Here is a 56,233-nt window from a genome sequence, read left to right on the forward strand (position 1 = left end):
GAGGCCCGTTTGAGGATCTCGATCTCCATCGCCTGGCGGCGGTTCTCTCTTCGCAGCCGGACCAGCTCCTCGTGCTCGCTCGAGGTCAGGCCCTCGCGGCGGCCGGCGTCGACGTCGTCCTTGGCCATCCAGCGGCGCAGGCACGACTCGCTGATCCCCAAGTCCTTGGCGATCGTCGCGACCGACGCGCCCGGCACCCGGGTCAGCTCCACCGCTCGACGACGGAACTCCGGTGGCTTGGCAGCAGGCATCCCAGACTCCTCTCCGAGACGATCATCGCCTCAGCTCAGGTGTCCGGAAAAGCGGGTCAGGCTCCGCCTCGATGTCTGAAAGCTCTTCCTCACTACCCCGCCATACCTTGTTCCACACATACAAACCGATCAAGCCGCGAACGAACGGCATGCTTGTTAGGTAGGCGCTGGCCGCTAGTCCCGCGTCGGGAGCCACATCAAACAGGCGGCGCCAGTTGAGAACGATGTTGCCTGGCTTCCTACTTACGGCGCCGCCCCCACTGTGCATGGTTATGTACTCAATGTGAACTTGCCCCTCTGGCTCCGTCACGGTTGCGAAGGCGATAAGCCACCTTCGCAACGAACCAGACGACGCCGCGTGCGGGGGCCCATGCGCTTGCGCAAAGTTCAGTAGGTCCTCAAACGTGTCCACCGATAGAGCCTAGCGATTCGCGGGGGCGGGTCCGCGAATCGCCAACGAGGGAGCATGCTGGTTCAGTACCTGGTCGTACGAGTCGGACCAACTGATCCCAGGCTTGAGCAGCTTCCACTGGGCGCTAAGACCCCCCAGCTCCAGCGTCGTCCTAGGTAGTCCTTGGCGGGGATCGGACGTCTCGAGCCGAAGCTGCAGGGCGGCCGCGCGACGAGTGAGTCTCTTCGCCGCCAGCGGCAGCTGTCTTTGCCCTGGGTCGCACCGCGGCGGCCATCGTTTCCAGCCCGCGTCGCATGCGCTTCGGCAGCCAGCGGTTTGGCACAGTGGCTTGGCATGACGTCCGGACCCCAGACCGCGGAACAGCAGCCCGACCACTACGACGCCTTCGCCGAGGCCTACGCGCGGGCGAACGAGCACGGCCTGTTCAACCGGTGGTACGCACGCCCCGCCGTGCTGGACCTGCTGGGTGACGTCGCAGGCCGACGGATCCTCGACGCCGGCTGCGGTGCCGGCCCGCTGGTCGCCGACCTGACGGAGCGGGGCGCGAGGGTGGCCGGGTTCGACGCCAGCCCGGCCATGATCGGGCTCGCCCGGCGACGCCTCGGCGAAGAGGCCGACCTGCAGGTGGCCGACCTGACCCGGTCGCTCCCGTACCTAGACGAGGCCTTCGACGACGCCGTGGCCGTCCTGGTGCTGCACTACCTCCAGGACTGGTCTCGGCCGCTGACCGAGCTCGCGAGGGTGCTGAAGCCCGGCGGTCGCCTCGTCGTGGTCATCAACCACCCCGTCATCCCGCCGGTGATGTACCCCGACGTGAACTACTTCGCGACCGTGCCCAACGCGGAGGAGTACGACTTCGACGGCGTCGGCGCGACCCTCACGATCTGGTACCGCTCGCTGAGCGCGATGTCGGAGTCGTTCACCGCCGCAGGCTTCAGGATCGCGGCGATCGCCGAACCGCCCGTGGCCCCCGACACGCCACCGGAGCTGCTGCCCGACAGCGAGTCCGACCCCACCCGCTTCATCGGCTTCATCTTCTTCTCCCTCGAGAAGGCCTCGTAAACACACCCCGCCATAGCCTCACACCCCCGGTCCTCGTGGGCTCGTCCCACGCAGCAAAAGAAGCCCACCCGCGTCTTTCCGCCGCCACGGGGCGACGACGGCCGAGCGGGCGGATGGCTACTTGACCGCGAGCACGTCGATCGGTGAGATCACGGCATCCTCGGCCAGCAGATCTGAGGCGACATCCTGGAGTGCCGCCGGGATCTGGCCGTTCACGTGGGCCTGGCGAGCGTCTTCGCTCTCGAAGGTGTCGAAGATCCCGTACGTCGTGTCGTCGAGTCGGAACGCGTACCAGGTCACGGTGCCGTCCTCCTGAGCTGCCAGCTCTCGGCCCTTCCTCAAGAACTGTCCCAGCTCATCCCCCTTGCCGGGCTTGGCCTTCAACGTCGCCAACAGTCCTCGGTCGACAGCCATGACTGGTTCCTCTCATCGGGATACCCCGTAACCGGCAGAGCGATGTCGGATGTGGCATCGCGGCTCGGCGGAACTTTGACCGTACGCGCTCCGTAGCACTCACGAGTCCCTCGTGAGCGTGCGCGTCCATGTCACGACCGAGTCGTGTCCCGGGACGCTGATCAAACGACGTGTCCTCGCTCGCTGGACCGCAGGCGTCCCAGGGCCTGGGGCGTCACCGGGACCGCATCGCGACGCGCGCCAGAGGCACCACGGCATCGACTACCAGAGCGCTGCCACCACCGAGCCGAGGCGTACCCCTTCGTCCTCCGCAGAGTGGGACCTCGCGCCCTGCGTCTCTTCGCCGCGAGCGGACACGCGCGAGCGACGGCGTGCCGCTCGTCGCCACCTACGCCGCGTCGGCCAAGATGCTCTTCTGGGCTTCGAGGTGACGGCGAAGAGAGACGACCACGCCGTCCTCGGAATCACGCTGGTCATCTAGGTCATCGACCTCGACGTTGTATGCCTCTGCGAGTCGCGGGGTGTGGGCAATAACCATGTCGAACAGGGGCACCAGGTCGCCCAGGGAGATCTTGACCTCGTGGCCCTCGTCCGAGAAGGCCTTGATCGCGTCCAGGTCTTCCAGAAGTCGCTCGACTATCTGCGCGTTCAGCGCGCCTTCGCGGCCAGCCTCAATGTAAGCGCGGAGCGACGCGTCGAAATTCGTGATGCACTCTGGAAGGGCGTCTACCGGTACCAGCCTAGAGCCCTTGCGCTTCTTCACCAGATACGTGACACCGCTGCCAACGACTGCGGCTACGGCCACCACCGAAATCACGACCTTAGGGTGGAGCTTTATGCTCCGGACTGCCTCCTCAGCCTTGTCCGGACTTGGCACCAACACGGTCAAGTGTTTGTAGACGCGGCCTGTGTCGGCCTCCCTGACCACGCTTCCGAACAGCTTGAGAGTGCCCTCGAGCAACCCCAGTTCGATGTCCGGCGGCACGAGGAGCAGGGGTTGCTCGATCATCATTGAGGAGTCCTTGGGAACGGTATCGGTAGGCGCTGCAACCCTATGACTGACCACCGGCCTTCGTTCACGGAACGGCCTGCGACTCTGCTGGCCGAGGGGCTTCCGCGGATCGCGTCATAGCGCCGCGAGCGGGGCGCCGTGCCAGTTGCGCCGACGGCGTCGTGCCTCGTAGAGCCCGGTTCCTGATGGAATAGGGCTGTGATCCTTCGCGACGAACACAGGGCGGCTCTCCAGTACGTCCAAGCAGCCAACAGTGGGGGCTATCGGCCGACGATCGACGAGGTCGACGAGTGGCGACTCCGCCCTGACCCTTTGCCCGGCAAGAGGGGCAAGCTCATTAGCCCAGCTGTAGCGGGTGAGCCGTCCATTTGGGCCAAGGGACTTATCGAGAACACGCGCATGCTTGAAAGCTTCGCCGAGGCTCTGCGCCCATCGTTGCTCTCGATGGGGAACCAACTCCTGGGCTCTGCAATGTTCGGCACCCCGGGCACCCCTGCTCGTTACGAGCCAGATGGCCCCCCGGAAGCCTTCCTCGCTTCCCTCATTCGGTTGTCATGGTTGGCGTCTGATGACCGCGGAGGCCTCAGCACGACGCCGTTGAGCCGCGCCCTGCTTAGGGCCGAGGAGGTCGCTGGTCAGGAGGCCGCCGACGTGCTCGTGCTCGCCGAAGGAGACCCGCTGGCATACGCCTCACTTTTAGGTCACGTCGCAGAGATGGGACAGGTGCTTGTCGTTGACCCGTATCTCAAGCCGGAACAGCTCCTTTCATTCCTGCAGCACACGAACGCCAACCGATTTCTGATTGGTAGCAGAGCGAACCATGGGTCAGTCGTCGCGATGCAGACTCTCCTGAGCGCGACCGGTTGGCAGGCGGTGCCCGAGTTGAAGCAGACGGCCCCTGGCGAATTGCACGATCGGTACATCATCGGAGACACCCATGTCTACACATTGGGCATGTCCCTCAATGCGGTGGGCCGCAGCAACACAACTGTCTTGATGCCACTACCGGAGGACGCGGCTGATCACATACGCAGCGTGATGGAGCAAATTTGGTCTGGCGCCGAGACGCTCGGGAACATTGCGGCTCCGAGTTTGCAGTCACCCAGTCCGGAGCATCTGGCTGCGGAGAGCACGCGGGTTGTGAAATCTGGCAACCCAAGAACTTCCACCACCCGGAAGAGGGCCAGCAAGAAGGTTGCCGCGAAGAAGCCAAGCGCCAAGGGCGCAAGACAGGCTCGAGCGCGCGATTCCTCGCCAAATGGTGACGACACCTGACTGGTTCGCGTCGCCGTGGACAAGGGGGTAAGACAGCCGCGAACGAGGACGAAAAATGCGGGTGCTGCGCAGCAGTGCGGCAAATCTCGATCAGAGCGGGGTGTGCGTCACTTCGCCGCCGTCAGAATGCGTCTTATCGCCACAGTTCGGTTGTCACCCATCGGTGCAGCGGTCCCTCCGGGCCAGCCGCTTCCGGAACCTACCGGGTGTCAGTGGCGCGATCTACGCTCCGTTTCATGAACGACCTGACCTACAGAGCGGTCGCATGGACGCCGTACATTGCGTCACCGGAAAACCTGCGCCGGACCGACGAGGCCGTCGCCTGGACCGAACGCCAATGCCGAGAGACCGGCCTTCCCGGTTACCTGCGAGTGCCCTCCCACGCGACCTCCTACAAGCACGGCGACGGCCAGCTCGCTGCCTTCGCAAGAGCCCACGAGGTGATCACCAATCGTGGACGCTTAGGTGGCAACGGCGTATACCTCGTGCCCATGGCCTACCCCCGCGAGCTGGCGTCGGCCATGCGTCGGGCGCACACGTTCAGTTTGTGCGCAACGGAGCATCCCGCGTATCCGCTTATTGGTTGGGCGATGATCCTTGGGGCAGTGGACCTGACGACTGGTGAACGAACCCCTTCGACTTTCAGCTCGGAGCAAGAAGAGACATTGAGGCACATGGCTGACTCCGGCTACAACAGCTACGGCAGCCCTCCGGGCGACCGGGCGGCGCGGCGGTCGATGGCTCGTCTGGCGGAGTCAGGGCTCAGCTACGCCACCTTCTTTGGGGCGCTGATGGCATTGGCGCCCGATCATGCAGATCCGAAGCAGCTGACCCGCCACCTGCCACCAACTTGGCAACATGAGCTAACTAACCCTTCGGCGGACGCAGGTGCCACGACGGGGCTGGACTGGTAACCGAGTCGCCAATGCCACGCTCGGAGTCGATCGCACGATGGCTCAAAGCTCGCCTGCGCATCATCACGTGGCCGGCGCCGTCAGCGGATCGCTGAAGACACACACGCAATGCGAGACGGCTGAGAGGGCTTGACGCGTGCGTCTCTCCGCCGCCAGCCGGGCCGCCCTGGTCACGGCGCTGAGCTTGATTGCACAGCCGATAGGTCAGGTGGCGGGCGCCTTGAGCGCGGCGCACATCTTCGGGAAGAGGTAGCAGAACTCGCCGCCACCCCACGAGTCGACCAAGCCGCCCGCATCTTCCAGCGCGTTCCACATCGGTTCCGAGGCGCGCACGATGTGCTCTACCGCCGGAAGGTCCACCTCGAGCGCCTCGCTCACCGCGGCGATCACCTCGAAACGGGACTCCGCAGGCACGTCATCAAGAGGGTCCATGGCCGGAGCGTAGGTCGTCCCGGACACCGGGCGGGAGTGGTCGGCGACGATGCGTCTATCCACCGCCTGACGGGCCACCCCCAGCCCAAGGGGTCGAGATGAGCTACGAATCGATAGTTCCCATCGGTGCGTGTATCAAGCGCCGCGATCCGAGCGGCTTGGTGAGTTGGATCTGAACATCTCTCGTCTGAAGCATCGCCGCGCAGTTGCCTTCGTTGTCTTCCGCGATCGCGGAGGTGATGCGAACGTAGGTGGTGGCCTGCTCGACAGCCAATTGCGTGCCGATCACTCGGCACCCCCCTGCGATTCCGACCGTGAGGTACAAAGTCCTGCCGTCGGTGGACATCCCCTCCAAGGTCCACGGCAAGCTCTCGAGCCCCGGGTGAGGAGTGGCCTCGACCGCGACAGCGTCGTACTCGCTAGTGGGCACTGTCGTGGCGCTGACCGGATCCAAGTCGCCGCTCGGCATCCCAGTGCACCCGCCGAGGATCGCGGTGGCCATGACCAAACTGCCCCCGCACAGCGCTGTCGCTCCACGCCTCACATCGCCCATCATCTGGCGGCGCCCGGATCGCCGTCAATGAGTCGAATCCTCACCAGGTCTGTGCGTCCTTCCGCCGCGAGGAGAACGCCGAGATGGCGGGCCCGCTTGTACTTGCCCGGGAGCAGCTGGCGAGGTGGCACGTACTGGGTTGCAAGTAACTACCGATATACCTGACCCTCGGGCACCCAGGTTCAATAGCTGAGGCGCGCTCTTGCACCGGACGCCACCGCTCCTTGGGTGGGCGCAGAGAAGGCGTCGCTCGGCCTGATCAGGGGCCGGAGAGGTCAGAGCAGCTGTACTTCCTGCTGCAATACGCCGTTGCGGATATCTCGCAAGGCCTCGATCGTGCGCCGAGCGACGATATTCCAAGACTTCCCCCAGTCTCCGCGAACATGGTCCAGTTGCAACGCTATGAAGGCCGGTTCCTGCTTGTGTGCACTGCTCGGATGGCCCGCGGCATTCCGGACGGCGACAACATGCTGAAGGGTCCCGATCGCTCTGACCGCAGGGTGCTGATCATCCTTCAGGGAGTCAATGAGACCTAGTCGCAGGCGGTGAAGCGTCCCCGCGTTTGGCGCCTCCGAACGCGCGGGCACCCTCATGGTGGAGAGGACGTCCGTCAAGGCAGTGCATCGGGCGTCGAACGTCTCCCGAGTGTCTACGCTGTCGATCATGCTGGCAACAACTCCCAGTCGATTGACTTGCAGCAGCTTCTCTTTGTGAATGCTCCTCCACGCTAGATCTAGATGATCGAAAGCGTCGGCGAGGGCAGCCTGGGGCACCGGACTGCTATCTATGTGGACAGTCGATCCGGTTCCGAGTGCTTCGTCAAGCGCGGCCAAGAGGTCAGGGATGTCCGTGGCCTCACGGAAGGCATGAGCGCGGAGTCACGTCACGTCCCACGACCACGTCACGCTGTCCGGGTTCATGGAAATACCACCGGCACTGAGGGGTTCCCGCTTCAGAAGCTCCAAGAGCTGGTCATCTGACAGAGAAGTAGACGCTCGCATGTTGACGCTCCTCACGAGGGGAGCGCCCTGAAGAACGAGGTTCTCAGCATGGTCCGGATCCGGCTGGGACTGTCGCTGCCTGATGTCGGCCAGGTGCATGGTCGCGAGGAAGGCACGACAGAACCCCTGAGCCCAATGGCCGGACGCGTGACCGAGCCCGCCAACGGTCACCGCGATGCGATCCCCGGGGCCGGGCTCGATCCCATGTGAAGAGTCGCTCCATGTCGGCCCATAGTGATGGGTCCATCGAGGTAGGTCCTCGAGCGCGCGCGCGGCGTCATAGCCGGCTTGGTCCATCTGGCGCCGGACGTACTGCCAGACGGGCCATCGACCGCCGTTCAGCCGATGACCCTCGGTGACGATGTCGACGAGGGTTGCGGCATCCGGTGACAGAGGATCGGAAATGCGTTGCACGAATCCATCGTGGCACTCCGAAGTCAGTGGCTGGCTAGACCACGCAAATGAGTCCTCGCGGCGATACTCAAGGAGTGGTCCGATCAATGCTGCGGCCCATGGCACCCTCTGCAAATGAGAGATCCGGTGCGTCACAGCGCCGCGCAGCGACAGTCCTTTTCCCATCAGCGGGTGGGAGGCGGCTGGACGATCGATGATGGGCCGGTGACACACGACTATGCCCTCGTGCGTGACGATCGAGGGCGCACCGACTTCGACCTGCGCTCGGCGTGGTCGCCGCGGATTCACGAGGCGTACCTCTCCTCCGGGGCCGATGGGCTGATCGCCAACTACGCCCGTGGTTTCGTCGGCTCGGACATCGACTTCGTCAGGGAGCTCCCGCTTCGACGGTTCACTCTTCTGGACCGTGGCATCACGGATCTGAGCCCCATCCATGACCTCGGAGCAACTCTTGAAGAGCTGCGCGTCCAGTCCAATTCGGGCGCCCATGTCGACCTCACGCTCCTCCCTCGACTGCGGGTGCTGTCATGTGCGTGGGACCAGGTCAAGGACACCATCGAGCGCACGGACCACATCGAGGAGCTCTTTCTCTCTGCCTACCGGGAGGCCGACCTACGGCCGATCAGTCACCTCACGTCCCTACGGACTCTCCGCATGAAGCAACGCCCGGGCGTGCGCTCGCTCGCTGGCGTCGAGGCGATGCCGTGGCTTAGGTGGCTCGGGATCTACGGCGCGCCGCTGGAGGACATCACCGCACTGGAGCGCCTGCGCTCACCGGTCCTGAATCGACTCGACCTGGAGGCCTGCCGCCGCATCCCGTCACTGGACTCCGTGGGCTTTCTGCACGGTCTGCGTCAACTCGATATCAGCGAAGGCGGCACTCTGCCCAGCCTCGCCCCGATCGCGGCCCTCACCGGGCTGGAACGACTCCACCTATACGGCTCGACCAAGATCGCCGACGGCGACCTGTCGCCACTGCTCGGCCTCAAGCGCATGAAGGACCTACGAATAATGAATCGGCGGCACTACGCACCCTCGGTCACTGCGGTGAGCAAGCACCTGGACCTCGAGCCATAGTGAGCAGCTGCGTCACTTCGCCGTCAGTTGGCCACAGGGGTGCCGCGTTCAAGCGACTCCAGCGGAACTCTTGTCGCCGGCGGCGACGGGGAAGGGACTGCCGTCGAGGAGTCGCCCTCGACGGCAGCCGCTCCCCCACGTGAGCGCCGACGCAATCGTGGCCGGCGACTTCACCGGATGGCAGGCCTGCACGCGGTGGTTGCTCGACGGCGCTCGTCAGGGCCTGACGCCATACCCGCCGTCACAAGAGTGACGCGGTGAAGCCGCCGTCCAGGACGAGGGTCGAGCCGTTGCACCAGGACGCGGCGTCACTGGCGAGGAAGGTGACGGCCTTGGCGACCTCCTCCACCGTGCCGTAGCGGGTCTGCTTGGTGGCGATGAGGTCGTCGAAGCCTCCCTGCTCGAGACCCAGGGCCTCCTCGAAGGCCCCTTGGTGCGTGGTGACGAGCTCGGTGTCGATGAACCCGGGCAGCACCGCGTTCGCGCGGATCCCGTGGGGACGCAATTCGGCGGCGAGGGTCGCGGTGAGGTTGCCGACCGCGGCCTTGGCGGCTGCGTAGCTGGCGATGAGCGCGCTTCCTCGAAGGGAGGTGATCGAGGAGATGTTGACGATGCTGCCACCGCCTCCCTGCAGGAGGGCGGGCAGGGCGTGGCGCACGGTCAGGAAGACACCGTCCAGGTTGACGTCGAGGACCTTGCGCCACTCCTCGAAGGAGGTGCCGACGATCGGGACCGTCGTGGCAATCCCCGCGTTGGGGACCACGATGTCAAGACCGCCGTAGTGCTCCACCGTGGCCGCGATCAACTCCTTGACCTCCTCCTCGTTCGTGACGTCGGCGGTGTGGGCGATGGCGTCGGGCAGCTCCTCGGCCACCTTCCGGGCCGCGGCGGCGTCGATGTCGGAGACGACGACCTTGGCGCCCGACTGTGCGAGCTGTCTTGCGATGGCCGCGCCGATGCCCGCGCGGGCGCCAGTGACGACGGCCACCTTGCTCTCGAGGCTTATCTGCATGACGGTTCTCTCTTTCCGTGGTGAGGGCTTGAGTCGAAGGAGGTGATGGGTTGGGGCGGCGACCAGGGAGCTTGGCGACCGCGCCGCGCGATCGGTGGGGGCAGGCCGCCATCGCGGCAACGACCGCAGAAGCGGTGGTCGGTGGTGTCGGCCGGCGCCCGAAGGTCGACGTGCGCCGTGCGGCTCAGCCGATGTCGGCCAGGGCTCGCCGGGCGGCGTGCAGCCCGGCCATGCCATGGGCGCCAGGTCCCGGTGGGGTGGCGGCCGAGCAGAGGTACACGCCGGGGATGCCGGTCCGGTAGGGGTCGCGGCCGGGTCGGGGGCCGAGGATGAGCTGTCGTGGAGAGTTGGCGCCGGTGAGGATGTCCCCGGCGACGAAGTTCGCGTTGGCACGGCTGAACCCGCGCGGGTCGGTGACGTGGGTGGCGACCACCCGTTCGCGGAAGCCCGGGGCGAAGCGTTCGATCTGCCGGGTGATGACCTCGGTGGCGTCCCCGTCATAGCCGGCCGGGACGTGGGCGTAGGCGTAGAGCGGGTTCAGGCCCCTGGCGGACCGGCTCGGGTCGGCCGCGTACTGCTGACCCACGAGGACGTAGGGGCGCTCCGGCATCCGACCAGCGGCGACGAGGCGCTCGGCCTCGATGATCTCGCGGGCCGGCCCGACAACGTGGACAGTGCCCGCACGCGCGACCCGGGCGTCGCGCCACGGGACGTCACCCTCGACCGCGAAGTCGACCTTGAACGCGCCCGGTCCGTGGGCGAAGCGCTCGTAGGCCCGTCGCGTGGCTCGCGGGAGCCGGTCCCCGTAGAGCCGCGCAACGGCCGCCGGGGCGAGGTCGAGGAGGACCGCGTCAGCGCGAGGGAGCTGGGAGAGGCTCGTGACGTGGGTGCCGGTCTCGATCTTCCCGCCGAGGTCGAGCAGCGCTGCCGCCAGGGCGCGGGTGATGGCGTGCGTGCCACCGACGGCGACGGGCCATCCCCGACGGTGCCCCGCGGTGAGGATGCCCAGGCCGATGGCCGACGAGAACGCCTCGCCCAGTGGGCGCATGGCGTGCGCCATGACACCGAGCAGCAGGGCCCTCGCCGGCTCCGAGCGGAACAGCCGGGCGAGGGCGATCGCGGGCAGAGGGGTCGGCGCGCCGAACCGCGCCATGAGAAGGGGGCGCCGGGGCAGGTGCACGACCGGGCCGAGGATGTCGGGTGCGAGGTCGTCGAACCGCCCGGAGGGACCGGCGAGCAGGGCGCGCCACAACCTGCCGTCGCGGGCGTCCAACCCGGACGCCGTCTCCTCGACCGAGCGGTGCAGCAGCGCAGCCGGCCCCTGCGGCAACGGGTGCGCGCAGTCGATCTCGGGGACGGCCCAGCGCAGGCCGTACTGCTCGAGCCCGTCCAGGGCCGGGGAGCCGACGGCCATGGGATGGAAGCCGGCGCAGTGGTCGACGCGCAGCCCCAGCCCCATCGGGTCGCCCGTCGTGGTGCCACCGCCGATCTCGTCGCAGGCCTCCAGGACGGTGACGTCGACGCCGTGGCGCGCCAGGGCCAGGCCGGCAGCGAGCCCGTTGGGCCCGCTGCCGACCACGACGGCTGTGGTCACGGCGCCACCCGGTCACTGTCGGGCAGGGGGGCCGCGGTGGGCGTCACCGCGGCGGGCGTCGCCGGGGCGGCCTCGTCGAGGGCGCGACGCCAGGACACGGTGAGCGGGATGGGCCCGTTGGGCAGCCAGGGCTGCTCCCGGACCGCGTCGCGGACGTCCCACGACCCCCTCTCGATGACGCCCAGGGCGGCGTCGATGACTTGGTACTGCTGCGTCTTCTTGTGGATGGGCTGGGACTCGACCCAGACCACGATGAGCTCCCCGGGGGCGAAGCCGCACCGGCGCTGCACGGCGCGCACGAGAGACGCGTCGTGGAGGTGACCGTCACCGAAATTGAACCCGATGAGCGAGTTGCACGTGAACTCCCCTTCCCTCACGGTCGCCCGGTCCAGGCCGTCGACGTGCCGCACCAGCAGGGAGAAGAGTCCTCGACCCTGGCTGTGCATGGAGCGCCAGGCGATCGTCTGCTGCATCGTGATCTCCGCGACCGCGGCCGGGTAGCCCATCGCCTCGAGCTGCTGCACCTGGTTCTTCGTCGGACGGATTACCTGGTTGAGCTTGTCCTCGCAACCAGGCTGGAAGGCCCAGAGGGCACTGGCCCAGTTCCCGGCGTACTGGCGCATGGCCGGGGTGAACGCCACCAGGTCGGGGCGCAGGTTGCCCAGGACCGGGAAGAAGAAGAGCGCGACGAGTGCGGAGAGGACCAGCCACACCGACCCGGCATCGGCCAGGGCGAACCCGTCACCGGCGGGGAACCCGAGGAAGAGCACGACCGCACCGTAGGCGAACAGCAGGTTCCACTCCAGGGGCACCGCCAGCGGGAACGTGGAGGTGATGAACAGGTGGAAGACCACCATGAGGGCGACCCCAAGGAGCGTGACCGTCGGGTTGGTCGAGAAGAGCAGCACCAGCGGCGTCACGATCTCCACCGTGGTGCCACCCACGTGGGCGAGCGTCTTGGCCACCGGGGAGGGCCGGATGTCACGCGGGAAGTCGCGGTAGTTCAGACGGCGCAGGAAGCGGGTGGGGACGCAGGGGCTGTTGGAAACCATCGGCGGCACGACGTTGGCGAAGTGGACCCCGAACTTGGACACGCCGGCCCCGATCCATACCGAGACGATGAGGAGCTTGAGCAGCAGGATCATGTCGACGAAGCCGTTGCCCGGCAGGACGGGCAGGAGCGCGAAGGCCACGAGCGCCGGACCGTACTGCTCGGCCCGCGCGGCGATGAAGATCGTCTTGTCGCGCAGGCCGACGAGGACGACGAGGACGATCGGGACGAGGGCAGCGACCGGCGCCACCAGGCCGGTGTCGTTGCCGGGCAGCACCTCGGACAACCCGGGGTGGGGGCGGCCGGGCAGGACCACGCCGACGGCGAGGGAGAGCAGCAGGGCGAGGTAGAGCGCCACGTCGAGAGGGGTACGCGAGTCACCTCGGGTGCCGGGCACCTTGCCGGGCCACGGGGGCATCCGGATGGTGCCGGGCCGCGCCCAGAAGAGGATGCCGCCGGTCATGGGCTTGAACTTGCCGGCGATGGGCCCCCAGGAGCCGGCGACGCCGATGGACTCCAGCAGCATCGTCCAGATCACCAGCTTCTGGTAGACGATCGGCTCGGCCCACCACGAGGTGACCTCCCACGGCATCCCGACGCCGGAGGTGAGCGTGATGAGCGATAGGCCCACCCCGATGTAGAGCACCAACAGCTTGACGACGTAGGTCGTCGGGATCATCTTGGGGCTGCCGAAGCCGTAGTCGACCCAGTGCAGGGCCAGGGCCTTGGTCCGCTCGAACAGGGGCTTGTCGAGGAAGGTCTCCGGGTCGACCGGCGGGAACTTGCCTGTCGTGAATCCCATGTGCGCTCCTGGGTCCGTGGGCCCTGCGGGCCCGATGGCGCCGGCGGCACTGCCGGCATGCGAGGACCGTACGAATCCGGGACTTCGGCTCCCACGGTGCAGCGGAACGAAGTTCGACCGGTCGTTCGTGCTGGGAGAACGAGGGCGCCCGTCAGTGCAGCACCGCGGCGCCCATCCAGTAGCAGGCGGTCAGGGCGAGCTCGACCTCGAGCGGCCGCTCGTCGAGGTCGCGGCCAAGCACACGCTCGGTGGTCTCGATCCGGTACTTGATGCTGTTCTTGTGCAGCAGCATCGCCTCCGCGGTCGCGGTGTAGCTGCGGTTGTGCTGCAGGAACGACAGCAGCGTCTCGCGGCGTCGGGCGTTCTGCTCGTCGTCGGTGGCCAGGGTGCCCAGGGTGGTGCCGACCCAGTCGCGCAACACCTCGGGCTGCTGCGCCAGCAGCGCCGTGGACGCCAAGCCCGGCGCGTCGTGCGAGAGCACCGTCATGGCGCTGCGCGGGTTGAGCTGGCCGACGGTCCGCACCCGCAGCGCCTCGGCATGCGATCGACGAAACCCCTCCAGCCCCTCGTGCGCCGACCCCAGCGCCAGCACCGGCACCGGAGGGCCGTCGACGTCACCGGGCACCCACCGGGCCAGGTCCGGACGCCACCGGTAGTCCTCACCGACCGGGATCCACCCCCAGGCCGTCGCCCGGTCCTGGCCGATGACCAAGGGAGCCTGCCCGGTCCCCAGCACGCCGGCCAGCTGCTTGATCGTCCGCACGAAACGGCTCAGCTGGTCCTCCCGGGCCCCTTCCCCGTCGACCCAGGCGACGGCGGCCACGTGATGGCCGCCGAGCCGGTACCCGATCGCGAGCTCCGCGGAGGACACGTCCTCCACCGGATTCAGGAGCAGCTCGCGCACCCGGGCCTGGCGGCTGTTGGCCCGGTTGGCCAGCCACGAGTCGCGCTCCTCCTCGTAGACGGTCACCACCCGCTGGGTGATCCAGTCGATGTAGTCGAAGCAATCCGAGACGATGACGTCGTACGCCGCCGCGCGCACGGCATCCGGTGCCTCGAGCACCGCGGAGGCAGCGAACGCCCGACGCATCAGGTACTGGTGGCCCAGGCGGTAGGCCCGCACGAGCGCGTTGACCGGCACGCCGCGCTGGGCGAGCCGGCGCGCGTACTCAAAGGCCGCGCTCGGCGGCTCGAGGCGCTCTCCGCGGATGCCGTGCTGCAGGGCGTGGAGGATGTTGTCGACGTTGCCCTCGACGCTGGCCCGCAGCAGCTCCACCAAGGCGGGGTCCCCGTCGAGCTCGGTGATCCGCTGGGCGAGGAGATCACGCATGCGGTCGACAACGTCAGCGAGGTCGTCGTTGAGCGCGGACCCGACGGCCTCCACATGCTCCTCGACGGCTCGACGAAACGCGGGGGTCGAGGTGGTGCCGTGCGCTTCGTCTGTCATCCGCCTTGATCCGCTCCGCCGTCGTTGGCCGTCCCACGACGCATGCTAGGCACTGCGCCATAGGAGGCGCTGGTACCTCTGCACGAACCGGGCCCGACGAATCGTGCCGGGAGCACGAACCGCCCTGCGACGGACTGTCCTAGGTTCGGCCCGTGAGATCAGTGGAGCCCTCAGCGGCGGTGGAGGACCTTGCGACGATCGCGGCGCTGCCGGTCAGGCGCGCGGCGCAGGATCCCGACGGAGTGTGCGTGTCGGACGCCGCCCGCACCCTCAGCAACGCCGCGTTCGCCGCGGACGTCGACCGGCTCGCGCGGACCCTGCTGCACGCGGGCGTGGGCAGCGGCGACGTCGTGGCCGTCATGCTCCCCAACTGCTGCGAGATCGTCACCACGATGTTCGCGGCGTGGCGCATCGGTGCCACCCTCACGCCCGTCAACCCGGCCCTGACCGACCCGGAGGTCGCCTACCAGCTGGAGGACTGTTCGGCCCGCGCCCTCGTCGGCGACACGCGCAGCCGCGACCTCGCCCGAGAAGGCGGTCTCGCGTGGGTCGACGCCGAGCGCATCCACGCCACGGGGTACGTCGACGCGACCGACGAGCTCGAGCCGGCGGACGAGGTCACCCTCATGAGCGACTTCGCGTTCGTCATCTACACCTCGGGCACCACAGGACGGCCCAAGGGATGCCTCCTGGACCACCACAACGTCGACGCCATGGTCCGCTCGATCTCCGAGCACATGCACCTCACCGCGCAGGACCGGAGCCTCCTGGTGCTGCCGCTGTTTCACTGCAACGGCCTGGTCGTCGGGACCCTCTCGGTGCTGCTCGCCGGAGGGTCGGTGAGCATCGGGCCCCGGTTCGACCCGGAGACCTTCTGGGACGCCGTCGAGCAGACGCGGCCCACCTTCTTCTCCGCCGTCCCCACCATGTACGCCCTGCTCGAGGGCCGCACCACCCGGCCGGTGGACACCTCGTCGCTGCGCTTCGTCGTCTGCGGGGCCGCCCCGATGCCGGCCGAGCTCATCGAGCGCTTCGAGCGACGCTTCGGCGTCCCGGTCGTCGAGGGGTACGGGCTCTCCGAAGGGACCGTCGCGTCCACCGTCAACCCCGTCGACGGCCCGCGGAAGGCCGGGACCGTCGGGCCCGCCCTGCCGGGGCAGGTCGTGGAGATCGAGGGGCCCGACGGCCGACGACTGCCGCCAGGACAGCGCGGAGAGGTCGTCATCCAGGGACCCAACGTCATGCGCGGCTACCTCGGCCGGCCCGAGGAGACCGCGCTCGTCGTCAAGGACGGCTGGCTCCACACCGGCGACGTCGGCTACCTCGACGAGGACGGCTACCTCGTCCTGGTCGACCGACTCAAGGACATGATCATCCGCGGCGGCGAGAACATCTACCCGCAGGAGATCGAGCACGTCCTGTACGCACACCCCGACGTCCTCGAAGCAGCCGTCGTCGGACAACCGGATGCGGTGCTCGGCGAGGTGCCCGTCGCCTACGTCGCCCCCCGCCCGGGCAGCACCCTCGACCCGACGGAACTGCGCGAGCACTGCCGCGGCTCCCTCGCGCGGTACAAGATCCCGCACAGCATCCACGTCCGCCCCTCACTCCCCAAGAACGCCGTCGGCAAGCTGATCAAGGCGCCACTGCGCACACCGAGGAACTGACGCCGTCCTTGGCATGGACACCCCATGGGTGCGGCGCCGTCCGCGTCATTCCGCCGCCAGGGGGCGACGACGGCCGAGCGGGCGGATCGCTACTTGACCGCGAGCACGTCGATCGGTGAGATCACGGCATCCTCGGCCAGCAGGTCCGAGGCGACATCCTGGAGTGCCGCCGGGATCTGGCCGTTCACGTGGGCCTGACGGGCGTCTTCGCTCTCGAAGGTGTCGAAGATCCCGTACGTCGTGTCGTCGAGTCGAAACGCGTACCAGGTGACGGTGCCGTCCTCCTGAGCTGCCAGCTCTCGGCCCTTCCTCAAGAACTCTCCCAGCTCATCCCCCTTGCCCGGCTTGGCCTTCAACGTCGCCAACAGTCCTCGGTCGACAGCCATGACTGGTCCTCTCGTCGGGATACCCCGTAACCGGCAGAGCGATGTCGGATGTGGCATCGCGGCTCGGCGGAACTTTGACCGTACGCCCTCGGTGACACTCACGAGACCCTCCCGAGCGTGCGCGTCCATGTCACGACCGAGTCGTCCCCCGGGACGCTGATCAAAAGACGTGCCCTCGCTCGCTGGACCGCAGGCGTCCCAAGGGCCTGAGGCGTCACCGGGACCACATCGCGGCGCGCGCCAGAGGCACCACGGCCTCGACTACCACAGCGCTGCCACCACCGAGCCGAGGCGCACCCCTGCGTCCTCCGCAGAATGAGACCTCGCACCCTGCGTCTCTTCACCGCATGTCCTGCACGCAGTGTGAGCGGTTAACGCGAGTGCTGAGTTCGGAACTCGTCCTCGAGGATCGCCATGACCACGTCGTCATGCCAGGTCCCCTCGAGACGACAGCTGTCCCGCTCACGACCCTCGATGACGAATCCGGCGCGCTGGTAGGACGCCATCGCAGCGGTGTTGAAGGCGAGGACGCGCAGGTCGACACGATGCAGGCCGATCCCGTTGAACGCATGGTCCAGCACGAGGCGGGTCGCTTCGAGACCGAGCCCTCGGCCCATGAACGCAGGGTGGAACATGCCCACCGCGTAGCGAGCCCTCCTGTCGACCTCGTCGACGTGGTGCAGGAAGGCGACGCCGGCCAGGTCATCCTCGACCTCGACGGCCCAGAACGTCGAGCTGTCCTGCGCCCGGATCCCGGCAAGCCAGTCCATCGCCTCGGCGGTCGACATCGGCCCGTCCGGGCGCTCGTCGCCGTAGTTCCGTTGGATGGCGCGATGCCAGCCGTGCCTCCTGCGGCGCGCAGCGTCGGCCTCTTCGACCGGGCGGAGCCGCACACGCTCGCCCACGAGGATCGGAGAAGCCATGGACCGATCCTGCCGGACCTCCCGGCTCGATCCCCTGGTGGCAGCGAGTCACGTCGCCACCAGCCGCACGCCCTCGTGGTCGCGTTAGCCGATCGGCTAGCCGGGTCAGACTCCTCACGCTGATGGCTCGGCGGGAACCTCCGACGGCGTGATCACTCGCCGACCCTCGACGCGGCGTAGCGAGTTCGTCCGGTGGAGCGCCGCCTAGGTCGGCGGCTTCCACGGCAGGTGCTCGTGCGAGAGCCACACCTCGTCGGGACGCAACGTCGTGATGAGCTTCTGACCCTCGGTCGCGGGTTCGTCGAGCTCACCGAACCACACTGCGGTGTCGCCGGCGATGACGACGCGTCGTTCGCCGCTGTCGACGACGACGATCTGCGACCCATCGGTGTGCCCCGGTGCGGGAAGGAGCCTGATGCCGGCCACGATCTCGGTCTCGCCGTCGACCGCGGTGTAGTCGACGCCCGGTGCCTCCACCCACTCGCGCAGCGTGTAGTCCTCGAGTGAGAGCGCATCGTCGAGCTCTCGCCTCTGGACGTAGATCGGGCAGGACGCGAACAGGTGGTTCCCGCCGCAGTGGTCGGCGTGCAGATGGGTGTTGACCACGATGTCGATGCTGGACAGGTCGACCTCTTCGGTCCACGCGCGCAGCCGGGGGTCCATGTCCATCAGGGCCGGGTGCTGATCTCTGATGCCGGTGTCGACGAGGATGCGAGTGTCCTCGTGGTCGATCACGTGCACGTACACGGGCATCCGCCCGCCGCTGCCGGCCTCGACCGCGAAGTCGGCCGTCAGCACTGGCGTCACGGTGGTCCGCTCAGTCATCCGCCCTCCCAGCTCGTCTCGTCCCGTGTCGGTGCGCGCAGAAGTAGCGCGAACCTCGATGACTCGTACGACGACTATGACCTCTGCCGAGGAGCGGACTCATCGGTCCGCGACACCCTCCCTGATCAGGGACCCGTCCCGGGTCGTGGCGTCGGCAGAACTCAGCCCCGCACACCACCCACCTGGCCCTCGGACTCGACGTGACCGTCAGGAGGTCACCGCCGTACCCGGGGTGGACGACGAGCGCATCCGTGACCACTGCCACCTCGACGGCGGCACAGCGCCGCACCCGGGCAGGCAGCACGAGTCAGTGACACGCGTCCGCACGACGGCACGGGGGACGCCTCTGTCATCACGTCGACCTGCTGCAACCGCCGCCGGGGATCCGAGCGCTGCACCTCCGCTGCGGCTGCCACGCGAAAGGCCCCCGACCGGCGTCTCCGCTGGTCAGGGGCCCTTCGATGGTGCTCCCCCGGTTGGACTCGAACGAACGATTGGTCTAGTTGGACCGAAGTGGACACACACGGTCAGGCGCGCCCTCTGACCTGCAGATATGCCTCGCCCAGAGGCTGCTCCAACTGTCCGTTCGAGGGTCGAAAGGGGACAGAAATGGCCCTACGATCCGATGCATGAACGATGCAAGGCGGGCGCGTCACCGGTTCGGGCAAGTGTCCCGAATGCGCTCGGGGCGATGGCAGGCGCGCTACAGCGTGCCTACCAACCACCCTTCGGGTCGGGGCGGACAGCTCATCGCCGCGCCCCACACGTTCGAGCCAACCACGTACGGACGAGAGGCAGCACGGGACTGGTTACGCGACGAAGAACGCCGCTTGATCGCCGAGGGAGCGCAATGGACCACCTTGGCTGAACGAGCGGAGCTGGAGAGGCGGAAAACCGAACGTGAGGCGATCGTCACCTTCGCCGAGTACTCAGCCACCTGGCTGCGAACGCGCAGAACCCGGAACGGCCCCCTGCAGGAGTCCACGCGCCGGTCGTACGGTCTCTGGCTCAGGAAGTACCTCTTGCCCTCCCTGGGTCCACTCTCTCTCGACGAGATCACACCGACGGTCGTCCTTCGCTGGTACGAGCAGAGCCTCCCCCACGACAAACCCAAGACCACTCGGGAGTGCTACGCGTTGGGCTCAGCCATCATGCGAAGCGCAACCGCAGCCGACGGTGTCCTTCCAGGGGCCATCAACCCCTTCAAGATCGACGGAGCCGGCTCCATTGGCAGCCGGTCAGAGTCCCGGACCGAGGTGATCGACGACGACGACCTGCGCCTCATCCTTGCCACCATCCGCCCCGAGTGGCGAGCCATGGTCGCACTCGCTCTCGGCTGTGGCCTCCGCTTCGGAGAGATCATCGCGCTGCGCCGCTCGGACATCGAGCTGAAGGCCAAGGTCCCGGTCATCCGAGTAACGCGAGCCATCGGTACCGGGCCCAATGGACGTCGCTACGAGAAGGGCCCCAAGAGCCAAGCGGGCAGGCGAGACCAGCGGATTCCCGTACCCGTGCTCGAGGTGTTGACGCATCACATGGACACCTGGGCCGTCGGGCGAAACGGACTGCTCTTCCCCGCAGATGACGGTGGATGGCTCTCCGAGACCACTTTTCGCAAGGGCAGAGGCGGGTGGGCCGCCGTGCGCCACGCGGTCGGTAGGCCGATCAACTTCCATGACCTGCGCGCAACAGGAGCGACCCGCATGGCTCAGCGAGGAGCTCATGTCGCAGAGGTCAAACTGTTCCTTGGGGACAGTTCGACCCAAGCAGCCGAGCGCTACGTCCGAGCCACCCAAAGTCGCATGGACGAACTCACCACCGCCGCGTTCTCCGACATCCACTTCGGCAGCACCATGACTACGTGAACGGCCGCCGCTGGTCGATCCACCGACTCATGGAGGGGCGTGCACTGCCACAGGTTCGAGTCAAAAGACCTCGAGTCCCCGCGACGACAGCTGACTCCGCGACGGCCCGATCGACGTCCCATCACCGTGACTGCGCGAACGGGGCCCCACCATCGCGGTGGGGCCCCGTTCGCACGGGCTGGGTCAGCCGAGCAGCTCCTGCATGGTGGCGATCTCCTGCTGCTGGGCCTTGATGATGGCGTCGGCGAGGGTGCGTACCTCGGCGTCCTTGGTGCTGCTGAGGACGTCCTGGGCCATGGTGATGGCGCCTTCGTGGTGAGCGATCATCATCGTCAGCCACTGACGGTCGAAGTCGGCGCCGGTGGCGTCCTTGAGCGAGGCCATCTCGGTCTCGCCCATCATGCCGGGCATGCCGTGGTCCATGCCGGCGCTGGCGGGGGCGCCCCAGGACGTGAGCCAGCCCTGCATGGTCTGGATCTCGGGGTCCTGGGCGGCCTTGATGTCGGTGGCGAGGGCGCGCACCTGCTCGGATGATTCGGCCTTGGCGTCGAGGGCGAGGTCGGCCATCTCGACAGCCTGCTGGTGGTGCGGGATCATCATCTGCGCGAACATCACGTCGCCGGGCGCGCCCCGGGCCGCCGAACCGCCGGCCGTGGCGGACGCGCTGGAGCTGGACATCCCGGACATGCCCGGCATGTCGGAGTGGTCGGTGTCGGAGCCGCAGGCGGCGAGCAAGGTCGCGGCGGTGAGGCCGACGGCGCCGAGCGCGAGACGACGGGTGGCACGGGTGGTGGAGGGCACGGGTGTCCTTCGGTGGTGGAGAACAAGAACATCCCCACCGTCTCGCGGGCGTGCGGTCGTTCCCCGAAGGCTCCATGAAGGTTCGATGAAGAAGCTCGACAGCCAGGTCAGGTGACATAGCCGAGCGTGGTCATCATGCCGGTCTCGGCGTGGTAGGCGTTGTGGCAGTGGGCGGCCCACTGGCCGGGGTTGTCGGCGTCGAGGTCCAGAAGCAGTCGCTGCATCGGTCGCAGCAGGACCGTGTCCTTGCGGACCCCGCTGCCGCGCACGGAAAAGGTGTGCCCGTGCAGGTGGAAGGGGTGGACCATCATCGACATGTTGCTGACGGCCAGCGAGACCCGCTCGCCCGAGCGCACCTCGAGGGGGTCGGCGTCGGGGAAGCTGCGGCCGTTGATGGTCCAGCGGTAGGGGTTCATCGACCCGGAGAGCACCAGATCGTGCGTGCGGTCACTCTCGCGGGCGACGATCGTGGTCCCCGCCAGCGGACGGAGGCTCGCAAGCGACAGGACCGTGCCGGACGTGGTGGTCGCCGCTGCGGAGGCCGAGGGCGTTCCGCTCGCGGTCCGCACGAGGGCCAAGGCCTGCCCTTCCTTACCCTCGGGGATCGCCGTGAGCGGGAAGGCGCCGTCGCCGAGGGTGACGAGCAAGTCGTAGCGCTCCCCCATCGCGATGAGGAGCGCGTCGCCCTCGACCGGCTCCACGGGCCAGCCGTCGCTGTGGGTGACCGTCAGGCGGTGCCCGGCGAGGGAGACCCGGAAGACGGTGTCCGAGGCGGCGTTGACGACGCGCAGGCGGATGCGGTCGCCGGGTCGGGCCCGCAGCACGTCGGGGTCGGCCGGGACGCGTCCGTTGACGAGGTAGTGGGGGTAGACAACGTCACCGCCGCCGGACATCCCGCCCATCCCGCCAAAGCCCATGCCCCCCATGCCGCTCATCGAGCCACCCATCATGCCGCCCGTGCCGTGCCCCTCGGAGGCGTCGGCGGTGCCCGACCCGGCGGTCAGCCCGGCCAGCACGTCGTCCGGGGTGCGCCCGGTGCCGTCGACCCAGTCGTCGAGGACGAGGACCCACTCGTCGTCGTAGCGGCCGGGCTCGTGCAGGTCCTCGACGACGAGCACGCCGTAGAGGCCGCGGTCGAGCTGGACCCCGACGTGGGGGTGGAAGAAGTAGGTTCCGGGGTCTGGTGCGGTGAACTCGTACCGGAAGGCCCCACCGGGGCGGATCGCGTCCTGCGTCATCATCGGCACGCCGTCCATGTCGTTGCGCAGCCGGATGCCGTGCCAGTGCACCGAGGTGTCGGCGATCAGGTCGTTGCGCACGTCGACGCGCAGGACCTGGCCTGCGCCGACCCGCAGTGTCGGCCCGGGCACCGTGTCCCCGAAGGCCCAGGTGTCGACGACCACCCCGCCGAGGTCGACGCTGCTCGGGGCGGCACGCAGCGAGGTGGTGACCAGCCCCCGGGCGTGACGGGCGGCCTCGGTCGAGGCCACGGCGGCCGAGTGCGGCCCAACAGACCGGGCGCCACCACCGCAGGCGCTCAGCGCGCCCAGGCCCAGCAGGCCCAGCCCACCGGTGAGGAGCGTGCGGCGGGTGGTGCTCATCGACGCGCCACCGCATCGTGCGAGGCGGTCTCGTCGACCGCGGCCCGCGCGCCGGGGCGCACCAGCGCCACGACGGCGAGGACCACCAGGACCCACACCGCGGCGACCACGCCACCCATCACCAGCCACATCACCCAGCCGGTGCCCACGAACCCGTTCATCATCGGGACCATCTCCTTCGTCTCGTCACCGAGGGTCCGCGCCGAGCCCGACGGTCGTGTCGAGGTGGCGTGAAGGTTCGATGAAGATGCCCGCGGGGGTACCGGCGCCCGGGCGCACGGACGGTGGCCGCGTGACACGATCAGCACCATGCAGAGCGTTTCGACCTCTCCGACCACGCCGGGGGTGCGCGCGCTGGTGGTCGAGGACGAGGTCCACATGGCGCGCCTAATCGGCAGCTACCTGGAGCGAGCAGGGATAGAGGCGCACGTCGTCCACGACGGCCCGGCCGGTCTCGAGGCGGCCCGCGAGGTCGACCCCGACGTCGTCGTGCTCGATCTCGGCCTGCCCGGCCTGGACGGCATCGAGGTCTGCCGGCAGTTGCGGACCTTCTCCGACGCCTACGTCGTGATGGTCACCGCGCGCGACGACGAGGTGGACACCCTCATCGGCCTGTCCGTCGGGGCCGACGACTACCTGACCAAGCCGTTCTCCCCCCGCGAGCTCGTCGCCCGCATCCAGGTGATGTTCCGGCGTCCCCGACGCCCCACCCACCCCGAGCCAACCGACCACGCCGTGACCGTCGGCCGGCTCGCCGTCGACCCCGTCGGCCGCGAGGTGTGGCTTGACCATGAACCGGTGCACCTGACGCGCACCGAGTTCGACGTCCTGGCCGCCCTCGCCGGCAAACCGCGGATGGCCTTCTCCCGGCGCCAGCTCATCGACGCCGTCTGGGGACCGGAGTGGGTCGGCGACGAGCACCTCGTCGACGTCCACGTGGGGCACCTGCGACGCAAGCTCGGCGACGACGCCACCGACCCGGTCTTCGTGCGGACCGTGCGCGGGGTCGGCTACCGGATGGGCCCCGGCGCATGAGCCGCACGCGCCCTCGAGCGACGCGCGGCTTCGGCGCGCGGCTGCTCCTCACCCAGGCACTGCTGCTCGTCGCGGGCGCCGTCACCGCCTACCTCGTCGCCTCCCTCGTCGGCCCGGGACTCTTCCACCAGCACCTCCTCGAGGCCGGCACCGACCCGAGCAGCTCGCAGACCTACCACCTCGAGATGGCCTTCCGCGACGCGCTCCTGGTCGCGATGGGCGTCGCCCTGCTGGTCTCCGTCAGCGCCGCGCTGGCCGTCAGTGTGTGGTTCACCCGCCGGGTCCAGCGCTCCACCCGCCGCGTCGTCGACGCCGCCGCCGACGTCGCCGCCGGGCGCTACGACGTGCGCGTCCCCGCCTCCGGCCTCGGGGTCGAGCTGGACCGGATGTCGAGCACCATCAACGAGCTCGGCGCGCGCCTAGAACAGGTCGAGGGCACCCGCCGCCGGATGCTCAGCGACCTCGGCCACGAGCTGCGCACCCCGCTGGCCACCGTCGAAGCCCACCTCGAGGCGCTCGAGGACGGCGTCGTCGCCCCGGACGCCGCGACCTTCGCGGTGCTGCGCTCGAGCACCCACCGCCTGCGCCGCCTCGCCGACGACCTCGGCGCGGTCAGCCGCGCCCAGGAAGGCCGCCTCGAGCTGCACCCCGCCCGGGTCGACCTCGACGCGCTCGTCGACGACGTCCTGGCCACCGAGGCAGCGGCCTTCGAGGCTCGTGGGGTCACCCTGCGGACCGACCCTTCGGCTGCGGCGGTCATGGTCGACGCCGACCCCGAGCGCTTGGGTCAGGTCCTGACCAACCTCCTGCGCAACGCCCTGCGGCACACGCCGGCCGGGGGCACCGTCACCGTGCGCACCGCACAGGACGGAGCCCACGCGGTCCTGCACGTCGTGGACGACGGCGAGGGCATCACCGCCGAGCACCTGCCCCACGTCTTCGAGCGCTTCTACCGCGCCGACTCCTCCCGCACCGCCGCTGACGGAGGCGGCTCGGGCATCGGCCTGACGATCAGCCGCGCCATCGCCGAGGCCCACGGCGGCACCCTCACCGCCCGCAGCCACGGCGTCGGCACCGGAGCCACCTTCGCGCTCCGGCTACCCCGCGCCTGACCGGGGTCAGCCGGAGGCGACGAGACGGAACACCTCCCGTACGACCGGACGACCGCGCAGCCATCCCGTGAGCGCGATCAGCGGCCGGCGCAGCAGCAGCCACCCGGCCCCTGCCACGAGCCCGCCGAGCAGCAGCCCGGCGAGCACGTCCTGCGGGTAGTGGGCGCCGACGTAGACGCGCGTGAACGCCATCACGACCGCGGCCACGACGGCCCACCGGCCGATCCGGGGCGCTGCGATGAGGAGGCCGACGGCGACGGCGCCGGCCATCGTGGCGTGGTCCGACGGGAAGGACACGTCGGTGGTGCGCTGGATGAGCAGCAGCGCGCCGGGGTGCGTCGCATAGGGGCGCGCCTCGCCGAACAGGGCGGCGACCGGCTGGTTGACGGTCACGGCCACGAGCGTGCCGAGCGCAATCCACCCGGCGGCGGCGAGGTGACGGTCGCTGGAGCCTCGGGCCCGCAGCAGCGCCCACAGGGCCAGGCCGGCGAACAGCACGACACCGTAGGTCGCGAAGAGCATGGCCGGCCCGTGCAGCCAGGGCGTCGAGCGGGCGAATGACTGGACCGCGGCGAAGAGCCGCTCGTCGAGCGAGGACGTGGGCATGCAGGTGCGGCCTTTCTCCACAGGGACACCGCAGTGTGCCGCTCCCACCTGTGCCGAACCTGTGGGACACCAGCCTCTTGCGGAATACCCCCCTGGGGCATACGTTAAGCCGTACAGGTACCCGGTAGGGGTATCACGACGAGAGGTTGACACCATGAGCACCACCGAGTTCCGCGTCACCGGCATGACCTGCGGGCACTGCGAGATGTCGGTCCGCGAAGAGGTCAGCGAGCTCCCGGGTGTCCAGGTCCTCGAGGTCGACGCCGCGTCCGGGCGGCTCGTGGTCGGCGGAGACCAGGTCGACGAGGCGCAGGTGCTGGCCGCCGTGGAGGAAGCCGGGTACACCGCCGAGCCCGTCCGATGAGCGCCGCCACCCGGCTGGCGCTCTTCGGGGCCGCCCTGGCCCTGGTCTTCGTCGCCTCCTTCACCGCCGCCGGCGCGCTTGTGCCGCAGGCCGTGGTGACTCGCTGGGAGTACCAGGGCCAGACCCCCCACTCACCCGCCTCCACCACATCGCACCAGCACGGAGGGTCCGAGCGATGAGCACCACCACACCCAGGACGGGCCAGTCCATCGAGCTGCAGATCGGCGGCATGACGTGCGCCTCCTGCGCCAACCGCATTGAGCGCAAGCTGAACAAGCTCGACGGCGTCCAGGCCAGCGTCAACTACGCCACCGAGAAGGCCACGGTCACCACCCCCGCGGGCTACGACCCCGCCGCACTGGTCGCCGAGATCGAGAAGACCGGCTACACCGCGGCCCTGCCGGCGCCGGCCGCCACCCCAGGCGCGCCGAGCGAGGACGCACCAGACCCCGAGCTGACCGGGCTGAGCCACAGGCTGATCGGCGCCGCAGCCCTGTCGGTCCCTGTCATCGCGATGTCGATGGTCCCCGCGCTGCAGTTCACGTACTGGCAGTGGGCCAGCCTCACCCTCGCGGCCCCGATCATCCTCTGGGCCGCGTGGCCCTTCCACCGCGCAGCATGGGCCAACCTGCACCACGGCAGCGCCACCATGGACACCCTGATCTCCATGGGGACCCTCGCCGCGTTCCTGTGGTCCCTCTACGCCCTCTTCCTCGGCACCGCCGGCACACCGGGCATGACCCACCCGTTCGAGCTGACCATCGCCCCCTCGGACGGCGCCGCCAACATCTACCTCGAGGTCGGCGCCGGCGTGACCCTGTTCATCCTCGCCGGGCGCTACTTCGAGAAGCGCTCCAAGCGCCAGGCCGGCGCCGCCCTGCGCGCCCTGCTGGAGATGGGCGCCAAGGAGGTCTCCCTCCTGCGCGACGGCGTCGAGACCAAGATCCCGGTCGAGCAGCTCACAGCAGGCCAGGAGTTCGTCGTGCGGCCGGGCGAGAAGATCGCCACCGACGGCGTCGTCGTCGCCGGGACCTCCGCCGTCGACGCCTCCATGCTCACCGGCGAGTCGGTCCCGGTCGAGGTCGCCGCCGGGGACGCCGTCGCCGGCGCGAGCGTCAACGCCGGCGGCCGCCTCGTCGTGCGCGCCACCCGGGTCGGCGCCGACACCCAGCTGGCCCAGATGGCCCGGCTGGTCGAGCAGGCCCAGACCGGCAAGGCCGCCGTGCAACGCCTGGCCGACCGCATCTCGGGCGTGTTCGTGCCCATCGTCATCGCCCTCGCCGTCGCGACCCTCGGCGCCTGGCTCGGAGCAGGCTTTCCCACCTCCGCCGCGTTCACGGCCGCCGTCGCGGTCCTGGTCATCGCCTGCCCCTGCGCCCTCGGCCTGGCCACCCCCACGGCCCTGCTGGTGGGCACCGGTCGCGGAGCCCAGCTCGGCATCCTCATCAAGGGCCCCGAGGTGCTGGAGTCGACCCGCACGATCGACACCGTCGTGCTGGACAAGACCGGCACCGTCACCACCGGCCGGATGACCCTGACCGAGGTCCTCACCGAACCGGGCCAGGACCGGTGCGAATCGCTCCGGCTGGCCGGAGCGCTCGAGGCCGCCTCCGAGCACACCATCGCCCAGGCCGTCGCGCGCGCCGCCGCCGACGAGACCGGGCCGCTGCCGACGCCCGAGGACTTCACCAACCTCGAAGGCCGCGGCGTCCAAGGCGTCATCGACGGTCACGCCGTCGTCGTCGGACGCCCCTCCCTGCTCGCCGACTGGTCCCAGCACCTCTCCCCCGCGCTCCTGCAGGCTAAGGCGCGCGCCGAGTCCGAGGGCAAGACCGTCGTCGCCGTCGGGTGGGACGGGCAAGCCCGGGCGCTGCTCGTCGTCGCGGACACCGTCAAACCCACCAGCGATCTGGCCGTGCGCGAGCTGCAGGCCATGGGCCTGACCCCGGTCCTGCTCACCGGCGACAACGAGGCCGCCGCCCGGCACATCGCCGCCCAGGTCGGCATCGAGCAGGTCATCGCCGAGGTGCTCCCCCAAGACAAGGCCCAGGTCGTCACCCGCCTCCAAGCCGAGGGCAGAACGGTCGCCATGGTCGGTGATGGTGTCAACGACGCCCCCGCCCTCGCCCAGGCCGATCTCGGTCTGGCCATGGGCACCGGAACCGACGTCGCCATCGAGGCCTCCGACATCACCCTTGTGCGCGGCGACCTGCGTTCCGCAGGCGATGCCATCCGCCTCTCTCGCGCCACCCTGCGCACCATCAAGACCAACCTGTTCTGGGCGTTCGCCTACAACGTCGCCGCCCTCCCCCTGGCCGCGCTCGGCCTGCTCAACCCCATGCTCGCCGGCGCAGCCATGGCCTTCTCCAGCGTCTTCGTCGTCGGCAACAGCCTGCGCCTGCGCACCTTCACCGGCACCACCACCCAGCCCACCGACACCCCCGAGGACCCCCATGCCTGAGCCCAGCAGCCCCGAGCACCACCACGGCTACATCAGCGAGAAGGACGGCTACCTCAACCGGATGCGCCGCATCGAGGGCCAGGCGCGCGGCATCGCCCGGATGATCGAGCAGGAGCAGTACGGCATCGACATCCTCACCCAGATCAGCGCCCTCAACCGGGCCCTCGAAGGCGTCGCCCTCGGCCTCATGGACGACCACCTCGCCCACTGCGTCCTGGACGCCGCACGCGCCGGCGAGGACCAAGGCGCCGCCAAGCTCAAGGAAGCCTCCGACGCCATCCGCCGCCTCGTGCGCTCCTGACCACGCCCGACCCCACGCCTGCCGACGCACCCGCGCCGGTACGCCCCCACCACTCATCCCCGGGAGGACCCATGACCAGCCACGCAGAGCACGCGCCCACCCACACCGGCCACGACCACCACGGCGGTCACGCCACCGGCGGCGTGGCCCGCATGGCCGTCAGCGCCACCCTGCACTGCCTGACCGGGTGCGCCATCGGCGAGATCGCGGGCCTCATCATCGGCACCGCCGCCGGGCTCGGGAACGCGAGCACCATCGTCATCTCAATCGCCCTGGCCTTCTTCTTCGGCTACACCCTCTCCACCCTCCCCCTGCTCAAGGCCGGGCTGGCCGCCACCACCGCCCTGCGCGTCGTCCTGGCCGCCGACACCGTCTCCATCGCCACGATGGAGGTCACCGACAACGTCGTCATGGCCCTCATCCCCGGCGCCATGAACGCCGGCCTCGTCAACACCGTCTTCTGGATTGGCATGGCGATCTCCCTCGCCGTCGCCTTCGTCGCCGCCTACCCCGTCAACGCCTACCTGCTCAACCGCGGCAAGGGCCACGCCCTCACCCACGAGTACCACGACGCCGCACCCGCCCACGGAGCACGACGCCTCATCCCCACGTTTAGCACCGGTGCCCTCGTCGCCACCCTGACCGCGTTCATGCTCGGCGGCCTCGTGGTCTCCATCGCCGACAGCCTCACCTCCTGATATAGGTGAAGCCAACAGTTTCGAGTCCTGCCGGGGGCGCCCTCTAATATGACGCCTGACCTGCAAAGACACCGAATCGTGGAGGCGTGCGTGCCCCAAGCGTGCCCTTTGAGGCGGCCTCCGAACCGAACCATCCCTCAGGCCGATGGGCGGCAACCCGCCTCGTGGTGCACCGCTTCAGCGCCGTCTCTTCCCGGGTTGGTTCACTGCCGGCACGTGATGCCCGAAGCACATCCGTGAGCCGGGGACGTTTGGTCCATCAGCCCCTCGCGGCTGTGGATCGGGTCGAGCGGCGGTCGCGTCGTCCGTGTACAGACGGCAGTGATGGTGACCGACCGCTACTCGCTGGACTGGGTCACCGCGTGCGGCGCTCCGACCTCCTTGCTCTCCGGTGACCCCCGCTCGCGCAGATAGATCGCAAACACCGCCATGGTGCCGATCGCGAGCAGCTCGCTTTGCCAGTTCTGCAGCGTGCGCCCCCAGAAGTCCGGCGACGCCAGGTACGCCCCCATGCTGAGGGGGTCGAGCTGGTCGCGCAGCCGCTCCTCGTTGTTCGCGACCCGGCCCGCAATCGCCTGGGCCGACCAAGACCCGAGGAAGATCAGCAGCATCACGAGCACCAGCGAGTGCGAATTTAATCGAGTGCGCCAGCCTCCGACCTTCGCCCAAGCCGGCGAGTCCGGCCTTGCGAACTGCTCCACCATCTGCTGCTCGTCGCTCTCACGGCCCTCGTCGCCCGGCGACTTCGACTCCGACGACCCCCGCTGCACCAGCCACACCGTGAGGAAGATGTACAGCACGAACTGCAGGAACTCCGACTGCCAGTTCTCGGCCACGTCCACCGCGAAGCTCGATGACGTCACGTACCGGAACAGCGAGATCTGCTGCAAACCAAAGGTCCTCGCCTCTTGGTTGTAGCCGACGACGCCCCAGAGCGACTGCCCCAGCAACGTGAGCAGCAACAGTCCGCCGAAAACCAACGACAGCGCGTTGTCACGGAAGAACCCCCGCGGCTCCGGCGCACTCATCGCAGCATCAGCCCCATCACCACGCAGAAGACCAACCCGACTGAGATGAGCACCGCATAGGCCCAGAACACACGACGCACCATCACGTCCCTTCTATAAGGCAGTCGTATGGCACCGACGGATCACTCGAGGTCCCGCCTCGCTGACCTCGTGGACCAAGAACCGCCCACTGCCATCCCCAGAGGACAACGCGACAACCTCGCGCCCCCGAGGGAGGACGCTCCCCGAACGAGACAGCAGCCCTTGGCCGCGGTAGCCCCTGCCCCTCCCGCGCGCATCACCCCGGTCCTGCGCCCGCGCAGGCGAGCCGCCCTCCCTGCTCGAAGGCGGCTCGCGCACGAAAAGCGCTGTGCGTGCCCTGCTTGCGAGAACCCGACCAAGGTCCTATTGGCTCCCGCCGACGCGGATGTCGCGGTCTTCGTGCTGCTTCAAGCATGACAGGTTGCAGCACCGGGGGCTAGAGGTGAAGATCGTGTGTCGCCTCACGGATCGGCGCTCACCATTCAGCCGCTTTCAGTTGAGTCCCCGATAGTGGTGTAGCGCGGTTGCGGAGATCGTCCTGATGATGGACGTGGATGCGGCCACCGCGTGATCCTTCGAGTGAACGTCTCACGGCACCCTCGAACGGAGCATCACGATGACCGCACCACACATTGTCGACCCTGCAGGCCTTCTGGGTGAAGCCCTCGCGCAGGCCTCCCCGGATCTGATGCGCAGCCTGCTGCAGTCGATCATCAACACGCTGCTGTCCGCGGATGCCGACGCCGTTGTCGGGGCGGAGTACGGCCGGCCCTCCCCGGGACGCAGCGCGCAGCGCAACGGCTACCGGCACCGGGACCTGGACACTCGGGTCGGCACGATCGATGTCGCGATCCCCAAGCTGCGCACCGGCACCTACTTCCCCGAGTGGCTGCTGGAGCGGCGCAAGCGGGCCGAAACCGCGCTGATCACGGTGGTGGCCGACTGCTACCTCGCCGGCGTGAGCACCCGACGGATGGACAAGCTGGTCAAGACCCTGGGGATCGACTCGCTGTCGAAGTCGCAGGTGTCCTGGATGTCGGGCGAGCTCGACGCCATCGTCGAGGACTTCCGCCACCGCTCCCTGGGCGATGCCGGACCGTTCACGTTCGTCACCGCGGACGCGCTGACCATGAAGGTCCGCGAAGGAGGCCGCGTGGTCAACTCCGTGGTCCTGCTCGCCACCGGCGTCAACGGCGAGGGACACCGCGAGGTCAAGCTCCCCGCCGTCCACGACCACCTCGACGCCGCCCGGGCCGACCTGCTGGCCTTCGCCACCTTCCCGAAGGAGATCTGGACCCAAATCTGGTCCAACAACCCCACCGAACGCCTCAACCGGGAGATCCGCCGCCGCACCGACTACGTCGGCATCTTCCCCACCCGCACCGCGATCGTGCGACTCGTCGGCGCTGTCCTGGCCGAGCAGACCGACGAATGGGCCGAAGGGCGCCGCTACCTCGGCCTCGAGGTCCTCGCCCGCTCCCGCGTCACCATCGTGCCCTCAACCGACCAAGAGATCGGAGCCGACGCCCTCCCCGCCCTGACCGCATAACCACAAAGAGGAGCACGCAGCGCTACACCACCATCAGGGACTTGACCGGAAGCTCCCAGAGGCTCAAGCCGTACTGCTGTCTGTTCGCGTCGACAGATGTGGTCGCCCATCGGGCACACCACCGCACCGGCCTCACGCCGACGGGAAGACAGGTCCTCGGGCGAGTAGGACAGGAACTGGTGACGCGCGGTGGCTGGCCCCCGATAGGTCGTCCTCAGCACCACACAGCGGCACAAGTATGCCCTTCCACCTACGTCATGCCGCCGCCAAATGCGCTCACCCGTTGAGCCCGGGGCTCTTCAAGCGGAAGCCGAGAACGATCACCGCGCGGTCCACGCCTGCACCATCGACCCATCCTCGTGCCGGAACAAGTCTCCTGCCCGGGCTGGGGTGGGGTCGCGTGTGGCGCAGCTGGGCCCAGAGCAACCGCTACCGCCCACGAGAGTCCGGGTGAGCGGCGCCCAGGGCCGGACGGCGTTCCGCACGTGAGTAGTTCAAGTCGGGGACTCTACTCCATGGGGTCTAAACGCACCATCGACGTCAAATCAGGGTGGCCATCCGTGATCGACCCGAAGTGGACGAGTCCGGTCTCGTAGGCGAGCACCACGGCCTGTGTAGGGCTGGTCAGCGGTCCGCTTCACCTGCTATCCGGGACCCATCAACGCGACCGCTCGCTCGCGGAACTTGGGAGCGCAGAGGCGAGTCACTGGCGAAGCCTCTACATGCGCCCTCAACTCCTCAACTTGACACCAACCCAGGAGGCACGTGGGGCTGTCAACCGAACCTTCGGCAGTCCCACTCGAGATGTCGTCTGGAGGGATGTGCGGTAGACGCCGTCGACGTCACCCCAAGGCTGCGCGGCCACCGGCGCGACGGTCCGCTTGACCCCCACCTTCCCTACCTGCTGGGCGGACACGGACCCGCACGCCGTACAGGGGCGCGCGAAACTCCCTGCGGGGCCTTCAGCATGCCGATGCACGTCCCGAAGGATCCGCAATACGAGCTGATCGGCAGGGCCTTTCTCCAAACGCGCACCCGTGCCGCATCACCACGACTATGGGCCGGACAGCGAGCCTCAAGCGAAGGCGCCCTCACGCCGATCCCACTTGGTCAGGCGGCGACCGCGTCGAGGCTCCCCCGCAGCTGCCGCAGGATGCGTGTCAGGATGCGGGACACCTGCATCTGGCTGACCCCGAGCACCGACCCGATCTCCGACTGCGTCAGCTCCTCGACGAAGCGCAGCCGCACCACGCGCCGGTCCTGCTCCCCCAAGGAGTCCAGGGCCAGCCGCAGGTCGGCGTGCTGCTCGAAGCGGTGGACGAAGTCCCCGGGGTCGGCCAGCCGGTCGCCCTCGGTCCCTCCCGCCAGCACCGGTGCATCGAGCGAGGCCGGGCGGAAACCGCTGCCGCACAGGCGTGCCGACTCGACGTCGGCGCACTCGCACTTCAGCAGCTCTGCGATCTCGGCCACCGTCGCCTCGCGCCCCAGTCGATGGCGCAGGCTCTCCTCCGCCACGACGACCTCGGCCCGCAGCTCCTGCACGCGGCGCGGCGGGCGGACGACCCAGCCGCAGTCCCGGAAGTGGCGCTTGAGCTCTCCGGTGATGGTCGGGACGGCGAACGCGACGAAGCCGGCCCCCGAACCGGGGTGGTAGCGGTCGGCGGCCGCGACGAGGGCCGTCCGGGCGACCTGCTCGAGGTCGTCGCGGTCGATACCGCGCCCGGAGTACCGACGCGCCAGGCCATCGGCCAGCGGCAGCATCTCCTCGACGACCTGGCTGCGCAGCCGTCGCTGCTCGTCGGGGTCTGTCGTGACGGCGACGCGGTCAAGGAGGCAGTCGACGATGTGGTCGCGCTCGCCGGGAAGGGTGGAACGAGGGGTCTTGGACATGTCTATCCTCCATCCGAAAGAAGGAGGGCACACTGCTTGACCCGCTAAGCGGCCGGGTCTAGACCGAAGGTACGACCGTTGCACGGATGTTGCGCTGGTGGGGCCTTCGTGAAACGGAGTTTTCGCGCGGCGCCGACCGGCCCGACACGAAATTCTTGCCCGCCGGTGACCGGCCCGCTCAGGACGACGGCCGTGCGCGCTCGCTGACCGTCGCCCTGGCCCGCAGCATGCGGCCGAAGTCAGCTGGGTGGGGCCACCTCGTCGAGCACGGCCAGGTCGTCGCACCCGAGCGACAGTTGCTTCGCCCGATCGACGTCGGCCGCCGCTTGCGTCGTGACGAACCGTGTGACGACCTCCCGTTCCGACCTCCTCTCGTGGTACACCGTCCCCGCCGCGAGGGGCCCGAGCTGCCCCGTGAACGACGGGCACCGTGTCCAGATCGTCGAGACGCTCAGCCCCCTCGACGATCTCGCGCCCCTCGATGGCGTCCGCCGTCGCGGCAACCCTCCCGACTCGAATGCCACGCGCTCCGCGCCCAAGTGGACCACGAGGTGGCCCACCAGGCGATGCAGAACCGCGCCCCGTGCACCCGGCGCCGCGTGTGCGGAGCCGAGCCACGGCATCCGGCAGTTCAGGACAGCACACATCCCCTCTCCTCCTTCGGCCGCGGTCCCTGCCCCGGCCGTGGGCGCCCCCAGCGACCTCTGCTTAGCGGCGCGTTCGCACGCCAAGCCCTGACGGGGGCATCACACTTGACGGGCCTTCACGTCAACGTCCGGTCTTCACCGGCTCCCTGCGCGTCGAGGCGGGCCCTGTGTTCGGCTCAGCAACGGCCGACTTGAACACAGCCGTCGGTCTGGTCGACAGCGCCCGCCCCCGCGCCAGTCCGTGAAGGACCACGCCCGACGCGATCGCGAAGCCATGGCGACCTACGACAGAGGCGGCTCCGAAGCGGGGCTCGAAGACTACTGAGGCGCGTGTCCTGGCTCGCTGACTGCCGAATCCCCGGCCATGCGCCCGTGGATCGAATACTGTCGACACAGGGGGGTGAAACGATGAAGAGCGCGTACCGGGTGCCGGCGGCCCCGACGGCGCAGACCGGGGATCCGGGAGCTGACCCGGACAAAGCGCGTTCGGACTTGGTGGTCAGGGCGCTCGAGCCTCAACGCGGCCGCGCGTTGTGTCGAAGGTACGACGCCAACATCGGGACGGCGCCTAAACCGCCGGGCAGCCGGACCAGCCCGTCAGCCGGACGGTGACCAACTCGCCGACGCCGATCCCGTCAGCGTCGCAGACGACCGCCAGCCCGTTCGCGCCCACGAGGGAGCGCACGCCGTGGGCGCGCTCACCGCCGATGGGTGTGGCTTGCCACCGCCCGTCGTCGATGCGCTCCAGCCGGACTCGGACGAGCGACACGCGCCCGTCGGCCCCCGGGAGTCGCTCCGTGGCCGTTGCTTCAACAGCACGGGCCGCGATGGGTCGTTCTCCAAGCAAGGCGATGGCAGGGGCCGCGAGCATCTCGAACGCCACCATCGCCGCTACCGGGCTGCCGGGCAGCCCGACGAAGCCGACCGGGCCACCACCCGGTCCCGGCTCGAGGTCCAGCACTCCCAGCACGGCCGGTTTCCCGGGCTTCATCCACAGCGAGACGGCCTCGACCGGGTGCCGCCCACCGTCGAGGCGGGCCACGAGGTCGGCGGCGCCACCCGACGCGCCACCGGAGGTCAGCACGAGGTCGACCCGGCCGGACAGCCCGTCGAGCGCCTGCAGCAGGGCGTCGGGGTCGTCGGCCACCAGTGGGAAGCGGAGCGGCACTCCTCCGGCGCGGCGCACGAGCGCCTCGAGGACGGGCCCGTTGACGTCGGGGACGCGCGCGCCCCGCAGGTGGCGGCCCGGCGCGACGACCTCGTCCCCGGTGGACAGGACGGCGACGACGGGAACCCTGGTCACCCACAGCGTGTCGCGACCGGTGGCGGCCGCCAAGGCGATCTCGGCAGCTCCGACGACGTCACCGGCCGCGGCGAGGAAGTCATCCGCGTCCAGGTCCTCACCGCTGCGCCGCACGTGCTGTCCCGGCCGAGGCGCGTCGTGGACCTCGACCCAGGCGGGGAGGTCGTCGTCCAGCTCCCCCACAGGCGCGCCACCGGTCTCGGGCGTGCCGGTGCGCTCCCACGCGACGACGGCGTCCGCCCCCGGCGGCAGCGGAGCCCCCGTCATGACGCGGACGGTCGCGCCCGAAGTGACTGGGACGGCGGCCGGTTGCCCCGCCCGGACCTCGGCGAGGACGCGCAGGCGTGCACCCGGCGCGATGTCGGCAGCGCGCACCGCGTAGCCGTCCATCGCCGAGCAGTCGAAGCGTGGGACCGGGATGGCTGCCCGCAGCGGCCGCGCCAGCACTCGGTCCAGCGCCTCGCCGAGCGGCACCGCCTCCGGACGGAGCGGGTGCAGGCGGCCGAGCAGGCGCGCCAGCGCGACCTCGGGGTCGAGCGCCGGACGGGTGGTGGGCAGGACGGTCATCACGAGGTGGTGGGCACTGTCGTGCGCAGTGCGGCGAGCAGCTCGTCCTGTGAGACCGTGTGCCCGCCCGCGCCCCGCGCTCCGACCGCGAGACCGAGGATGAACGACCCGACCGGGGCCATGGGGCGGGCGAGGTGGTGGGCGATGTCCTTGGTCAGCCCGTGGATGCCGGTGACGTCGACGTCGGCGGGGTCGACGCCCACGGACGCGCAGGCGTCGGCGATCCAGGTGCGCCACTCCTGCTCGGCGGCGGTGAGGTCGGTCATGGTGCTCTCCTTGCGGGTCGGGGGGCGGGACGGCGTCACTTGCGGGTCAGCTCGGGGCGGTCCCACCCGCGCTGCGGGGCACGGTTGCCGGTCCCCCGCCCGGGCCGGGCGTCCTTCGAGCGGTACACGAGATAGGGCCGGGTGAGGTAGCCCAGCGGGGCCGAGAAGACGTGGACGAGTCGGGTGAAGGGCCACATTGCGAAGAGGAGGAAGGCCAGCAGCGCGTGCAGCCGGAACCCGATCGGCGCGTCGGCCATGAGCTCGGGACGGGGCTGGAGGAGGAAGATGCCGCGGAACCACGGGCTGACGCCCTCGCGGTAGTTGTACTCGCCGCCGAACTGGAGCAGGCTGCCCGCGACCGTGTTCCACATCCCGAGGACGACCACGGTGCCGAGGACCGCGTACATGACCTTGTCATTGAGGGTCGTGGCCCGGAAGACCGGGCCGGTCGTCCGGCGCCGGTAGACGAGGATGACGAGTCCGACGACGGCGGCAATGCCGGCGGGGATTCCGCCGGCCAGGGCGATGACGTGGTACGCGTGCGGACTGAGACCCAGCGCGTTCGTCCATACCTGCGGGATGACGAGGCCGATGACGTGGCCGGCGACGACGCCGAGCATCCCGACGTGGAACAGCGGGCTGCCTAGGCGCAGCAGCCGGCTCTCGTAGAGCTGGCTGGAGCGGGTGGTCCACCCGAACTTGTCGTAGCGGTAGCGCCAGACGTGACCGACGACGAAGACGGCGAGGCAGACGTACGGGACGATCACCCACAGGACGGTGGTCATCGGGGAGCTCCTACCGGGATGGTCGGGCCGAGCAGCGCGGTGGTGTCGGCGGGTTCGGGGCGAGGGTTCAGGCGGGGGTCGACGGCGTAGGGCTCGAGCCCGACGTCCTCCTGCGGCGGTCCGTCGGCGACCAGGCGCAGCAGCGCGGTCTCGTCGTCGCCGTCGAGCTGCGGGAGGGTAGTGCGCAGGGCCTCCAGGGCGGGCAGCCAGGGCGAGCCACGTCGTGCGAGACCGGCTCTCAGGACCTCGATGCCGACGCGGTGGGCGGTGAGCAGGTGCCACGCGGTGGCCCAGTCGTGGACGGCGCCGAACTCGAGGACGACGCACAGGTGGTCGGGGAGCTCGGAGTCGACGTCGAACTCGACCCCGGCCTTCCGGTAGGCCTGCTTGAACTCGACGAGGGCCACCCCTCGTCGGCGGGTGTCGCCGTGGGAGAAGTAGGTCAGGTGCAGCGAGCAGCGGCGGGTGACGTCGAAGGTGTCGACGTACTCGCGCTGCAGCGCCCCGAGGTCGCTCCGCTCCAAGGTGTCGAGGGCGACGTCGAGCGGGTCGCGCTGCGCTGCAGGCAGGGCGGCCACGACCCTGCGCAGCATGGGCACCCGCGCGAGCAGCGTCTCGTCGGGGTAGTCGAGTAGAAGGGAGACGACCTGCCAGGTGTCCACGAGGTCGTGCTCGGACAGGCCCGGCTGCGTGCCCCGATGCCGGCGCCACCTCATCGGTCGGCCTCCTGGTCGGTCGGGAAGAGTCCGTCCGGCATCCCACGGCCGTCCCAGGTGAGGAGGTTGACGCGACCGCGCAGCGGGTTGTCCCCGGGCAGCTGCTCGAGCGAGTCGGCCGACTGGGTCTGCTGGAGCACCCGGAAGTTCTCCACCGCGACCGGCGTCGGCGCGGCACCGGACCCCTCACCGAAGACGTCGCTCTGCCCCCCGCCGTACTCGGAGACAGCGCACTCGGTTGCCAGCTCCTCGAGGGCGTGGGCCTGCTCGGCGTGGGCCGGGGGGATGACGTAGCGCTCGGAGTACTTGGCCAGCGCCAGGAGGCGGAACATCTCGTACATCGCCTCCCCCTCCATCCCCACGGCTGCCGGGATCTCGTCCCGGGGGTCGCGACCGAGGTTGATGTCGCGCATGTACGAGCGCATCGCGGCGAGCTTCTTCAGGACGCGATCGACCGGGGCGACGTCGCCGGCGGTGAAGAGGTTCGCGAGGTACTCGACCGGGATGCGCAGCGTGTCGATCGCGCCGAAGAGGTTGTCGACGTCCTCGGCGTCGTGGCCGGTGTCCTTGACGACGTCGACGACCGGCGACAGCGGCGGGATGTACCAGACCATCGGCATGGTGCGGTACTCCGGGTGCAGCGGCAGCGCCACCCGGTGGTCGAGGATCAGCTTCTTGACCGGGCTGCGTCGGGCGGCCTCGACCCAGTCGGTGGGGATGCCCGCCGCCTCGGCCTCATGACGCACGTCCGGGTCCTCGGGGTCGAGGAAGCATCCGAGCTGCGCCTCGTAGAGGGCGTGCTCGTCCTCGACCGAGGCCGCCTCGAGGACCTTGTCGGCGTCGTAGAGCACGAGTCCGATGTAGCGCAGTCGCCCGACGCAGGTCTCGGAGCAGACGGTCGGAATGCCGACCTCGATGCGGGGGTAGCAGAAGGTGCACTTCTCGGCCTTGCCGGTCTTGTGGTTGAAGTAGACCTTCTTGTAGGGGCAGCCGGTGATGCACATCCGCCAGCCGCGGCAGCGGTCCTGGTCGACGAGGACGATGCCGTCCTCCTCGCGCTTGTAGATCGCGCCGCTCGGGCACGAGGCCGCGCAGGAGGGGTTGAGGCAGTGCTCGCAGATGCGGGGCAGGTAGAACATGAAGGTCTTCTCGAACTCCATGCGGACCTTGTCCTCGATGCCCTTGAGCATGGGGTCCTTGACGGCGTGCTCGCGCGAGCCGCCGAGGTCGTCGTCCCAGTTCGCGCTCCACGAGACGTTGATCGGCTTGCCGGAGATCAGCGAGTGCGGGCGCGCGACGGGGAAGGTCTTCTGCGCCGGGGCGTTGAGCAGCGTCTCGTAGTCGTAGGTCCAGGGCTCGTAGTAGTCCTGGATGGAGGGCATCTTCGGGTTGCTGAAGATGGTGGCGAGCTTCTTCAGCCGACCTCCGGCCCGCAGACGCAGGCGTCCGTTCTTGACGACCCAGCCCCCCTGCCACTCCTCCTGGTTCTCGTACCCGCGGGGATAGCCGAGGCCGGGGCGGGTCTCGACGTTGTTGAACCAGACATACTCGGTGCCGGCCCGGTTGGTCCACGCCTGCTTGCAGGTGACCGAGCAGGTGTGACACCCGATGCACTTGTCGAGGTTCATGACCATCGCCATCTGCGCCATGACCCGCATGTCAGTACTCCACGTCCTGGTTGGTGCGACGGCGGATCATCGTGACCTCGTCGCGGTTGTTGCCGGTGGGCCCGATGTAGTTGAAGAAGTACGACAGCTGTGCGTAGCCGCCGATGATGTGGCTCGGCTTGATCATGATCCGGGTGAGCGAGTTGTGGATTCCGCCTCGCTTGCCGTCGCGCTCGGTCAGGGGCACGTCGATCAGCCGGTCCTGGGCGTGATGCATGTAGACGGTGCCCTCGGGCATCCGGTGCGACACGATCGCGCGGGCTGCGACGACGCCGTTGCGGTTGACCGCCTCGACCCAGTCGTTGTCGTGGACGCCGATCTTCTCGGCGTCGAGGTCGGACATCCAGATGGTCTGCCCGCCCCGTGAGAGCGAGAGCATGAAGAGGTTGTCCTGGTACTCGCTGTGGATCGACCACTTGTTGTGCGGGGTGAGGTAGCGCACCGAGACCCCGAGGGCGTTCTGCTCGCCGAGGGCGGTCTCGCCGAAGAGCTCGGTCATGTTCAGCGGCGGCCGGAACACCGGCAGCGCCTCCCCCATGCCGAGCACCCAGTCGTGGTCGACGTAGAACTGCTGGCGCCCGGTGAGGGTGTGGAAGGGCTTGTGCCGCTCGATGTTGATGGTGAAGGGCGAGTACCGCCGCCCGCCGGACTCCGAGCCCGACCACTCGGGTGAGGTGATGACCGGGACGGGCGCGACCTGGGTGTCGGCGAAGGTGATCTGCTTTCCTTCGTGCTCGGCCGCGAGGTCGTGCAGCACCGTGCCGGTGCGCTTCTCGACGTTCTTGAAGCCGTGGGTCGCGAGGTGACCGTTGGTGGTGCCGGACAGGTGGAGGATCGCGTCGGCGACGTGGATGTCGGTATCGAGGCGTGGCTGGCCCTCCCCGGCTCCGCTCGGGACCACCCCGTTGCGTCGGCGCAGGAGGTCGACCTCGCGCCTCACGTCGTAGGGCACGCCCTTGGTGAGCATCCCGACGGACTCCATCAGCGGCCCGATGGAGGTCATCTTGTCGTACACCGCGGGGTAGTCGCGCTCGGTGACGACGAGGGCCGGGAGGGTCTTGCCGGGCACCGGCTCGCACTCCCCCGCGCGCCAGTCCTTGACCACCCCGTGCACGGTCGCCATCGCCTCGGGGGTGTCGTGCCACAGGGGCTTGGCGACGACGTCGCGGCGGGTGCCGAGGTGGTCGACGGCGAGCTCGGAGAACCGCTTCGCGATCGCCTTCCACGCCTCCCAGTCGGTCTTGGACTGCCACGGGGGTGCGATGGCCGGGTTGAAGGAGTGCACGAACGGGTGCATGTCGGTGGTGTTGATGTCGTGCTTCTCGTACCAGGTGGCCGCCGGCAGCACGACATCCGAGAAGAGGGTCGAGCTGGTCATCCGGAAGTCGATGGTCGTCAGCAGGTCGAGCTTGCCCTCGGGCACCTCCTCCGGCCAGGCGATGCCCGCCGGCCGCTTCTCCGGCGGCGCCTGCTGCGCGGTGACCGCGTTGTCCGTGCCGAGGAGGTGCTTGAGGAAGTACTCGTTGCCCTTGGCGCTGGAACCCAGGAGGTTGGCTCGCCAGAGGCTGAGGATGCGCGGGTGGTTCTCCTCGGCCTCCGGGTCCTCGACGGCGAACTTCAGTGCGCCCGACTGCAGCTGGTCGACGACGTAGTCGGCGGGGGCCATCCCGGCGGCGTCGGCCTCGTCGGCCAGGACGAGGCTGCTGCGGTCGAAGGTCGGGTAGCTCGGCGTCCAGCCCAGGCGCACCGACTGGGCCAGCAGGTCCATGACGCCCTTGCCGGCGAACACCCCGGTGCCGGCGTCGACGTCGTCGGCGGTGAAGGTGTCGTAGCGGTACTGGCTCGTGTTGACGTACCAGTACGCGGTCTGGTTCATGTGCCGTGGCGGGCGGTGCCAGTCCAGGGCGAAGGCCATGTGCTGGAAGCCCATGATCGGGCGGACCTTCTCCTGGCCGACGTAGTGCGCCCAGCCGCCGCCGTTGCGGCCCTGGCAGCCGGTGATCGTGGTCAGGACGAGCATCGCGCGGTAGATCTGGTCGGAGTGGAACCAGTGGTTGGTGCCGGCGCCCATGAGGATCATTCCGCGCCCCTGGGTGTCGACGGCGTTCTGCGCCCACTCGCGGGCCAGCCGGACCACCTGCTCGGCGGGCACGGAGGTGATCTCCTCCTGCCACGCGGGGGTCGCCGGGGTGGACGGGTCGTCGTAGCCGGCCGGCCAGGTGCCGGGCAGGCCGTCGCGGGCGACGCCGTACTGGGCGAGCATGAGGTCGAGGACGGTCGTCACGAGGCGGTCCCCGACGCGGCGCACGGGGACCCCGCGCTCGACGTGAGCGACCTTGCCGTCGGGGGTGTCGAAGCGCGGCAGGACGACCCGGACCGACCCGGTGGCGGTGTCGTGCACCGACAGTGCGGGCTCGAGGTCGCCGAGCTGCAGGTTCCACCGACCCAGCCCTTCGTCACCCCAGCGGAACCCGAGCGAACCCTGCGGCACGGCGACGGTGTCGGTGCGCGCGTCGAGGACGACCGGTTTCCACATCGCGTTCTCGGAGGTGGCCTCGGCGACGTCGAGGTCGCCGGCGACGACGTACTTCCCGGGGCGGTAGGCCGCCTCGCCGTCGGCGCCGACCGGGGCGGAGTCGTCGACCTCGAGGGAGACGAGGAAGGGCAGGTCGGTGTACTGCCGGTTGTAGTCGGTGAAGAAGTCGACCTGCCGGTCGATGAAGAACTCCTTGAGGATCACGTGCCCCAGCGCCATCGCGAGGGCGCCGTCGGTGCCGGGCGCGGCCGCGACCCACTCGTCGGCGAACTTGACGTTCTCGGCGTAGTCGGGCGAGACGGCGACGACCTTCTGCCCGCGGTAGCGCGCCTCGGTCATCCAGTGCGCGTCGGGGGTGCGCGTCATCGGGACGTTGGAGCCCCACATGATGAGGTAGCCGGCGTCCCACCAGTCCCCGGACTCGGGGACGTCGGTCTGGTCGCCGAACATCTGCGGGGAGGCGTTGGGCAGGTCGGCGTACCAGTCGTAGAAGGAGAGCATCGGGGCGCCGATGAGCTCGAGGAAGCGGGCGCCCGAGGCGTACGACACCGGCGACATCGCAGGGATCGGAGAGAAGCCGGCGATCCGGTCCGGGCCCCAGCGCTTGACCGTGTAGACGTGTGCGGCGGCGACGAGGTCGACGACCTCCTCCCAGGTGGAGCGCACGAGCCCGCCCTTGCCGCGGGCGGACTTGTAGCGTCGCGCCTTCTGCGGGTCCTGGACGATCGAGGCCCAGGCCAGCACGGGGTCACCGCCGACCGCGCGGCGCGCCTCCCGGAACATCTCCAGCAGGACGCCGCGCACGTACGGGTAGCGCACCCGGGTCGGCGAGTAGGTGTACCAGCTGAAGGCAGCCCCGCGCGGGCAGCCGCGGGGCTCGTACTCCGGGCGGTCCGGCCCGGTGGAGGGGTAGTCGGTCTGCTGCGCCTCCCACGTGATGATGCCGTCCTTGACGTACACCTTCCACGAGCACGAGCCGGTGCAGTTGACCCCGTGGGTGCTGCGCACGACCTTGTCGTGCGACCACCGGTCACGGTAGAACGCGTCCCCCGCCCGGCCGCCCTCCCGGTGCAGCGCCCGACGGTCCGGCGAGACCTCGCCGCGGGTGAAGAAGCGACGGGTGCCGACGAGGGCCTCGGTGAGGGGTCCGTCGAGTCCGGGGGTCGTGGCCATGGGTCGTCTCCGGGAGGGTCGAGGGCCTACGAGGCCCGGAACGGTGTGGTGGTGCGGATGTGCGCCAGGCAGCGGGTCTCGGTGACGAACGGCTCGAGCGCCACCTGAGCGCCGCTCTCACCGGACATGACCATGGACTCGGCGACCAGGCCGCGGTGCACGCCGCAGACGACGGCCTGGTTGTCGCGGGCGAGGTCGAGGAAGGGGCAGTCGCTCAGCTCGACGCGGGCGGCCCGACCGCCCTCGGAGGTCGAGACCTCCGGTTGGTAGCCCCAGTCCTCCAGGACGTCGATGACCTCGCCGACCCGGCCGAGCCAGACGCCGGCGCTGTCGGCTGGGGTGCGCTCCGGGTGGTCGGTCAGGTGCTCGCGGGCCCAGCGGCGACCTGCCTCGTAGGGCGTGATGCGTTCGCCCTGCACCGAGGCCGTCATCGCCTCGGTCAGCAGCGTCGTCAGCAGGCGCAGGGGCTCCGGGTGGCCGGCCCCGGTCGGGGTCGCGGGCGGGAGGGGTCGGTAGACCTTGCGCGGCCGGCCGGCTCCCCCGGTGCGGACGAACTCGCTCTCCAGCACTCCCGCGGCGACGAGCTGGTCGAGGTGGAAGCGCACCGTCGTCACGTGGAGGTCGGCCTGCGGCGCGAGCTCGGCGGCGGTCAGGCCCTGCGGGGAGTCCGCGGCGCTCGTCTCGAGCACGTCGACCAGGAGGCGGCGGACGGGGGAGGCGAGGAGCGCGGCGGCGTCGTACTGCTGCGGAGTGGTCACCGGACGATCCTCCCCTCCTCCTATTTGCCGGACTCTGTCGCTCCATATAAGCACATGCCGGGACCGGGGGTGAAGTGCCCCGGATGATGCAAATGCACTGTTTCTGAGCCGTTCTCAGCATTTACTACGCCAAGTAGTTGTCAGGACGGCGGGGCGGGAGTAGCGTCCGCGTCGGCAGTTTTAACGGATGATCTTCCTTCCAAACTGGAGGACATATGGCATCGCCCGCCACCACCCTGGGCACGTCCCCGACGAGGGATGTCGCCCACCCTGTGGGCGCCCCGGGCGCCCGGCGGGTGCTCGTCCTGTCGAGCGCCGCGTTCACCCTGATGTTCGCGGCGTGGCTGATGTTCGGCATCCTCGGGGTGCCGATCCAGAAGGAGCTCGGCCTCTCCGACCCCGAGCTCGCCTGGGTGAGCGCGGTGGCGGTGCTCAACGGTTCCCTGTGGCGCCTGCCGGCCGGGATGCTCACCGACCGGTTCGGCGGTCGCCGCGTGATGACCGTCCTCCTGCTCGCCACGGCCGTCCCCGCTTGGTTCGTCGCGCACGCGCAGAGCTACGGCGCGCTCCTCGCGCTGGCCTTCCTCGTCGGCTTCGCCGGCAACTCCTTCAGCGCCGGTATCGCCTGGAACGCCGCCTGGCAGCCCCGCGAGCGCCAGGGCCTGGCCCTCGGGGTGTTCGGTGCCGGGAACGTCGGGGCGTCGGTCACCAAGTTCATCGGCCCTCCCCTCGTCGCGGGCACCGCCGGCGCCGCGTGGTTCGGCGGCACGTTGCAGGGCGGCTGGCGCCTGGTCCCCGTCATCTACGCCGGGCTCCTGCTCGTCATGGGCGTACTGGTCTGGGTGGGGACCCCCTCCCGCGACCGGATGCCGGGCCGCTCGGCGACCATCGCCTCCCAGCTCTCCCCGCTGCGGCAGGTCCGGGTGTGGCGCTTCAGCCTCTACTACGTCGCCTTCTTCGGCGCCTACGTCGCCCTGGCCGCCTGGCTGCCGAAGTACTACGTCGACAACTACGGCGTCTCGCTCACCGTCGCCGGTCTCCTGACCGCGCTCTACATCTTCCCCGCGTCGCTGCTGCGGCCGCTCGGCGGCTGGTTCTCCGACCGCCTCGGTGCCCGCCGCGTCATGTACGCGACCTTCGCGGTGATGCTCCTGGCCTCGGGGCTGCTCATGATGCCGAACGGCCACCTCGTCATCCAGCACGCGGACGGCTCGCAGTCCTCCCACCTCGCCTACAGCCTCGGCATCGTCCCGTTCACGGCCCTGCTCGTCGTCCTCGGCAGCGCGATGGGCATCGGCAAGGCGGCCGTATACAAGCACATCCCCGAGTACTTCCCGCACGCCGTCGGCTCCGTCGGCGGCCTGGTCGGGATGCTCGGCGGCCTCGGCGGCTTCGCCCTCCCGCCGCTGTTCGCCTACACCAAGGCGTGGACGGGCTTCCCCACCTCCACCTTCTTCGTCCTCTTCGTCCTCGTCGCGCTCAGCGCGCTGTGGATGCACCTGACCGTCGTGCGGATGCTGCACGAGGAGTCCCCCGAGCTCGCCCACCGTCTCGAGCCGGCCGCGGCCGCGCACTGAGCACCACCTCCGAGGAGAACGTCATGTCCACCACCACGACCCGCCCAGAGCAGAAGGGCGAGTGGCTCACCGCCTGGGACCCCGAGGACGAGCGCACCTGGGACAAGGGCCTCGCCTGGCGCACCCTGTGGGTCACCACCTTCTGCCTCACCCTCGCCTTCGCCGCCTGGTACCTGCCGAGCGCCGTCATCCCCAAGCTCAACGCCCTCGGCTACGACTTCACCAAGGGCCAGCTCTACTGGATGGCCGCCATGCCCGGCCTGGCCGCCGGCCTCTTCCGGCTCGTCTGGATGGTCCTGCCCCCCGTCCTCGGGACCCGACGGCTCGTCACCCTGACCAGCCTCCTGCTCATCGCCTCCACCCTCGGCTGGGGAGTGCGCGTCCAGAGCCCGACCGCCCCCTACTGGGAGCTCATGGTCCTGGCCTTCCTCGCCGGCATCGGCGGCGGCGCGTTCTCCGGCTTCATGCCGAGCACCTCCTACTTCTTCCCCAAGCGGATGCAGGGCACCGCCCTCGGACTCCAGGCGGGGCTCGGCAACTTCGGTGTCTCCCTCGTCCAGCTGCTCACGCCCTACCTCGTCGCGATCTCCGCGCTCGCGGTCTTCGGCGGCAGCCAGCAGCTCACGGTCCCCGGCAAGCCTGAGAAGACCGTCTGGTTCCAGAACGCCGCCTTCGTCTGGATCCCCCTCATGATCCTCGGCGCCCTCCTCGCGTGGACCCTCCTGAAGTCGGTCCCGGTCAAGGCCGACATCCGCCAGCAGTTCGACATCTTCCGCAGCCAGGACACCTGGTGGATGACCGTCCTCTACATCATGACCTTCGGCACCTTCTCCGGCCTCGCCGCGCAGTTCGGTCTGCTCATGACCAACCTCTACGGCAGCGGCAACACTGACATCGTCCGTGGCACCGGCGCCTCGGCCACCGTCCTCGTCGCCGGCTACGCGGTCCCCGACGCCGTCAAGTACGTCTTCCTCGGCCCCCTCGTCGGCGCCGGCGCCCGCGTCCTCTTCGCCCCGCTGACCGACCGCACCGGCGGGGCCCCCTGGACCCTCGTCTCCGGTGTCGGCCTCGTCGGCTCGATCGCGTACACCATCCCCGCGCTCACGCCCGACACCTCGTCTTCGGCGGCCCTCCAGAGCGGGTTCACGCACTTCCTCTGGGGGATGCTCGCGATCTTCCTCTTCAGCGGCATCGGCAACGCCTCCACCTTCAAGCAGATGCCGATGATCTTCGAGCGTCGCCAAGCCGGTGGCGTCATCGGCTGGACCGCGGCGATCGCCGCCTTCGGCCCCTTCTTCTTCGGGGTCGGCGTCACCACCCTCGGACCGGTCGCCTTCTACGGCGTCGGCATCGCCTGGGCCGTCCTCTGCCTCGCGATCACCTGGTGGCGCTACGCCCGTCCTGGCGCGCCGCGCCCGAGCTGACCCCTGCTCCCCCGCACCCGCGGCCCCGTCGTTCCCCTGCCCGGCAGGGCCGCGCACCACCCCGCCCCACCCGACGACACCCGAGAGGAACCCCCATGTCAGCGCCGACGCCGCAGCCGCTCCAGGTCCTCCGGGGTGTCGACGTCACGCGAGCGTCTCCCCGGCACCGGGACCCTCTCGTGCTCCAGCTCGAGCAGCCGCTTGGCGCGGCCACCTGTGACAGGACCCGGCAGCAGGCGCCTGACCGCAGCCGTGCGGTAGACGGCGAGCAGCGGGTTGGCGTGGCCGTCGTCGTCGACCGCCACCGCGGCGTCGGTCCCGGAAGACAGGAGCACCGAGCGCAGCTGTGCGAGAACGGGGCCCGCGAACGGCATGTCACCGGCGACGACACCCACGACCGGTCCCTCGACGAGCGCCATCCCGGCCGCCGCGGCCGCGAGGGGACCGCCCCCCGGGGGCTCCTCCCGGGTCCACCGCACGCCGGAGCGGCGCACCTCGCGTCGCGGCCCAACGACGACCACCGGCCACGCGGGCGGCAGGTCGTCGAGCAGCCGGTCCAGCACCGTGTGCCCGCCCAGGTCCGCCGCCAGCTTGTCGCTGCCGAACCGGGTCGAGCCCCCGCCGGCCACGACCACCACGGGCATCGCGTCGTCGTCCACCACCGCAGTCTCCCAGCCCACCACCAGCACCACGACCCCCAGGAGCAGTCACCGTGTCCCACACCGATCTCCCCGTGACCCCCGTCCAGCACACGTGTGGCTGCGGCGACGCCGGCCACGGCGTCCCCGAGCTCGACGTCCGCCCCATCCCGCACGCCATCCGGCACGCCACCGTGTTCGGAGCCATGTCGGCGATCCCTGCCGGCGGCTCGCTCGTCCTCGTCGCCCCCCACGACCCCAAGCCGCTTCTGGCCCAGCTCGCCGACCGCGAGGGCCCGATCACCGTCACCTACCTCGACGAGGGACCCGAGGCCTGGCGGCTGCGGGTCACCCGCGCCTGACCGGGCGGAGGAGGGTTGTGTGCTCGTACTGCGGGTGCGAGAGCATCACCGTCATCGGCCGCTTCATGGCCGAGCACGAGGCCGTCATCGACGCCTGCGGTGATCTGCGCCGCGCCTGCAGCGGAGGGCCCCTCGACGTGACCTCGGCGGCCCGCCGGCTCACCGCCCTCCTCCGCCCTCACACCGCCGCCGAGGAGGCGGGCCTGTTCGCGCTCCTCGGCGAGGACCCGGAGTTCCGCGACCACGTCGCCACCCTCTGCGATGAGCACCAGGCGCTCGAGGACGCCCTGGCCGCCGTCGCCGCCGGGGAAGTGGCCCGGATGCCGGCCTTCGAGCTCGCGCTGCGACGCCACATCGACCGTGAGGAGAACGGCCTGTTCCCGGCCGCGGCGGTGCGCTTCGCCGGACCCGAGTGGGACCAGGTCGTCCTCCTCACCCCGGCGGCCGGACCCCCCGCATGACGAGCTCCCGCCGCACCTGGCTCCTGCTGCCCGCCGGTGTCGGCCTGCTGGCCGGCGTCTCTGCCGGGCTCGCCCGGCTCGGCCTCCCGGCGCCGGCCGGCCGGGGCCTGGTCGACGCGCACGGGCCGCTCATGGTGCTGGGCTTCCTCGGCACGCTCGTGGCGCTCGAGCGGGCCGTCGCCCTCCGGCGGTCGTGGGCGCTCGCGGCGCCCGTCCTGCTCGGCGCCGGCGGGGTCACCCTCGCGCTCCCCCTCCCCCGCCCCTGGGGTCAGGTGCTGCTCCTCGACGGGACGGTCGCGCTCGTCGCGGTGCTCGTCGCCCTGTGGTCGCGTCGTCGCGACGACACGGTGGCCGTCGAGAGCCTGGGCGCCGCCCACGCGGTGCTCGCCGCGCTGCTGTGGCCGCGGCTGGGGGCGGCCGAGGTGCTGCCGCTGCTCGCCGGCTTCGTCGTGCTGACCGTCGCCGCCGAGCGCGTCGAGCTGGCCGCCCTGCACCTGCCCCGGACGGCACCCCGCACCCTGGTGCTCGCGGCGACGGCGACCGCCGGGTGCACGAGCGCGGCGCTGCTGTGGCCGGACCTCGGGCTGCGCGCGACCGGTGTCGCCTTCCTCCTCCTCGCGGGGTGGCTCGCCCCGCGCGACGTCGCCGTCCGCACGGTGCGGTCGCGAGGCCTGCCCCGCTTCGCCGCCGCCGCGATGCTCGCCGGGTACGCCTGGCTGGGTGCCGCGGGCCTGATCTGGGTCGCGGCCGGGTCCACGACGACGTCCGGCCGGCACGACGCCCTCGTGCACGCCGTCTTCCTCGGGTTCGCGATCAGCATGGTCATGGCGCACGCGCCCGTCATCCTCCCCGCCGTCCTGCGCCGCGCCGTGCCCTACCGGCCGGTCTTCTGGCTGCCCCTGGGAACCCTGCACGCCACCCTCCTCGTGCGCGTCGCCGGGGACCTCGCCGGCGTCCCCCTCGTCCGCCTCGTGGGCGCGGTCGGCACGGCGAGCGCCCTGCTGGCGCTCCCCGTCACCGCGACGGCGAGCGCGCTCGTCGCCTCCCGCAGGCCCTCCGCTCCTCGCGCCGTCCTGCGCGCCGCCCACCCCACCGCCCCCGAGAGGACCCCCGCCCCGTGAGCCTCCCGCCCGCCGTCCGACGCGCCCGCTTCCCCCTGCGCGACCGTCCCGGGCTCGTCTGGCTCACCCTCGCCGTGCTCGTCGCGCTGGCTCACCCCGTGGTGCCCGCCGCCTCCTGGCTCGTGGTGCACCTCGTCCTCCTCGGCGCTGTCACGCACTCGGCGATGGTGTGGAGCACGCACTTCACCCAGGCCCTCCTCAAGACCCCCGACTCGCTCGACGACCGGAGGCGGCAGAACCGGCGGATCCTCGCCCTCCTGGCCGGCGCGGCCCTCGTCCTCGTCGGGGTGCCCGGCTCGTGGTGGCCCCTCACCGTCACCGGGGCGGCGCTGGTCTCGCTCTCGGTCGTCCTGCACGGCCTCGCCCTCCGGCGGCGCCTGCGCCATGCCCTGCCCGGTCGCTTCCGCATCACCGTCCGGTACTACCTCGTTGCCTCCTCCTGCCTGCCCGTCGGTGCCGGGTTCGGGGCGTGGCTCGCGCACGGCCTCGACGACGAGCAGCACGGGCGGGTCCTCGTCGCCCACTCGATGGTCATGGTGCTCGGTTGGCTCGGCCTGACCGTCACCGGGACGCTTGTCACCCTGTGGCCGACGATGCTCCGGACCCGCATGGACGACCGGGCCGAGCGCCTGGCCCGGCAGGCGCTCCCCGTGCTGGTGGGGGCGGTCGCCCTGCTCGCCGGAGCGGCGCTCGCCGGTCGGCAGAGCGTTGCGCTCGTCGGGCTCGCGGCGTACGTCGCCGGCCTGGCCTGGTGGGGCAGAGCGCTTTTCGCGCCGGCCCGGCAGTCCCCTCCGCGGACGGTCGCCACGGTGTCCGTGGCCGCCGCCGGCGCCTGGGGCCTCGTCGCCGTCGCCCTCGTCGGCGTGCGGCTCGCCACCTCGCCGTCGTGGTCGGGCGTCGCCGACGGCTACGACGTCGTCGCCGCGGTCGTGGCCGTCGGGTTCGCGGGGCAGCTGCTCACGGGGGCCCTCGCGCACCTCATCCCCGTGGTCCTCGGCGGAGGACCGTCCGTGGCGCGCGCCGCCTCTCGGCAGTTCGACCGGGGCTGGGTGGCCCGCGTCGTCGTGGTCAACGTCGGGCTGCTCGTCTGCCTCCTCCCCGTGCCGTCGCCGGTCAGGGTGGCGGTCTCGCTGGTCGTCCTCTTGGCCCTCGCCATCTTCGTCCCCCTCCTGCTCTCGGCCGTCCGGGCCGCCGTGGCGGCACGGCGGGCCCTCCTGGAACGCGTCGCGGACGACCCACCCTCCGTGGCCGCCGCACCCGTCGTCGCCGCGGCCGGCGCCGGCGGGCAGGTGGTCGCCGGGATGGCGCTCGTCGCCCTCGCGGTCTCGCTAGGCGTGGCGGCCGGCCCCCCGTCGACGGGCACGGAGCGGCGGCCGGTCGTTGCCGTCGCGGCCACCGGTCACACCACCCGGGTCCGGGTGGAGGCGCACGACATGGCCTATGTGCCCTCCGCGATCACGGTCCCGGCCGGGGACCGTCTCGTCGTCGACCTCGTCAACGTCGACCCCGGCTCCCCGCACGACCTGACGTTCGACGACGGCAGCGGGACCTCACGCGTCATGCCGGGCCGCTCCGAGACCCTCGACGTCGGTGTGCTCGGTGCCGACACCGACGGCTGGTGCAGCATCGTGGGCCACCGTCAGATGGGGATGGTGCTGCACGTGCGGGTGGCCGGCGCTCCCCCGTCCCGCGCGGACGTCCCGGCGGTCGCCTCGTCCCCGGGGTCGATGCCGGTCGACCTGTCCCGCGACGTCGACCCGGCGTTCCGTGCCGTCGACGCGACCATCCCCCCGCTCGGGCCGAGCAGGGTCCACCGCGTCACCCTCCACGTCCGCGAGAGCGTGCTCGACGTGGCGCCCGGTGTCCGCCAACGACGGTGGACGTTCGACGGCGGCGTCCCCGGCCCCACCCTGCACGGCCGGGTCGGAGACACCTTCGTCGTCACCCTCGTCAACGAGGCCACGATGGGCCACTCGATCGACTTCCACGCCGGCGAGGCCGTTCCCGCCCAGGTGATGCGCACCATCCCACCGGGCGACCGGCTGACCTACCGCTTCACCGCCGACCGAGCCGGGCTGTGGATGTACCACTGCTCGACGATGCCGATGAGCACCCACATCGCTGCCGGGATGTTCGGGGCCGTCCTCATCGAGCCGCCCGACCTGCCGGCCGTCGACCACAGCTACCTCCTCGTGCAGTCCGAAGCGCACCTCGACGGTGATGGACGGACCGCGCCCGCCGGAGTCGACGCCGCCTCGGCCAGCGCTGATACCCCCGACCTCGTCACCTTCAACGGCATCGCCGACCAGTACCTCGCCCGCCCGCTCACGGCCCGGCAGGGTCAGCGGGTCCGCCTCTGGGTCCTCGCCGCCGGACCGAACCGCGGCAACTCCTTCCACGTCGTCGGCACCCAGTTCGACACCGTGTGGAGCGAAGGCTCCTTTCTGCTCCGGCATGGGCGAGGCGCCGGCGGAAGCACGCACGGCGGCGCGCAGACGCTCGCCCTCGCCGTCGCCCAAGGTGGGTTCGCCGAGATCACCGCGGGCCGACCCGGGGTGTACCCCTTCGTGACCCACCAGATGTCCGACGCCGAGCGCGGCGCGAGAGGGGCCATCGCCATCACTCCGTGAGCAGGCCGACCGAGCTCCACCACGCCAACCCACGCGCCGAAGATCACGAGCAAGAGTGACGAGCGGGACCGACCAGCTGCTCGAGATCGCCCGACCAGGAAATCTGGTGATCTGCGTCCTAGGCACCCACGACCCCGTCCCGGACACTGGATTCAGCACGCTCGAGCCAGGTCGCAGCGCCCGACCCAGCGGCCGGTTCTCCCCCTCCACCGAGCTGCTGCGGCCGTGTCGGCGACGACGGTGACCGACTCGGTGATGTGCCCGGCGCTGGAAGCGGCCTGCGCGGCGCGCTCGCTGATCTCCACGGCCGTCACGCTCTGCTGCTCCACAGCCCCGGCGATCGAGGTCTAGAACTCGTTGATCTGCTCGATGACCGAGGTGATCTCGCCGATGGCCGCTGCGGCCGCCGCGCCGTCGGCCTGGATCTGCTCCACCCGGTCGGTGATGTCCGCGGTGGCGGCAGCCGTCCTCTGCGCGAGCTCCTTGACCTCGCCGGCGACCACCGCGAACCCGCGCCCGGACTCCCCGGCCCGCGCGGCCTCGATGGTGGCGTTGAGCGCGAGGAGGTTGGTCTGCTCGGCGACGGACCGGATGAGGGCGATGACGTCGCTGATCTCGGCCGAGGAGCGCCCCAGCCGGTCGACCGTCGAGGTGGTCTGGCGGGCGAGGTCGGTGGCGGTGACCGCCACGCGTGCGGCCTCGCTCGCGTTGTGCGAGATCTCGCTGATCGAGGCACCGAACTGCGTGCTCGCCGCGCTGAGCGAGTCGATGTTCGCGTACACCTCCTGCGCCGCACCGCTGGCGGTCTGGGCGCGGGCGCTGGTGTGCTGGGCCGCCGACGCGATGGAGGCGCTGGCCACCGACACCTCCTCGCTGGCCGCCGCGAGGGTGACCGCGTCCTGGCTGATCGACGTGATCATCTCCCGCAGCGTGGTCACGGCGGTGGAGAGCGACCGCCCGATGTCCCCGAACTCGTCCCGGCCGTCGGGGAGGCGCTGCTCGCGCAGGTCCCCCTCGGCCAGGGCCCGGACCGCCTCCACGGTGCTGGAGGCCTCGCGGCGGGTCAGGACGGTGACGCCGATGACCAGCCAGAAGGCCAGCAGCAGGGAGACGACGCTGATGGTCACGATGGTCTGCTGGACGCGGGACAGGGCGGCCGAGCGGGCCGCGAGCAGCTCGTCGAGGGCGTCCAGCGACGGCGCGACCGCGGTCTTCGCGGCGGCGGCGACCGTGGAGGCATCCAGGGCGGCCGCGCCTTCGAGGTCCCCGAGGATCGCGTTCTGTAGGTGGGTGACGGCCGCGCCCGCCTGCCGGAGCGGCTCCAGCTCCTGCCCGAGCGAGGTCCGGTCCGTGTCCCCGACAGCGGTCTCGATGTCGTCGGTCAGTGCCTCGACGTGGCCCTCGAGACCACCGGCGGACAGGGCACGCTCAGCGACCCCCTTCTCCAGCGGCATGCCGTCCCGGGCGACCCTGGCCTGCGCGGCGTGCTCGAGGGCGTTGGGCAGCTGCACGGTGATGGCGTCGGCCAGGTGGAAGGAGTCGATGTCGGGGTCCAGGACGATCTCGGAGGAGTCAACCACGTGGTTGACCAGCTCCAGCAGGGCGCTCACGGCAGCGGAGGCACCGGCAGGGGTGTCAGCGCCGGCCATCAGCTGCGACACCTTGGCCAGGTCGGCGTCGGCGTTGAGCTCGGGGTGCTCGCCGACCGCACGCTGCAGGCCGGACAGGTCGGGGCGTCGGCCGGCGACCAGTTCGGTCATAGCCTCGATCGCCGGACGGATCAGAGTCACCCCCGTGCGCTCCTTCTCGGCGAAGGCGATGTCGGCTCGGCTCGCCGCGAGGAAGGACTGGCCCAGGACGATCGTGGGCACCAGCAGGACGGCGGCGAGGGCTATCATGCGCGTGCTGAGGCGCATCCGCCTCACGACGGCCAGGACTGGCCGCAGGAGCGTGCTGGTCAAGCCGCGGCTCTTGGTGGGTGTGGTGTGCGCGGTGGTCATGGGGTACATCCCTGTCGTCGGCGGACTCGTCGGTGGTGTCCGGCGAGAAGCATCACCGACTCAACGACCGGGCCGCGCTCTCCCCCAGCAAGATCCGCTCAAGAGCACCTCAAAGGTCATAGCGCGTTGGGGGTGGGAAGCGACCTCACCAGGCGCGTCCCCGCCGAGCCCTGGAACCGGAGAGGCGTCGCATACGGCGCCGTCTCCGGGGCAGTCGCTGGCCGGGCGGTTCAAGAAGCAAAGCCGTTGCGCGCGTGACGTTCTCGCGGCTGGGTGGACTCCAGCCATCCGTCAGCGGAGGTGTCGGCTCTGGCGTGGACAGCGAGCCCCGACGCTTCGTTCGTCGGATGCAGAAATCTCAAGACCCGCTCAAGACCCTCCAGATCGGGCCAAGGGCCGACAGCGTTCGACCTAGCCTCTCCGTGTGCACCTTCCTGACGACCACCACGCCGCCCACGCCTACGGGCTGGCCATCCTCGATGCCGTCTCCGCGGCCCAGGACGGCGCCGACACGATGAACCTCGCCGCCCAACGCACCCTCGAGGTCGGTGCCGTACAGGTCCACGGCAGCTGCGAGCACGCCCCGACGAACCTCACCGTCGATGTCAGCCGCGCCGTTGGCGGGACGCTCGTCGTCGTGCAGGCACTCGTCAACGCCCTTCATGCACAGACCGGTACCGACCGCGACGTCATCATCGCCGACACGCGTGCCCTGGTGCAGCGCGCCTTCGATCCTGAAGGCGCATAGCTTGGACTCTTCGCCGAGCGCCACACGGGCGTCCACCGCCACAGATGCCGCCACTCCCCTGTCAGAGCGACGGCATCGCGTCCACGGTATCCCTCACCGTTCCGCGTCAGCCTGCCCCTGCGGCACACGTCACGGCCCTGAACGAACACCCGCCGCCACAACACCACACCGGCGGCCTCACCGACTCCGTCGGCATCGTCCCCGAGACCGCAACGGGGCACCAGCGGATCCGCCGCCGACGGCCCGATCGCCTCGCCCGGGCTCGCCCGCCCGCGCACCCAGCTCCAGACCGTCGTCGCCGACTTCCCCGCAGTGACCACACCCGACGCGCCGGAGCAGGCGCGATTGTTCGCCCCATCATGACCTCTCGGGGGAGTACCGCATTCCTCACCTGGAGCTCGTGATCACCTCATTTAGGCGCCGCTCAGGAGGTGAAGGCACCGTCGAACCTCTCGCGGATCGTGGCGATGATGACCTCTTCTTCCACGCCGGTGTGGAGTCGCAGCTCTGCGACGAGCGCGTTGACGAGGATGAGCGTGCCCCCCAGCGCTCGGCTGATGTCGACGGTCACCTCGTGCCCACCGTCCTCGACGGTGAGCTCGACGGCGTCGACGTCCAGTGCGCGCTGAGCAGCCAGATTCATGAGCCGCCCGTTGTCGTCGGCGCCCGACACCGACACGGCATCGAGAACCGCGTGTCCGTACGCCTTGGCGGCTTCGAAGGCCGCAGCATCGCTCATGCGGTGAGCCTAGAACGGGTTCGCGCTTGTCGGTGTTGCCCACGACAGCGCTGAGCGCCCTTGTGATCATTCCGCGGCACCACCTGGTCACAAGCTGCTGCACGAATCGGTGAGCGGGGTGCCGGCGAGGCGGTCCCTCGACCGATGGATGGGGACAGGACGGCTGGGTGTGCCGGGTTCGGCAAGGGGGACGAGGTCGCGTCCGTCGCAGACGCGGTGGTCGATTTCCTGCCGGTCGGCGCAGCGGTCCGCGACGCAG

52 protein-coding genes are annotated in these 56,233 nt (G+C 70.0%); 21 read left to right on the forward strand and 31 right to left on the reverse strand.

Annotated elements, in window-relative coordinates:
- The coding region (locus KMZ30_RS17545) for a transposase (RefSeq protein ID WP_215520082.1) at positions 1-251 on the reverse strand (251 nt) is incomplete at its 3' end.
- A gap of 745 nt (positions 252-996) precedes the next feature.
- Between KMZ30_RS17545 and KMZ30_RS17550 the strand changes: the two genes are divergently transcribed.
- Positions 997-1,725, forward strand: a complete 729-nt coding sequence (locus KMZ30_RS17550) for a class I SAM-dependent methyltransferase (RefSeq protein ID WP_215513955.1) — start codon at positions 997-999, stop codon at positions 1,723-1,725.
- 117 nt (positions 1,726-1,842) lie between these two features.
- Here the strand turns inward: KMZ30_RS17550 and KMZ30_RS17555 are convergent, their stop codons facing one another.
- Together KMZ30_RS17555 and KMZ30_RS17560 are read right to left on the reverse strand one after the other, a co-directional pair.
- The gene (locus tag KMZ30_RS17555; protein WP_215513954.1) at positions 1,843-2,139 is read right to left on the reverse strand and encodes a putative quinol monooxygenase; all 297 of its coding nucleotides are present in this window, start codon (positions 2,137-2,139) and stop codon (positions 1,843-1,845) included.
- Between the two features lie 388 nt (positions 2,140-2,527).
- Entirely contained in the window at positions 2,528-3,151 is a 624-nt protein-coding gene (locus tag KMZ30_RS17560; RefSeq protein ID WP_215513953.1) for a hypothetical protein, read from the reverse strand.
- Between the two features lie 198 nt (positions 3,152-3,349).
- On the opposite strand from KMZ30_RS17560, the gene KMZ30_RS17565 reads away from it, so the two are divergent.
- Complete coding sequence (locus tag KMZ30_RS17565) at positions 3,350-4,426, forward strand: hypothetical protein (protein ID WP_215513952.1); 1,077 nt, start codon at positions 3,350-3,352, stop codon at positions 4,424-4,426.
- Between the two features lie 236 nt (positions 4,427-4,662).
- Positions 4,663-5,340, forward strand: a complete 678-nt coding sequence (locus KMZ30_RS17570) for a hypothetical protein (RefSeq protein WP_215513951.1) — start codon at positions 4,663-4,665, stop codon at positions 5,338-5,340.
- A 204-nt stretch (positions 5,341-5,544) separates the two neighbouring features.
- Here the strand turns inward: KMZ30_RS17570 and KMZ30_RS17575 are convergent, their stop codons facing one another.
- From KMZ30_RS17575 to KMZ30_RS17585, 3 genes are all read right to left on the reverse strand, one after another.
- Positions 5,545-5,772: a hypothetical protein gene (locus KMZ30_RS17575; protein ID WP_215513950.1), complete on the reverse strand. Its 228-nt coding sequence runs from the start codon at positions 5,770-5,772 to the stop codon at positions 5,545-5,547.
- A gap of 103 nt (positions 5,773-5,875) precedes the next feature.
- Entirely contained in the window at positions 5,876-6,274 is a 399-nt protein-coding gene (locus KMZ30_RS17580; protein WP_215513949.1) for a hypothetical protein, read from the reverse strand.
- A 929-nt stretch (positions 6,275-7,203) separates the two neighbouring features.
- Complete coding sequence (locus KMZ30_RS17585) at positions 7,204-7,740, reverse strand: hypothetical protein (RefSeq protein ID WP_215513948.1); 537 nt, start codon at positions 7,738-7,740, stop codon at positions 7,204-7,206.
- A gap of 126 nt (positions 7,741-7,866) precedes the next feature.
- Between KMZ30_RS17585 and KMZ30_RS17590 the strand changes: the two genes are divergently transcribed.
- Positions 7,867-8,817 (forward strand): leucine-rich repeat domain-containing protein, encoded by a 951-nt coding sequence (locus KMZ30_RS17590; protein WP_215513947.1) that lies wholly within the window; start codon positions 7,867-7,869, stop codon positions 8,815-8,817.
- 241 nt (positions 8,818-9,058) lie between these two features.
- Here KMZ30_RS17590 and KMZ30_RS17595 read toward each other — a convergent pair whose 3' ends face one another.
- The 4 genes from KMZ30_RS17595 to KMZ30_RS17610 form a co-directional block, all read right to left on the reverse strand.
- A complete protein-coding gene (locus KMZ30_RS17595) occupies positions 9,059-9,829 on the reverse strand; it encodes a glucose 1-dehydrogenase (protein ID WP_215513946.1) in 771 nt (256 codons plus the stop codon).
- A 184-nt stretch (positions 9,830-10,013) separates the two neighbouring features.
- Positions 10,014-11,423 (reverse strand): phytoene desaturase family protein, encoded by a 1,410-nt coding sequence (locus KMZ30_RS17600; protein WP_215513945.1) that lies wholly within the window; start codon positions 11,421-11,423, stop codon positions 10,014-10,016.
- Positions 11,420-13,276, reverse strand: coding sequence for a DUF3556 domain-containing protein (locus KMZ30_RS17605; RefSeq protein WP_215513944.1), 1,857 nt, complete (start codon positions 13,274-13,276; stop codon positions 11,420-11,422). The genes KMZ30_RS17600 and KMZ30_RS17605 overlap by 4 nt, the downstream gene beginning before the upstream one ends.
- A 151-nt stretch (positions 13,277-13,427) precedes the next feature.
- Positions 13,428-14,723, reverse strand: a complete 1,296-nt coding sequence (locus KMZ30_RS17610; protein ID WP_215513943.1) for a PucR family transcriptional regulator — start codon at positions 14,721-14,723, stop codon at positions 13,428-13,430.
- Between the two features lie 179 nt (positions 14,724-14,902).
- Here KMZ30_RS17610 and KMZ30_RS17615 point away from each other — a divergent pair, with 179 nt between their 5' ends.
- Positions 14,903-16,390 (forward strand): class I adenylate-forming enzyme family protein, encoded by a 1,488-nt coding sequence (locus tag KMZ30_RS17615; protein WP_308284334.1) that lies wholly within the window; start codon positions 14,903-14,905, stop codon positions 16,388-16,390.
- An 89-nt stretch (positions 16,391-16,479) separates the two neighbouring features.
- On the opposite strand, the gene KMZ30_RS17620 is transcribed toward KMZ30_RS17615, so the two are convergent.
- From KMZ30_RS17620 to KMZ30_RS17630, 3 genes are all read right to left on the reverse strand, one after another.
- Positions 16,480-16,776, reverse strand: a complete 297-nt coding sequence (locus KMZ30_RS17620) for a putative quinol monooxygenase (protein ID WP_173029818.1) — start codon at positions 16,774-16,776, stop codon at positions 16,480-16,482.
- A gap of 371 nt (positions 16,777-17,147) precedes the next feature.
- Positions 17,148-17,699 (reverse strand): GNAT family N-acetyltransferase, encoded by a 552-nt coding sequence (locus tag KMZ30_RS17625; protein WP_215513941.1) that lies wholly within the window; start codon positions 17,697-17,699, stop codon positions 17,148-17,150.
- A gap of 204 nt (positions 17,700-17,903) precedes the next feature.
- A complete protein-coding gene (locus tag KMZ30_RS17630; protein ID WP_215513940.1) occupies positions 17,904-18,524 on the reverse strand; it encodes an MBL fold metallo-hydrolase in 621 nt (206 codons plus the stop codon).
- Positions 18,525-19,153: 629 nt separating this feature from the next.
- On the opposite strand from KMZ30_RS17630, the gene KMZ30_RS17635 reads away from it, so the two are divergent.
- Positions 19,154-20,389: a tyrosine-type recombinase/integrase gene (locus KMZ30_RS17635; protein WP_215513939.1), complete on the forward strand. Its 1,236-nt coding sequence runs from the start codon at positions 19,154-19,156 to the stop codon at positions 20,387-20,389.
- Positions 20,390-20,572: 183 nt separating this feature from the next.
- On the opposite strand, the gene KMZ30_RS17640 is transcribed toward KMZ30_RS17635, so the two are convergent.
- The 3 genes from KMZ30_RS17640 to KMZ30_RS17650 all read right to left on the reverse strand — a co-directional run bounded on the left by KMZ30_RS17640 (position 20,573) and on the right by KMZ30_RS17650 (position 23,171).
- Entirely contained in the window at positions 20,573-21,190 is a 618-nt protein-coding gene (locus tag KMZ30_RS17640; RefSeq protein ID WP_308279847.1) for a DUF305 domain-containing protein, read from the reverse strand.
- Positions 21,191-21,297: 107 nt separating this feature from the next.
- Positions 21,298-22,791 (reverse strand): multicopper oxidase family protein, encoded by a 1,494-nt coding sequence (locus KMZ30_RS17645; RefSeq protein WP_215513938.1) that lies wholly within the window; start codon positions 22,789-22,791, stop codon positions 21,298-21,300.
- Positions 22,788-23,171 carry a hypothetical protein gene (locus KMZ30_RS17650; RefSeq protein WP_215513967.1) on the reverse strand — a complete coding sequence of 128 codons (384 nt, stop codon included), beginning with the start codon at positions 23,169-23,171 and terminating at the stop codon, positions 22,788-22,790. The genes KMZ30_RS17645 and KMZ30_RS17650 overlap by 4 nt, the downstream gene beginning before the upstream one ends.
- Here KMZ30_RS17650 and KMZ30_RS17655 point away from each other — a divergent pair.
- The gene (locus KMZ30_RS17655; RefSeq protein ID WP_308279846.1) at positions 23,170-23,826 is read left to right on the forward strand and encodes a winged helix-turn-helix domain-containing protein; all 657 of its coding nucleotides are present in this window, start codon (positions 23,170-23,172) and stop codon (positions 23,824-23,826) included. The two genes, KMZ30_RS17650 and KMZ30_RS17655, sit on opposite strands and share 2 nt — an antisense overlap.
- A complete protein-coding gene (locus KMZ30_RS17660; RefSeq protein ID WP_215513936.1) occupies positions 23,823-24,938 on the forward strand; it encodes a sensor histidine kinase in 1,116 nt (371 codons plus the stop codon). Before KMZ30_RS17655 ends, KMZ30_RS17660 begins: the two co-directional genes overlap by 4 nt.
- Before the next feature lie 6 nt (positions 24,939-24,944).
- On the opposite strand, the gene KMZ30_RS17665 is transcribed toward KMZ30_RS17660, so the two are convergent.
- Positions 24,945-25,544 (reverse strand): phosphatase PAP2 family protein, encoded by a 600-nt coding sequence (locus tag KMZ30_RS17665; protein WP_215513935.1) that lies wholly within the window; start codon positions 25,542-25,544, stop codon positions 24,945-24,947.
- Between the two features lie 154 nt (positions 25,545-25,698).
- On the opposite strand from KMZ30_RS17665, the gene KMZ30_RS17670 reads away from it, so the two are divergent.
- From KMZ30_RS17670 to KMZ30_RS17690, 5 genes are all read left to right on the forward strand, one after another.
- Positions 25,699-25,908, forward strand: a complete 210-nt coding sequence (locus KMZ30_RS17670) for a heavy-metal-associated domain-containing protein (protein WP_215513934.1) — start codon at positions 25,699-25,701, stop codon at positions 25,906-25,908.
- Positions 25,905-26,087 carry a hypothetical protein gene (locus KMZ30_RS17675; protein WP_215513933.1) on the forward strand — a complete coding sequence of 61 codons (183 nt, stop codon included), beginning with the start codon at positions 25,905-25,907 and terminating at the stop codon, positions 26,085-26,087. Before KMZ30_RS17670 ends, KMZ30_RS17675 begins: the two co-directional genes overlap by 4 nt.
- Positions 26,084-28,369 carry a heavy metal translocating P-type ATPase gene (locus KMZ30_RS17680; RefSeq protein ID WP_215513932.1) on the forward strand — a complete coding sequence of 762 codons (2,286 nt, stop codon included), beginning with the start codon at positions 26,084-26,086 and terminating at the stop codon, positions 28,367-28,369. Before KMZ30_RS17675 ends, KMZ30_RS17680 begins: the two co-directional genes overlap by 4 nt.
- Positions 28,362-28,670 (forward strand): metal-sensitive transcriptional regulator, encoded by a 309-nt coding sequence (locus KMZ30_RS17685; protein WP_215520083.1) that lies wholly within the window; start codon positions 28,362-28,364, stop codon positions 28,668-28,670. Before KMZ30_RS17680 ends, KMZ30_RS17685 begins: the two co-directional genes overlap by 8 nt.
- A 71-nt stretch (positions 28,671-28,741) precedes the next feature.
- Complete coding sequence (locus tag KMZ30_RS17690) at positions 28,742-29,368, forward strand: DUF4396 domain-containing protein (RefSeq protein ID WP_215513931.1); 627 nt, start codon at positions 28,742-28,744, stop codon at positions 29,366-29,368.
- A gap of 338 nt (positions 29,369-29,706) precedes the next feature.
- Here KMZ30_RS17690 and KMZ30_RS17695 read toward each other — a convergent pair whose 3' ends face one another.
- On the reverse strand, positions 29,707-30,396 hold the full coding sequence (locus KMZ30_RS17695; RefSeq protein ID WP_215513930.1) for a DUF6766 family protein: 690 nt from the start codon (positions 30,394-30,396) through the stop codon (positions 29,707-29,709).
- 637 nt (positions 30,397-31,033) lie between these two features.
- Between KMZ30_RS17695 and KMZ30_RS17700 the strand changes: the two genes are divergently transcribed.
- Positions 31,034-31,966: a transposase gene (locus KMZ30_RS17700; protein WP_215513929.1), complete on the forward strand. Its 933-nt coding sequence runs from the start codon at positions 31,034-31,036 to the stop codon at positions 31,964-31,966.
- Positions 31,967-33,076: 1,110 nt separating this feature from the next.
- Here KMZ30_RS17700 and KMZ30_RS17705 read toward each other — a convergent pair.
- The 9 genes from KMZ30_RS17705 to KMZ30_RS17745 all read right to left on the reverse strand — a co-directional run bounded on the left by KMZ30_RS17705 (position 33,077) and on the right by KMZ30_RS17745 (position 44,274).
- Positions 33,077-33,856 (reverse strand): sigma-70 family RNA polymerase sigma factor, encoded by a 780-nt coding sequence (locus KMZ30_RS17705; protein ID WP_215513928.1) that lies wholly within the window; start codon positions 33,854-33,856, stop codon positions 33,077-33,079.
- A 239-nt stretch (positions 33,857-34,095) separates the two neighbouring features.
- Positions 34,096-34,416 (reverse strand): hypothetical protein, encoded by a 321-nt coding sequence (locus tag KMZ30_RS17710; protein ID WP_215513927.1) that lies wholly within the window; start codon positions 34,414-34,416, stop codon positions 34,096-34,098.
- A gap of 655 nt (positions 34,417-35,071) precedes the next feature.
- Entirely contained in the window at positions 35,072-36,373 is a 1,302-nt protein-coding gene (locus KMZ30_RS17715; protein ID WP_215520084.1) for a molybdopterin molybdotransferase MoeA, read from the reverse strand.
- The gene (locus KMZ30_RS17720) at positions 36,373-36,639 is read right to left on the reverse strand and encodes a DUF6457 domain-containing protein (RefSeq protein WP_215513925.1); all 267 of its coding nucleotides are present in this window, start codon (positions 36,637-36,639) and stop codon (positions 36,373-36,375) included. The genes KMZ30_RS17715 and KMZ30_RS17720 overlap by 1 nt, the downstream gene beginning before the upstream one ends.
- Positions 36,640-36,674: 35 nt before the next feature.
- The gene (gene narI, locus KMZ30_RS17725; RefSeq protein ID WP_215513924.1) at positions 36,675-37,424 is read right to left on the reverse strand and encodes a respiratory nitrate reductase subunit gamma; all 750 of its coding nucleotides are present in this window, start codon (positions 37,422-37,424) and stop codon (positions 36,675-36,677) included.
- Positions 37,421-38,140: a nitrate reductase molybdenum cofactor assembly chaperone gene (gene narJ, locus KMZ30_RS17730; RefSeq protein WP_215513923.1), complete on the reverse strand. Its 720-nt coding sequence runs from the start codon at positions 38,138-38,140 to the stop codon at positions 37,421-37,423. The genes narI and narJ overlap by 4 nt, the downstream gene beginning before the upstream one ends.
- Entirely contained in the window at positions 38,137-39,798 is a 1,662-nt protein-coding gene (narH, locus tag KMZ30_RS17735) for a nitrate reductase subunit beta (protein WP_215513922.1), read from the reverse strand. The genes narJ and narH overlap by 4 nt, the downstream gene beginning before the upstream one ends.
- 1 nt (position 39,799) lies before the next feature.
- Positions 39,800-43,516 (reverse strand): nitrate reductase subunit alpha, encoded by a 3,717-nt coding sequence (locus KMZ30_RS17740; RefSeq protein ID WP_215513921.1) that lies wholly within the window; start codon positions 43,514-43,516, stop codon positions 39,800-39,802.
- Between the two features lie 26 nt (positions 43,517-43,542).
- Complete coding sequence (locus KMZ30_RS17745) at positions 43,543-44,274, reverse strand: helix-turn-helix transcriptional regulator (protein ID WP_308279845.1); 732 nt, start codon at positions 44,272-44,274, stop codon at positions 43,543-43,545.
- A 272-nt stretch (positions 44,275-44,546) separates the two neighbouring features.
- On the opposite strand from KMZ30_RS17745, the gene KMZ30_RS17750 reads away from it, so the two are divergent.
- Both KMZ30_RS17750 and KMZ30_RS17755 read left to right on the forward strand, forming a co-directional pair.
- The gene (locus tag KMZ30_RS17750; RefSeq protein WP_308279844.1) at positions 44,547-45,851 is read left to right on the forward strand and encodes an MFS transporter; all 1,305 of its coding nucleotides are present in this window, start codon (positions 44,547-44,549) and stop codon (positions 45,849-45,851) included.
- A gap of 23 nt (positions 45,852-45,874) precedes the next feature.
- Complete coding sequence (locus KMZ30_RS17755; RefSeq protein WP_215513919.1) at positions 45,875-47,275, forward strand: MFS transporter; 1,401 nt, start codon at positions 45,875-45,877, stop codon at positions 47,273-47,275.
- Between the two features lie 98 nt (positions 47,276-47,373).
- On the opposite strand, the gene mobA is transcribed toward KMZ30_RS17755, so the two are convergent.
- On the reverse strand, positions 47,374-47,934 hold the full coding sequence (mobA, locus tag KMZ30_RS17760) for a molybdenum cofactor guanylyltransferase (RefSeq protein WP_215513918.1): 561 nt from the start codon (positions 47,932-47,934) through the stop codon (positions 47,374-47,376).
- 53 nt (positions 47,935-47,987) lie between these two features.
- Between mobA and KMZ30_RS17765 the strand changes: the two genes are divergently transcribed.
- The 4 genes from KMZ30_RS17765 to KMZ30_RS17780 all read left to right on the forward strand — a co-directional run bounded on the left by KMZ30_RS17765 (position 47,988) and on the right by KMZ30_RS17780 (position 52,487).
- Positions 47,988-48,275 (forward strand): DUF2249 domain-containing protein, encoded by a 288-nt coding sequence (locus KMZ30_RS17765; RefSeq protein WP_215513917.1) that lies wholly within the window; start codon positions 47,988-47,990, stop codon positions 48,273-48,275.
- 65 nt (positions 48,276-48,340) lie between these two features.
- Positions 48,341-48,736 carry a hemerythrin domain-containing protein gene (locus tag KMZ30_RS17770; RefSeq protein WP_226903068.1) on the forward strand — a complete coding sequence of 132 codons (396 nt, stop codon included), beginning with the start codon at positions 48,341-48,343 and terminating at the stop codon, positions 48,734-48,736.
- Positions 48,733-49,857, forward strand: coding sequence for a DUF8744 domain-containing protein (locus tag KMZ30_RS17775; protein ID WP_215513915.1), 1,125 nt, complete (start codon positions 48,733-48,735; stop codon positions 49,855-49,857). The genes KMZ30_RS17770 and KMZ30_RS17775 overlap by 4 nt, the downstream gene beginning before the upstream one ends.
- Positions 49,854-52,487, forward strand: coding sequence for a multicopper oxidase domain-containing protein (locus KMZ30_RS17780; protein ID WP_308279843.1), 2,634 nt, complete (start codon positions 49,854-49,856; stop codon positions 52,485-52,487). Before KMZ30_RS17775 ends, KMZ30_RS17780 begins: the two co-directional genes overlap by 4 nt.
- A gap of 152 nt (positions 52,488-52,639) precedes the next feature.
- Here the strand turns inward: KMZ30_RS17780 and KMZ30_RS17785 are convergent, their stop codons facing one another.
- Positions 52,640-52,801, reverse strand: a complete 162-nt coding sequence (locus KMZ30_RS17785; protein ID WP_215513914.1) for a hypothetical protein — start codon at positions 52,799-52,801, stop codon at positions 52,640-52,642.
- 33 nt (positions 52,802-52,834) lie between these two features.
- Positions 52,835-54,487 (reverse strand): methyl-accepting chemotaxis protein, encoded by a 1,653-nt coding sequence (locus tag KMZ30_RS17790; RefSeq protein ID WP_215513913.1) that lies wholly within the window; start codon positions 54,485-54,487, stop codon positions 52,835-52,837.
- Between the two features lie 424 nt (positions 54,488-54,911).
- On the opposite strand from KMZ30_RS17790, the gene KMZ30_RS17795 reads away from it, so the two are divergent.
- On the forward strand, positions 54,912-55,235 hold the full coding sequence (locus KMZ30_RS17795; protein WP_215513912.1) for a hypothetical protein: 324 nt from the start codon (positions 54,912-54,914) through the stop codon (positions 55,233-55,235).
- 424 nt (positions 55,236-55,659) lie between these two features.
- On the opposite strand, the gene KMZ30_RS17800 is transcribed toward KMZ30_RS17795, so the two are convergent.
- A complete protein-coding gene (locus tag KMZ30_RS17800; RefSeq protein ID WP_215513911.1) occupies positions 55,660-55,974 on the reverse strand; it encodes a hypothetical protein in 315 nt (104 codons plus the stop codon).
- Between the last annotated feature and the right edge of the window lie 259 nt (positions 55,975-56,233).

Origin of the sequence: Phycicoccus mangrovi (genome assembly GCF_018729305.1) — a bacterium.
In the GTDB taxonomy this organism is placed as follows: domain Bacteria; phylum Actinomycetota; class Actinomycetes; order Actinomycetales; family Dermatophilaceae; genus Phycicoccus; species Phycicoccus jejuensis.

What these genes read in the sequence shown, in the direction of transcription:
- KMZ30_RS17790 (WP_215513913.1), bottom strand. Translation starts at nt 54,487, where the DNA reads ATGACCACCGCGCACACCACACCCACCAAGAGCCGCGGCTTGACCAGC.
- KMZ30_RS17605 (WP_215513944.1), bottom strand. Translation starts at nt 13,276, where the DNA reads ATGGGATTCACGACAGGCAAGTTCCCGCCGGTCGACCCGGAGACCTTC.
- KMZ30_RS17620 (WP_173029818.1), bottom strand. Translation starts at nt 16,776, where the DNA reads ATGGCTGTCGACCGAGGACTGTTGGCGACGTTGAAGGCCAAGCCGGGC.
- KMZ30_RS17660 (WP_215513936.1), top strand. Translation starts at nt 23,823, where the DNA reads ATGAGCCGCACGCGCCCTCGAGCGACGCGCGGCTTCGGCGCGCGGCTG.
- KMZ30_RS17775 (WP_215513915.1), top strand. Translation starts at nt 48,733, where the DNA reads ATGACGAGCTCCCGCCGCACCTGGCTCCTGCTGCCCGCCGGTGTCGGC.
- KMZ30_RS17575 (WP_215513950.1), bottom strand. Translation starts at nt 5,772, where the DNA reads ATGGACCCTCTTGATGACGTGCCTGCGGAGTCCCGTTTCGAGGTGATC.
- KMZ30_RS17655 (WP_308279846.1), top strand. Translation starts at nt 23,170, where the DNA reads ATGGCGCGCCTAATCGGCAGCTACCTGGAGCGAGCAGGGATAGAGGCG.
- KMZ30_RS17705 (WP_215513928.1), bottom strand. Translation starts at nt 33,856, where the DNA reads ATGTCCAAGACCCCTCGTTCCACCCTTCCCGGCGAGCGCGACCACATC.
- KMZ30_RS17570 (WP_215513951.1), top strand. Translation starts at nt 4,663, where the DNA reads ATGAACGACCTGACCTACAGAGCGGTCGCATGGACGCCGTACATTGCG.
- narJ (WP_215513923.1), bottom strand. Translation starts at nt 38,140, where the DNA reads ATGAGGTGGCGCCGGCATCGGGGCACGCAGCCGGGCCTGTCCGAGCAC.
- KMZ30_RS17680 (WP_215513932.1), top strand. Translation starts at nt 26,084, where the DNA reads ATGAGCACCACCACACCCAGGACGGGCCAGTCCATCGAGCTGCAGATC.
- KMZ30_RS17665 (WP_215513935.1), bottom strand. Translation starts at nt 25,544, where the DNA reads ATGCCCACGTCCTCGCTCGACGAGCGGCTCTTCGCCGCGGTCCAGTCA.
- KMZ30_RS17685 (WP_215520083.1), top strand. Translation starts at nt 28,362, where the DNA reads ATGCCTGAGCCCAGCAGCCCCGAGCACCACCACGGCTACATCAGCGAG.
- KMZ30_RS17695 (WP_215513930.1), bottom strand. Translation starts at nt 30,396, where the DNA reads ATGAGTGCGCCGGAGCCGCGGGGGTTCTTCCGTGACAACGCGCTGTCG.
- KMZ30_RS17650 (WP_215513967.1), bottom strand. Translation starts at nt 23,171, where the DNA reads ATGTGGACCTCGTCCTCGACCACCAGCGCGCGCACCCCCGGCGTGGTC.
- narI (WP_215513924.1), bottom strand. Translation starts at nt 37,424, where the DNA reads ATGACCACCGTCCTGTGGGTGATCGTCCCGTACGTCTGCCTCGCCGTC.
- KMZ30_RS17625 (WP_215513941.1), bottom strand. Translation starts at nt 17,699, where the DNA reads ATGGCTTCTCCGATCCTCGTGGGCGAGCGTGTGCGGCTCCGCCCGGTC.
- KMZ30_RS17560 (WP_215513953.1), bottom strand. Translation starts at nt 3,151, where the DNA reads ATGATGATCGAGCAACCCCTGCTCCTCGTGCCGCCGGACATCGAACTG.
- KMZ30_RS17755 (WP_215513919.1), top strand. Translation starts at nt 45,875, where the DNA reads ATGTCCACCACCACGACCCGCCCAGAGCAGAAGGGCGAGTGGCTCACC.
- narH (WP_215513922.1), bottom strand. Translation starts at nt 39,798, where the DNA reads ATGCGGGTCATGGCGCAGATGGCGATGGTCATGAACCTCGACAAGTGC.
- KMZ30_RS17675 (WP_215513933.1), top strand. Translation starts at nt 25,905, where the DNA reads ATGAGCGCCGCCACCCGGCTGGCGCTCTTCGGGGCCGCCCTGGCCCTG.
- KMZ30_RS17550 (WP_215513955.1), top strand. Translation starts at nt 997, where the DNA reads ATGACGTCCGGACCCCAGACCGCGGAACAGCAGCCCGACCACTACGAC.
- KMZ30_RS17595 (WP_215513946.1), bottom strand. Translation starts at nt 9,829, where the DNA reads ATGCAGATAAGCCTCGAGAGCAAGGTGGCCGTCGTCACTGGCGCCCGC.
- KMZ30_RS17800 (WP_215513911.1), bottom strand. Translation starts at nt 55,974, where the DNA reads ATGAGCGATGCTGCGGCCTTCGAAGCCGCCAAGGCGTACGGACACGCG.
- KMZ30_RS17645 (WP_215513938.1), bottom strand. Translation starts at nt 22,791, where the DNA reads ATGAGCACCACCCGCCGCACGCTCCTCACCGGTGGGCTGGGCCTGCTG.
- KMZ30_RS17700 (WP_215513929.1), top strand. Translation starts at nt 31,034, where the DNA reads ATGACCGCACCACACATTGTCGACCCTGCAGGCCTTCTGGGTGAAGCC.
- KMZ30_RS17555 (WP_215513954.1), bottom strand. Translation starts at nt 2,139, where the DNA reads ATGGCTGTCGACCGAGGACTGTTGGCGACGTTGAAGGCCAAGCCCGGC.
- KMZ30_RS17690 (WP_215513931.1), top strand. Translation starts at nt 28,742, where the DNA reads ATGACCAGCCACGCAGAGCACGCGCCCACCCACACCGGCCACGACCAC.
- KMZ30_RS17740 (WP_215513921.1), bottom strand. Translation starts at nt 43,516, where the DNA reads ATGGCCACGACCCCCGGACTCGACGGACCCCTCACCGAGGCCCTCGTC.
- KMZ30_RS17630 (WP_215513940.1), bottom strand. Translation starts at nt 18,524, where the DNA reads ATGACTGAGCGGACCACCGTGACGCCAGTGCTGACGGCCGACTTCGCG.
- KMZ30_RS17580 (WP_215513949.1), bottom strand. Translation starts at nt 6,274, where the DNA reads ATGGCCACCGCGATCCTCGGCGGGTGCACTGGGATGCCGAGCGGCGAC.
- KMZ30_RS17670 (WP_215513934.1), top strand. Translation starts at nt 25,699, where the DNA reads ATGAGCACCACCGAGTTCCGCGTCACCGGCATGACCTGCGGGCACTGC.
- KMZ30_RS17635 (WP_215513939.1), top strand. Translation starts at nt 19,154, where the DNA reads ATGAACGATGCAAGGCGGGCGCGTCACCGGTTCGGGCAAGTGTCCCGA.
- KMZ30_RS17610 (WP_215513943.1), bottom strand. Translation starts at nt 14,723, where the DNA reads ATGACAGACGAAGCGCACGGCACCACCTCGACCCCCGCGTTTCGTCGA.
- KMZ30_RS17770 (WP_226903068.1), top strand. Translation starts at nt 48,341, where the DNA reads ATGGCCGAGCACGAGGCCGTCATCGACGCCTGCGGTGATCTGCGCCGC.
- KMZ30_RS17720 (WP_215513925.1), bottom strand. Translation starts at nt 36,639, where the DNA reads ATGACCGACCTCACCGCCGCCGAGCAGGAGTGGCGCACCTGGATCGCC.
- KMZ30_RS17715 (WP_215520084.1), bottom strand. Translation starts at nt 36,373, where the DNA reads ATGACCGTCCTGCCCACCACCCGTCCGGCGCTCGACCCCGAGGTCGCG.